Annotated in this window: 56 protein-coding genes and 2 pseudogenes (1 of these 58 cut by a window edge); 34 read left to right on the plus strand and 24 right to left on the minus strand. The window is 72.3% G+C overall.

Annotation, left to right across the window (positions count from 1 at the left end; translation table 11 throughout):
* The 7 genes from PS467_RS07145 to PS467_RS07175 all read right to left on the minus strand — a co-directional run.
* Positions 1-583 carry the 5' portion of a hypothetical protein gene (locus tag PS467_RS07145; RefSeq protein ID WP_311034503.1) on the minus strand. It extends 635 nt beyond the left edge of the window, so the window shows 583 of its 1,218 coding nt (coding positions 1-583); the start codon lies at positions 581-583; its stop codon lies off the left edge, out of view.
* A 200-nt stretch (positions 584-783) separates the two neighbouring features.
* A complete protein-coding gene (locus tag PS467_RS07150) occupies positions 784-2,055 on the minus strand; it encodes a DUF6986 family protein (RefSeq protein WP_311034504.1) in 1,272 nt (423 codons plus the stop codon).
* Between the two features lie 254 nt (positions 2,056-2,309).
* Positions 2,310-3,272, minus strand: coding sequence for an electron transfer flavoprotein subunit alpha/FixB family protein (locus tag PS467_RS07155; protein WP_311034505.1), 963 nt, complete (start codon positions 3,270-3,272; stop codon positions 2,310-2,312).
* A gap of 55 nt (positions 3,273-3,327) precedes the next feature.
* On the minus strand, positions 3,328-4,113 hold the full coding sequence (locus tag PS467_RS07160; protein ID WP_311034506.1) for an electron transfer flavoprotein subunit beta/FixA family protein: 786 nt from the start codon (positions 4,111-4,113) through the stop codon (positions 3,328-3,330).
* A 221-nt stretch (positions 4,114-4,334) separates the two neighbouring features.
* A complete protein-coding gene (locus tag PS467_RS07165; RefSeq protein WP_311034507.1) occupies positions 4,335-4,841 on the minus strand; it encodes a flavin reductase family protein in 507 nt (168 codons plus the stop codon).
* 55 nt (positions 4,842-4,896) lie between these two features.
* Positions 4,897-4,977 (minus strand): putative leader peptide, encoded by an 81-nt coding sequence (locus PS467_RS07170; RefSeq protein ID WP_311039782.1) that lies wholly within the window; start codon positions 4,975-4,977, stop codon positions 4,897-4,899.
* Positions 4,978-5,035: 58 nt separating this feature from the next.
* Positions 5,036-5,362 (minus strand): TlpA family protein disulfide reductase, encoded by a 327-nt coding sequence (locus PS467_RS07175; protein ID WP_311034508.1) that lies wholly within the window; start codon positions 5,360-5,362, stop codon positions 5,036-5,038.
* 217 nt (positions 5,363-5,579) lie between these two features.
* On the opposite strand from PS467_RS07175, the gene PS467_RS07180 reads away from it, so the two are divergent.
* Positions 5,580-6,311 carry a lysophospholipid acyltransferase family protein gene (locus PS467_RS07180; RefSeq protein ID WP_311034509.1) on the plus strand — a complete coding sequence of 244 codons (732 nt, stop codon included), beginning with the start codon at positions 5,580-5,582 and terminating at the stop codon, positions 6,309-6,311.
* Between the two features lie 69 nt (positions 6,312-6,380).
* Here the strand turns inward: PS467_RS07180 and PS467_RS07185 are convergent, their stop codons facing one another.
* The 3 genes from PS467_RS07185 to PS467_RS07195 are packed head-to-tail and all read right to left on the minus strand — an operon-like array spanning position 6,381 to position 9,675.
* Positions 6,381-7,445, minus strand: coding sequence for a threonine aldolase family protein (locus PS467_RS07185; protein WP_311039783.1), 1,065 nt, complete (start codon positions 7,443-7,445; stop codon positions 6,381-6,383).
* Positions 7,442-8,224 (minus strand): SDR family NAD(P)-dependent oxidoreductase, encoded by a 783-nt coding sequence (locus PS467_RS07190; protein ID WP_311034510.1) that lies wholly within the window; start codon positions 8,222-8,224, stop codon positions 7,442-7,444. Before PS467_RS07190 ends, PS467_RS07185 begins: the two co-directional genes overlap by 4 nt.
* Positions 8,225-8,277: 53 nt before the next feature.
* Entirely contained in the window at positions 8,278-9,675 is a 1,398-nt protein-coding gene (locus PS467_RS07195; RefSeq protein WP_311034511.1) for a DUF6421 family protein, read from the minus strand.
* 302 nt (positions 9,676-9,977) lie between these two features.
* On the opposite strand from PS467_RS07195, the gene PS467_RS07200 reads away from it, so the two are divergent.
* Entirely contained in the window at positions 9,978-10,661 is a 684-nt protein-coding gene (locus PS467_RS07200; protein WP_268970673.1) for a glycerophosphodiester phosphodiesterase, read from the plus strand.
* A 54-nt stretch (positions 10,662-10,715) separates the two neighbouring features.
* Here the strand turns inward: PS467_RS07200 and PS467_RS07205 are convergent, their stop codons facing one another.
* Positions 10,716-11,273: a GNAT family N-acetyltransferase gene (locus PS467_RS07205; RefSeq protein WP_268970674.1), complete on the minus strand. Its 558-nt coding sequence runs from the start codon at positions 11,271-11,273 to the stop codon at positions 10,716-10,718.
* A gap of 90 nt (positions 11,274-11,363) precedes the next feature.
* Between PS467_RS07205 and PS467_RS07210 the strand changes: the two genes are divergently transcribed.
* A complete protein-coding gene (locus PS467_RS07210; RefSeq protein ID WP_311034512.1) occupies positions 11,364-11,756 on the plus strand; it encodes a VOC family protein in 393 nt (130 codons plus the stop codon).
* Positions 11,757-11,842: 86 nt separating this feature from the next.
* Here PS467_RS07210 and PS467_RS07215 read toward each other — a convergent pair.
* Both PS467_RS07215 and PS467_RS07220 read right to left on the minus strand, forming a co-directional pair.
* A pseudogene (locus PS467_RS07215) lies at positions 11,843-12,010 on the minus strand (hypothetical protein); the annotation flags it as partial.
* Positions 12,011-12,062: 52 nt separating this feature from the next.
* Positions 12,063-12,482, minus strand: a complete 420-nt coding sequence (locus tag PS467_RS07220; RefSeq protein ID WP_311034513.1) for a PPOX class F420-dependent oxidoreductase — start codon at positions 12,480-12,482, stop codon at positions 12,063-12,065.
* 241 nt (positions 12,483-12,723) lie between these two features.
* On the opposite strand from PS467_RS07220, the gene PS467_RS07225 reads away from it, so the two are divergent.
* The 4 genes from PS467_RS07225 to PS467_RS07240 all read left to right on the plus strand — a co-directional run bounded on the left by PS467_RS07225 (position 12,724) and on the right by PS467_RS07240 (position 16,142).
* On the plus strand, positions 12,724-13,350 hold the full coding sequence (locus PS467_RS07225) for a DUF5134 domain-containing protein (RefSeq protein ID WP_311034514.1): 627 nt from the start codon (positions 12,724-12,726) through the stop codon (positions 13,348-13,350).
* 96 nt (positions 13,351-13,446) lie between these two features.
* Positions 13,447-14,382 (plus strand): M56 family metallopeptidase, encoded by a 936-nt coding sequence (locus PS467_RS07230; RefSeq protein ID WP_311034515.1) that lies wholly within the window; start codon positions 13,447-13,449, stop codon positions 14,380-14,382.
* Between the two features lie 105 nt (positions 14,383-14,487).
* Entirely contained in the window at positions 14,488-15,177 is a 690-nt protein-coding gene (locus tag PS467_RS07235) for a phosphatase PAP2 family protein (protein WP_311034516.1), read from the plus strand.
* Entirely contained in the window at positions 15,174-16,142 is a 969-nt protein-coding gene (locus PS467_RS07240) for a pirin family protein (protein ID WP_311034517.1), read from the plus strand. Before PS467_RS07235 ends, PS467_RS07240 begins: the two co-directional genes overlap by 4 nt.
* 196 nt (positions 16,143-16,338) lie before the next feature.
* Here PS467_RS07240 and PS467_RS07245 read toward each other — a convergent pair whose 3' ends face one another.
* Both PS467_RS07245 and PS467_RS07250 read right to left on the minus strand, forming a co-directional pair.
* Positions 16,339-17,223, minus strand: a complete 885-nt coding sequence (locus PS467_RS07245) for a sulfotransferase family protein (RefSeq protein ID WP_311034518.1) — start codon at positions 17,221-17,223, stop codon at positions 16,339-16,341.
* A gap of 266 nt (positions 17,224-17,489) precedes the next feature.
* On the minus strand, positions 17,490-18,062 hold the full coding sequence (locus PS467_RS07250; RefSeq protein WP_311034519.1) for a TerD family protein: 573 nt from the start codon (positions 18,060-18,062) through the stop codon (positions 17,490-17,492).
* A 157-nt stretch (positions 18,063-18,219) separates the two neighbouring features.
* Here PS467_RS07250 and PS467_RS07255 point away from each other — a divergent pair.
* Together PS467_RS07255 and PS467_RS07260 are read left to right on the plus strand one after the other, a co-directional pair.
* Positions 18,220-18,672 (plus strand): annotated as a pseudogene (locus PS467_RS07255) (tellurite resistance TerB family protein); the annotation flags it as partial.
* A gap of 108 nt (positions 18,673-18,780) precedes the next feature.
* Positions 18,781-19,077, plus strand: coding sequence for an ArsR/SmtB family transcription factor (locus PS467_RS07260; RefSeq protein ID WP_311039784.1), 297 nt, complete (start codon positions 18,781-18,783; stop codon positions 19,075-19,077).
* 57 nt (positions 19,078-19,134) lie between these two features.
* On the opposite strand, the gene PS467_RS07265 is transcribed toward PS467_RS07260, so the two are convergent.
* Complete coding sequence (locus PS467_RS07265; RefSeq protein WP_268970728.1) at positions 19,135-19,647, minus strand: MarR family winged helix-turn-helix transcriptional regulator; 513 nt, start codon at positions 19,645-19,647, stop codon at positions 19,135-19,137.
* 51 nt (positions 19,648-19,698) lie between these two features.
* Between PS467_RS07265 and PS467_RS07270 the strand changes: the two genes are divergently transcribed.
* The 4 genes from PS467_RS07270 (at position 19,699) to PS467_RS07285 (ending at position 25,414) form a co-directional block, all read left to right on the plus strand.
* Positions 19,699-20,940: a multidrug effflux MFS transporter gene (locus PS467_RS07270; RefSeq protein ID WP_311034520.1), complete on the plus strand. Its 1,242-nt coding sequence runs from the start codon at positions 19,699-19,701 to the stop codon at positions 20,938-20,940.
* Between the two features lie 229 nt (positions 20,941-21,169).
* Entirely contained in the window at positions 21,170-22,138 is a 969-nt protein-coding gene (locus PS467_RS07275; protein WP_311034521.1) for a poly(ethylene terephthalate) hydrolase family protein, read from the plus strand.
* On the plus strand, positions 22,135-23,910 hold the full coding sequence (locus PS467_RS07280; RefSeq protein ID WP_311034522.1) for a CocE/NonD family hydrolase: 1,776 nt from the start codon (positions 22,135-22,137) through the stop codon (positions 23,908-23,910). Before PS467_RS07275 ends, PS467_RS07280 begins: the two co-directional genes overlap by 4 nt.
* A gap of 109 nt (positions 23,911-24,019) precedes the next feature.
* On the plus strand, positions 24,020-25,414 hold the full coding sequence (locus PS467_RS07285) for an alpha/beta hydrolase family protein (RefSeq protein ID WP_311034523.1): 1,395 nt from the start codon (positions 24,020-24,022) through the stop codon (positions 25,412-25,414).
* Positions 25,415-25,471: 57 nt separating this feature from the next.
* Here PS467_RS07285 and PS467_RS07290 read toward each other — a convergent pair whose 3' ends face one another.
* The 3 genes from PS467_RS07290 to PS467_RS07300 are packed head-to-tail and all read right to left on the minus strand — an operon-like array spanning position 25,472 to position 28,125.
* A complete protein-coding gene (locus PS467_RS07290; protein ID WP_311034524.1) occupies positions 25,472-26,278 on the minus strand; it encodes an amino acid ABC transporter ATP-binding protein in 807 nt (268 codons plus the stop codon).
* The gene (locus PS467_RS07295) at positions 26,275-27,159 is read right to left on the minus strand and encodes an amino acid ABC transporter permease (protein WP_311034525.1); all 885 of its coding nucleotides are present in this window, start codon (positions 27,157-27,159) and stop codon (positions 26,275-26,277) included. The genes PS467_RS07290 and PS467_RS07295 overlap by 4 nt, the downstream gene beginning before the upstream one ends.
* 42 nt (positions 27,160-27,201) lie before the next feature.
* On the minus strand, positions 27,202-28,125 hold the full coding sequence (locus PS467_RS07300; protein WP_311034526.1) for a transporter substrate-binding domain-containing protein: 924 nt from the start codon (positions 28,123-28,125) through the stop codon (positions 27,202-27,204).
* 151 nt (positions 28,126-28,276) lie between these two features.
* Between PS467_RS07300 and PS467_RS07305 the strand changes: the two genes are divergently transcribed.
* Positions 28,277-29,284, plus strand: a complete 1,008-nt coding sequence (locus tag PS467_RS07305) for a PaaX family transcriptional regulator (RefSeq protein WP_311034527.1) — start codon at positions 28,277-28,279, stop codon at positions 29,282-29,284.
* Positions 29,285-29,437: 153 nt separating this feature from the next.
* Here the strand turns inward: PS467_RS07305 and PS467_RS07310 are convergent, their stop codons facing one another.
* Positions 29,438-30,337, minus strand: coding sequence for a PaaX family transcriptional regulator (locus tag PS467_RS07310; protein WP_311034528.1), 900 nt, complete (start codon positions 30,335-30,337; stop codon positions 29,438-29,440).
* A 242-nt stretch (positions 30,338-30,579) separates the two neighbouring features.
* On the opposite strand from PS467_RS07310, the gene PS467_RS07315 reads away from it, so the two are divergent.
* Genes PS467_RS07315 through PS467_RS07330 form a run of 4 tightly spaced genes read left to right on the plus strand, consistent with a single transcriptional unit; the run spans position 30,580 to position 35,382 of the window.
* Entirely contained in the window at positions 30,580-31,710 is a 1,131-nt protein-coding gene (locus PS467_RS07315; RefSeq protein ID WP_311034529.1) for a CapA family protein, read from the plus strand.
* A gap of 50 nt (positions 31,711-31,760) precedes the next feature.
* Positions 31,761-32,963 carry a CaiB/BaiF CoA transferase family protein gene (locus tag PS467_RS07320; protein ID WP_432280722.1) on the plus strand — a complete coding sequence of 401 codons (1,203 nt, stop codon included), beginning with the start codon at positions 31,761-31,763 and terminating at the stop codon, positions 32,961-32,963.
* On the plus strand, positions 32,960-34,087 hold the full coding sequence (locus PS467_RS07325) for a 2-hydroxyacyl-CoA dehydratase (RefSeq protein WP_311034531.1): 1,128 nt from the start codon (positions 32,960-32,962) through the stop codon (positions 34,085-34,087). Before PS467_RS07320 ends, PS467_RS07325 begins: the two co-directional genes overlap by 4 nt.
* Positions 34,084-35,382, plus strand: a complete 1,299-nt coding sequence (locus PS467_RS07330) for a 2-hydroxyacyl-CoA dehydratase (RefSeq protein WP_311034532.1) — start codon at positions 34,084-34,086, stop codon at positions 35,380-35,382. The genes PS467_RS07325 and PS467_RS07330 overlap by 4 nt, the downstream gene beginning before the upstream one ends.
* Here PS467_RS07330 and PS467_RS07335 read toward each other — a convergent pair.
* Positions 35,345-36,706, minus strand: a complete 1,362-nt coding sequence (locus tag PS467_RS07335) for an MFS transporter (RefSeq protein ID WP_268970730.1) — start codon at positions 36,704-36,706, stop codon at positions 35,345-35,347. The genes PS467_RS07330 and PS467_RS07335 overlap by 38 nt on opposite strands.
* Before the next feature lie 112 nt (positions 36,707-36,818).
* Between PS467_RS07335 and PS467_RS07340 the strand changes: the two genes are divergently transcribed.
* From PS467_RS07340 to PS467_RS07380, 9 genes are all read left to right on the plus strand, one after another.
* Positions 36,819-37,304, plus strand: coding sequence for a MarR family winged helix-turn-helix transcriptional regulator (locus PS467_RS07340; RefSeq protein ID WP_311034533.1), 486 nt, complete (start codon positions 36,819-36,821; stop codon positions 37,302-37,304).
* A gap of 63 nt (positions 37,305-37,367) precedes the next feature.
* The gene (locus PS467_RS07345) at positions 37,368-38,300 is read left to right on the plus strand and encodes a hydroxymethylglutaryl-CoA lyase (protein ID WP_311034534.1); all 933 of its coding nucleotides are present in this window, start codon (positions 37,368-37,370) and stop codon (positions 38,298-38,300) included.
* 50 nt (positions 38,301-38,350) lie between these two features.
* Complete coding sequence (locus PS467_RS07350) at positions 38,351-39,121, plus strand: enoyl-CoA hydratase/isomerase family protein (RefSeq protein WP_311034535.1); 771 nt, start codon at positions 38,351-38,353, stop codon at positions 39,119-39,121.
* Entirely contained in the window at positions 39,118-40,323 is a 1,206-nt protein-coding gene (locus PS467_RS07355) for a CaiB/BaiF CoA transferase family protein (RefSeq protein ID WP_311034536.1), read from the plus strand. Before PS467_RS07350 ends, PS467_RS07355 begins: the two co-directional genes overlap by 4 nt.
* Positions 40,324-40,333: 10 nt before the next feature.
* Entirely contained in the window at positions 40,334-41,158 is an 825-nt protein-coding gene (locus PS467_RS07360) for an enoyl-CoA hydratase/isomerase family protein (protein ID WP_311034537.1), read from the plus strand.
* Complete coding sequence (locus PS467_RS07365; protein WP_311034538.1) at positions 41,155-42,777, plus strand: AMP-binding protein; 1,623 nt, start codon at positions 41,155-41,157, stop codon at positions 42,775-42,777. The genes PS467_RS07360 and PS467_RS07365 overlap by 4 nt, the downstream gene beginning before the upstream one ends.
* Complete coding sequence (locus tag PS467_RS07370) at positions 42,774-43,769, plus strand: NAD(P)H-dependent flavin oxidoreductase (protein ID WP_311034539.1); 996 nt, start codon at positions 42,774-42,776, stop codon at positions 43,767-43,769. The genes PS467_RS07365 and PS467_RS07370 overlap by 4 nt, the downstream gene beginning before the upstream one ends.
* A gap of 67 nt (positions 43,770-43,836) precedes the next feature.
* Positions 43,837-44,550, plus strand: coding sequence for an HAD family hydrolase (locus PS467_RS07375; protein WP_311034540.1), 714 nt, complete (start codon positions 43,837-43,839; stop codon positions 44,548-44,550).
* 138 nt (positions 44,551-44,688) lie between these two features.
* Positions 44,689-45,339 (plus strand): TetR/AcrR family transcriptional regulator, encoded by a 651-nt coding sequence (locus PS467_RS07380; protein ID WP_311034541.1) that lies wholly within the window; start codon positions 44,689-44,691, stop codon positions 45,337-45,339.
* 4 nt (positions 45,340-45,343) lie between these two features.
* Here the strand turns inward: PS467_RS07380 and PS467_RS07385 are convergent, their stop codons facing one another.
* The gene (locus PS467_RS07385) at positions 45,344-46,825 is read right to left on the minus strand and encodes an LVIVD repeat-containing protein (protein ID WP_311034542.1); all 1,482 of its coding nucleotides are present in this window, start codon (positions 46,823-46,825) and stop codon (positions 45,344-45,346) included.
* Positions 46,826-47,017: 192 nt separating this feature from the next.
* On the opposite strand from PS467_RS07385, the gene PS467_RS07390 reads away from it, so the two are divergent.
* From PS467_RS07390 to PS467_RS07400, 3 genes are all read left to right on the plus strand, one after another.
* Complete coding sequence (locus PS467_RS07390) at positions 47,018-47,722, plus strand: DUF305 domain-containing protein (RefSeq protein ID WP_311034543.1); 705 nt, start codon at positions 47,018-47,020, stop codon at positions 47,720-47,722.
* A gap of 173 nt (positions 47,723-47,895) precedes the next feature.
* Positions 47,896-49,239: an FAD-dependent oxidoreductase gene (locus PS467_RS07395; protein WP_268970743.1), complete on the plus strand. Its 1,344-nt coding sequence runs from the start codon at positions 47,896-47,898 to the stop codon at positions 49,237-49,239.
* A gap of 247 nt (positions 49,240-49,486) precedes the next feature.
* A complete protein-coding gene (locus PS467_RS07400) occupies positions 49,487-50,875 on the plus strand; it encodes a nucleobase:cation symporter-2 family protein (protein ID WP_311034544.1) in 1,389 nt (462 codons plus the stop codon).
* Here PS467_RS07400 and PS467_RS07405 read toward each other — a convergent pair.
* Entirely contained in the window at positions 50,789-51,166 is a 378-nt protein-coding gene (locus tag PS467_RS07405) for an ArsR/SmtB family transcription factor (RefSeq protein ID WP_311034545.1), read from the minus strand. The genes PS467_RS07400 and PS467_RS07405 overlap by 87 nt on opposite strands.
* A 108-nt stretch (positions 51,167-51,274) precedes the next feature.
* Positions 51,275-52,354 carry an NADH:flavin oxidoreductase/NADH oxidase gene (locus tag PS467_RS07410; protein WP_311034546.1) on the minus strand — a complete coding sequence of 360 codons (1,080 nt, stop codon included), beginning with the start codon at positions 52,352-52,354 and terminating at the stop codon, positions 51,275-51,277.
* Between the two features lie 240 nt (positions 52,355-52,594).
* Between PS467_RS07410 and PS467_RS07415 the strand changes: the two genes are divergently transcribed.
* The 4 genes from PS467_RS07415 to PS467_RS07430 are packed head-to-tail and all read left to right on the plus strand — an operon-like array spanning position 52,595 to position 56,291.
* On the plus strand, positions 52,595-53,683 hold the full coding sequence (locus tag PS467_RS07415) for a WD40/YVTN/BNR-like repeat-containing protein (RefSeq protein ID WP_311034547.1): 1,089 nt from the start codon (positions 52,595-52,597) through the stop codon (positions 53,681-53,683).
* Positions 53,684-53,737: 54 nt separating this feature from the next.
* Positions 53,738-54,415, plus strand: coding sequence for a uracil-DNA glycosylase (locus tag PS467_RS07420; RefSeq protein ID WP_268970748.1), 678 nt, complete (start codon positions 53,738-53,740; stop codon positions 54,413-54,415).
* Positions 54,416-54,454: 39 nt separating this feature from the next.
* Positions 54,455-55,276, plus strand: a complete 822-nt coding sequence (locus PS467_RS07425; RefSeq protein WP_268970749.1) for an LURP-one-related family protein — start codon at positions 54,455-54,457, stop codon at positions 55,274-55,276.
* A 4-nt stretch (positions 55,277-55,280) separates the two neighbouring features.
* Positions 55,281-56,291: an N-acetylglucosamine kinase gene (locus PS467_RS07430; RefSeq protein ID WP_311034548.1), complete on the plus strand. Its 1,011-nt coding sequence runs from the start codon at positions 55,281-55,283 to the stop codon at positions 56,289-56,291.
* Positions 56,292-56,430: the final 139 nt, after the last annotated feature.

Raw genomic sequence — 56,430 nt, forward strand, 5'->3', positions numbered from 1 at the left:
GCCGGTCGGAGTGGAAGAGGACGAGCCGCTGGTGGATGTCGGGAATGCCGGTCACCACAGGGAGTCCGGCGTCCACCAACTGGTCTCTGACCCGTTCCACGGCGGCGCCGACGTTGAGGGTGACGGTGTGGCCCTCGACCCCGACCGGTCCGCCGCCCTTACCGGTGAGGGCGCCCACGACGGCGGTGTGGGCGGCCCGGTTGGCGCCGGTCCACACGGCGGGGAAGTGCTCGCTGTGCACGATGTGCGCCGCGACCTTCCGCACCGCCTGGTCCAGGGCCGAGTCCAACTGCGGGGCCAGCCCCTCGATGGTGTCGGCGGCCCGATCCGGCAGGCCGTGGGCGCGCAGCCAGGAGGCGATGTCGGCGGTGATCTCGCGGCTGTTGTGGCGGATGTCGACGGCCTCGCTGACCTGGTCCACGGCGGTGTCCTGGATCGCCGGGTCCTTCGCGAGCGGGGCGACCGTCGCCACGTAGCGGTCGGTGTCCAGGACGATGTCGTGGACCCACACCGTCAGCACGGACACCGGTACGAGCAGGCAACCGAGCAGGATCAGCAGGGCCGACACGGCGCTTTTGGCCATGACATCCATCTCCCGCCTTCCCCGGCGGGGGCGCATCCCGGGTGACACGTGCGGGTGAGCGAACATGTCCAAGCGGATCAGCGGCCCCGGCGGCGCCCGGACGGCTCCCCGCCCCCGTCGAACCGGCGGGCTCCGGTGGGCCCCTGAGGCTCCGACGGGCCTCAGGACTCCGCTCTGGACCCGGCGGATCTCTGGAGCGATCAGGGGGTGGCCGGGGTGCGGCCTGCCAGGGTGTCGAGGTCGGTGCGGGCCAGGCCGGTCAGTCGTTCGACCTCGGCGGCGTCGAGGGCACCGCAGTCCAGGCCGCGCAGCAGATGGCCGCTGAGTGCCTTGGCGGTGGCCGGTTCGTCGGCGATGCCGGTGCCCCCGACCGTACGGTCCACGTACGCGGCGAGCCGTTCCGCCGCGGCTTCCAGGCCCTCGCGGTAGAAGGCGTAGACGGCGGCGTAGCGGGTGGGGAGATGGCCGGGGTGCATGTCCCAGCCCTGGTAGTACGCGCGCGCCAACGACCGCCGGACCAGGCGGTGGTGGAGCTGCCATGCGTCGTGGACCCGCTCGGTGGGGCCGACGGGCAGGACGTTGGTCGAGCCGTCGGAGAGCCGTACGCCGGTGCCCGCGGCGGCGACCTGCATCACGGCCTTGGCGTGGTCGGCGACGGGGTGGTCCATGGACTGGTGGGCGGCGCCGACCCCGCAGGCGGCGCTGTAGTCGAAGGTGCCGTAGTGCAGCCCGGTGGCCCGCCCCTGGGCGGCGTCGATCATACGGGCGACGGTGGCGCGGCCGTCGGGGCCGAGGATGGCCTGGGTGGTCTCGATCTGGATCTCGAAACCGATGCGGCCCGGGGCGAGCCCGCGGGCCTTCTCGAACTCCTCGCACAGCCGGACCATGGCGGTGACCTGCTCGGCGTAGGTCACCTTGGGGAGGGTGAGCACCAGGCCGTCCGGCAGTCCGCCGGCCGCCATCAGCCCGGTGAGGAAGATGTCGAGGGTCCGGATGCCGCGGTCGCGCACGGCGGCCTCCAGGCACTTCATGCGGATGCCCACATAGGGCGGCGCGGTGCCCTCCGCGCAGGCGGCCGCGACGAGCGAGGCGGCGCGGGCGGCCGCGGCGTCCTCCTCGGCGTCGGGTCGGTGGCCGTAGCCGTCCTCGAAGTCGATGCGCAGATCCTCCACGGGCTCGCGTTCCAGCTTGGCCCGGACCCGGGTGTGGACGGGTTCGGCGAGGTCGTCGGGGAGGCCGAGGACGGCGGCGAAGGAAGCGGCGTCGGGGGCGTGTTCGGCGAGGGCCGCCAGCGCCTGGTCGCCCCAGTCGCGCACGGTGCCGGCGGTGAACAGGTCGGCGGGTACGTAGACGGTGTGGACGGGCTGGCGGGTGCCCGGGGCGCCGGGGTAGCGGCGGGCGAGCTCGGCGTCGACGGCGGCGAGGGAGTCGGCGATGGAGGCCCGTACGGCACCGGACAGGCTGGTCCGCACCGTTTTCTGCGGCTTCCGCGGCTTCCGCGGCTTCCGAGGCTCCTGAGACTCTTGGGGCTGTCGAGGCTGCTGAGGCTTCATGTCCGCTCCTCCCCCACTTCCACCGCTTCCGCTCTGCGGAAACGATGATCCGTACGGCGAAGTTATCGGCGCGTTCGACAGCGGGTCAACACCCACCCGGCAGACGCGAGACCGGCAGACGCGAGGCCCCGCACGCGGATCGCGTACGGGGCCTCGCCAACGCCCTTCGGAGATCAGCCCTTGCGGGTCTTGACCTCCTCGGTCAGCTGCGGGACGACCTCGAACAGGTCGCCGACCACGCCATAGTCGACCAGATCGAAGATCGGGGCCTCGGCATCCTTGTTCACGGCCACGATGGTCTTCGAAGTCTGCATACCGGCCCGGTGCTGGATCGCACCCGAAATACCCGCCGCGATGTACAGCTGCGGCGAAACGGTCTTACCGGTCTGGCCGACCTGGCTGGTGTGCGGGTACCACCCCGCGTCCACCGCCGCACGCGAGGCACCCACAGCGGCGCCCAGCGAGTCGGCCAGCGCCTCGACCACGGGGAAGTTCTCCGCGCCGCCCACACCACGGCCACCGGAGACCACGATCGCGGCCTCGGTCAGCTCCGGACGGCCCGTCGACTCACGCGGCGTACGCGACACCACCTTGGTCCCCGTGGCCTGCTCGGAGAAGGACACCTCCAGCGCCTCCACCGCACCCGCGGCCGGAGCAGCCTCCACCGCAGCGCTGTTCGGCTTCACCGTGATCACCGGAGTGCCCTTGGAAACCCGGGACTTGGTGGTGAACGCGGCGGCGAACACCGACTGCGTGGCCACCGGACCCTCGTCCCCCGCCTCCAGATCCACGGCATCGGTGATGATGCCCGAACCAATACGGACCGCGAGCCGGGCCGCGATCTCCTTGCCCTCCGCGGAGGACGGGAACAGCACAGCGGCCGGGGACACGGACTCGTACGCCGCCTGAACCGCGTCCACCTTCGGCACGACCAGATAGTCGGCGAACTCGGGCGCGTCGGCGGTCAGCACCTTCACCGCACCGTGCTCGGCCAGGGCGGACGCGGTGTTCTCGGCACCGGAGCCCAGCGCGACGGCGACCGGCTCGCCGATACGGCGGGCCAGCGTCAGCAGCTCCAGGGTGGGCTTGCGGACGGCACCGTCCACGTGGTCGACATAGACAAGGACTTCAGCCATGGGAATCGCTCTCCTGCGAAATGCGAAAGATCTGGGTGGTAAAGGTCAGCGCGGCTCAGATGAACTTCTGACCAGCGAGGAACTCGGCGAGCTGCTTACCACCCTCGCCCTCGTCCTTGACGATCGTGCCGGCGGTACGGGCCGGACGCTCCGTCGCACCGTCCACGGCGGTCCAGGCACCTTCGAGACCGACCTCGTCCGCCTCGATCTCCAGATCCTCCAGGTCCCAGGACTCCACCGGCTTCTTCTTCGCCGCCATGATGCCCTTGAACGACGGGTAACGGGCCTCACCCGACTGGTCGGTCACCGACACCACCGCCGGAAGCCGCGCCTCCAGCTGCTCGGTCGCGGTGTCCCCGTCACGGCGCCCCTTCACGGTGCCGTCCTCGACCGACACCTCCGACAGCAGCGACACCTGCGGCACGCCCAGCCGCTCCGCCAGCATCGCCGGGAGCACACCCATGGTGCCGTCGGTGGAGGCCATACCGCAGACCACCAGGTCGTAGCCGGTCTTCTCGATCGCCTTGGCCAGCACCAGCGAGGTGCCCAGCGCATCGGTGCCGTGCAGATCGTCGTCCTCGACGTGCACGGCCTTGTCCGCACCCATGGACAGCGCCTTGCGCAGCGCGTCCTTGGCGTCCTCCGGCCCCACCGTGAGCACGGTGATCTCCGCATCGTCGGCCTCATCGGCGATCTGGAGGGCCTGCTCGACCGCGTACTCGTCCAGCTCCGAGAGCAGGCCGTCCACCTCGTCCCGGTCCACCGTCAGGTCATCGGCGAAACGCCGGTCGCCGGTGGCGTCGGGCACGTACTTCACACAGACAACGATCCTCAAGCTCACGCCGGCTCTCCTACTGCATCGTCTCTTCCGGGCTGCCTTGTGCTGGCAGCATAGGCGCCCTCGGGTGCTCTTCCCGGTCGGTTCGCGGCCGGGGCGGCTCATCCACCGTACGAGATATTACTCGCCAGTACATCGAGGGTGTTCCCCGGAAGCAACCCGGTTGAACTGTGACCTTGCCAACGGGTGAGCAGCGGGACGACACCTCTCACCGTGGAGACGGCTCAGTCGCGCAGCGCGTTGAAGCGCCCCTGGTGGTACAGGAGCGGACGGCCGGTCCCGGTCGCGGTGCCGTCGGTGACCTCGCCGATCACCACCCGGTGGTCCCCGGCGGGTATGCGGGCCACCACCCGGCACACCAGCCAGGCCAGCACCCCCTCGAGCACGGGGACGCCCTCGGGTCCCGGGCGCCAGCGGGTGGCGGGGCCGAAGCGGTCGGCACCGCTGCGCGCGAAGGTGGCGGCCAGCTCCCGCTGGTGCTCGTCCAGGATGTGGACGCCGACGTGCTCGGCCTCGGAGAGCACCGGCCAGCTCGAGGAGCCGGTGCCCACGCCGAAGGAGAGCAGCGGCGGCTCGGCGGCGACGGAGGCGAGGGAGGTGGCGGTGAAGCCGACCGGGCGGGTGCCCTGGGCGGTGATCACGGCGACGCCGGCGGCGTGCCGGCGGAAGACGGAGCGGAGGAGGTCGGACGTCGCGAGCGAGGACGTGCCGAGGTCGTGGGTGGCCGTCATGGAGTTGTCCTTCTGCCGGAGGGATGGGCGGGGGGCGGTGCTCGTCGTCGTTCGCTCACCCCTCCGGACAGCGCGCGCTGGCGGTCCGCACCAGGTCCACGTGCACCCGTCCGTAGAGAAGGAATCCAGGCCGCATGACGTTCACCCTGACCACGCCGGGTGCGGACCGTCAAGGGGGACCGGGGCGCGGCGGCTCACACCGCATCACCCAGAGCGGCGATGACATCGACCCGGCGCGGCTGCCCGGCGGCCCGCCGCACGATCCGCCCGGCCGCGTCGAGCACCAGCACGGTGGGGGTGCGGGTGATGTCCAGCGCCCTGACGAGCTCCAGCCGCGACTCGGCGTCGATCTCGACGTGCGCCACCCCGGCCACCATCGCGGCCACCTCGGACAGCGTCCGCCGGGTGGCCCGGCAGGGCTGGCAAAAGGCGCTGGAGAACTGGACGAGCGTCGCCCGCTCCCCCAGCTCCGCACCCAGCTCGGCGGCGTCCAGCCGCCGGTTTCCGTCGCCGTCCCGCACCCGCGCTCCTCCCGATCGGACCTCCCCGGTACAGCGTCCCGGGCGGCGGGGGGATTCCCCGGCGGGTCCCCGACGTGATGAGGATCTCCCGGTCAGGCGGCGTCACGCGGTAGCACAACGAGACGACATCGGGCAGCATCTGGCAGAAGCCGGAAACCTACGGCCGCGTAACTTCCGCCGGGAGAGCCCTCCCCGGGCATACAACGAAGGGTCCCCAATGGCAGAGCTCGTCTACCCGCCGGTGATCGGCATCGCCCGCACCATGTTCAAGACGCTCGATCTGCGTTTCGACATCAAGGGCACCGAGAACGTCCCGCGGCGGGGCGGCGCGGTTCTGGTGAGCAACCACATCGGCTATCTCGACTTCATCTTCTGCGGGCTGGCCGCCCGTCCGGCCAAGCGGCTGGTGCGGTTCATGGCGAAGGAGTCGGTCTTCCGGCACAAGGTGTCCGGGCCGCTGATGCGGGCGATGAAGCACATCCCGGTGGACCGGGCGGCGGGCATGGAGGCGTACAAGCACGCCCTGAAGGCACTGCGCTCCGGTGAGATCATCGGGGTCTTCCCGGAGGCGACGATCTCGGAGTCCTTCACCCTCAAGAACTTCAAGTCGGGCGCGGTCCGGCTGGCCCAGGAGGCGGGTGTCCCGCTGCTGCCGATGGCGCTGTGGGGGACACAGCGGCTGTGGACCAAGGGTCACAAGCGGGCCCTTGGCCGGCATCACTTCCCGATCACGATGCGGGTCGGTGAGCCGATGGCGGCCGATCCGGCCGAGCCCTCGGACACCCTGACGGAGCGGCTGCGCGGCCGGGTGCAGGAGCTGCTGGAGGCGGCGCAGCGGGCGTATCCGGTGCGGCCCAAGGGTCCGGACGACACCTGGTGGGTCCCGGCCCACCTGGGCGGCACCGCCCCCGCCCCGGCCGAGGCCCTGACCCTGAACCGGCGCCGGTAGCCCGGAGCGCACACGCACCGGGCGGGCCACCGGGCCCGCCCAATGCGTACCGCGCGGGCCGGTCGGCCGCTAGACGCGGCCCATCTCCTCCTTGAGCGCCGTGATGAAGCCGTCCACGTCGTCCTCGGTGGTGTCGTAGGAGCACATCCAGCGCACATCGCCCGCGGTCTCGTCCCAGAAGTAGAAGCGGTACCGCTTCTGGAGACGTTCGCTCACCTCGTGCCGGAGGCGGGCGAAGACCGCGTTGGCCTGGACCGGGTGCAGGATTCGCACCCCGTCCACCGCGCGGACGCCGTCGGCGAGCCGCTGGGCCATGGTGTTGGCGTGGCGCGCGTTGCGCAGCCACAGATCGCGGGCGAGCAGGGCCTCCAGCTGGACGGAGATGAACCGCATCTTGGACGCCAGCTGCATGGACAGCTTGCGCAGATGCTTCATGGCGCCCATCGCGTCCGGGTCGAGGACGACGACGGCCTCGCCGAAGAGCATGCCGTTCTTGGTGCCGCCGAAGGACAGGATGTCGACGCCCGCCGCGTTGGTGAACGCGCGCATCGGCACGTCCAGGAACGCGGCGGCGTTGGCCAGCCGGGCGCCGTCGAGGTGGACCTTCATCCCGCGCTCATGGGCGTGCTCGCAGATGGCGCGGATCTCGTCCACCGTGTAGACGGTGCCGAGCTCGGTGTTCTGGGCGATCGACACCACCTGCGGCATCGCCCGGTGCTCGTCGTCCCAGCCCCATGCCTGGCGGTCGATGAGCTCGGGGGTGAGCTTGCCGTCCTCGGTGGGGACGGTGAGCAGCTTCAGCCCGCCGACGCGCTCGGGCGCCCCGCACTCGTCGACGTTGATATGCGCGCTGTCGGCGCAGATGACCGCGCCCCAGCGGTCGGTGAGCGCCTGGAGGGCGACGACGTTGGAGCCGGTTCCGTTGAACACCGGGAACGCCTGTGCGTGCGGGCCGAAGTGGCTGCGCATGACGTACTGGAGATGCGCGGTGTAGTCGTCCTCGCCGTAGGAGACCTGGTGGCCTCCGTTGGCGAGGGCGAGCGCGGCGAGGATCTCCGGGTGGACGCCTGCGTAGTTGTCGCTGGCGAAGCCGCGTACGTCGGGGTCATGGTGACGGCGGGCGTCGGTCCTCACGGCTTGGGGGTCAGCCACTGGCGGGTTCCGTTCACTTCCCGGGCGGGCCGGTCCCAGAGTCCGGTGATGGCCTCGGCCAGCTCCTTGACGTCCGTGAAGCCCGCGAACTTCGCGTTGGGGCGCTCCGCCCGCATGGCGTCGTGCACCAGCGCCTTGACCACCAGGATGGCAGCGGCCGCCGACGGGCCGGCCTCGCCCCCCAGTTTGTGGAAGGAGTCGGCGAGCGCGAGGGTCCACGCCTCGGCGGCGGCCTTGGCGGCGGCGTACGCGGCGTTGCCGGCGGTGGGCCGGGACGCGCCCGCCGCGCTGATCAGTACATAGCGGCCCTTGCCGCCGCGCAGCAGGGCGTCGTGGAAGGCGAGGGAGGTGTGCTGGGCGGTCCGGATCAGCAGATCGTGCAGGTGGTCCCAGTCGGCGAGCGGGGCGTCGGCGAAGGTTTTGCCGCCGCGCCAGCCGCCGACCAGGTGCACCAGGCCGTCGACCCGGCCGAATTCCTTCTCGATGCGGTCGGCCCAGGCGCGCGTGGCGTCCAGGTCGAGCAGGTCGACGGTCTCACCGGTGACGGTGGCCCCGCCGTGGGCCCAACGGGCCGCGTCCACGGCCTCGGCCAGCCGGGCCGGGTCGTAGTCGCAGGCGACGACGGTGGCGCCGGCCTCGGCGAGGCGGAGCAGCGTGGCCCGGCCGGCCGGGCCGGCCGCGCCGGCCACCGCCACCACCGCGCCGTCCAGTGGCCTGATCCCCGGTTCGTTCGGGCTCGGGCTCGACGTCGGTGTGGTCATGCTCGCTGCCTCCTCGTCCTGCTCCGCCCGGGGGCCATGCGCCGCCGCGGAGCTCATGCCGCCGCCGGCAGGTCGCTGTCGGCCGTGATCCCCTTGGTGGAGGCGACCACGTCACGCAGCTTCTTGGCGAGCGCCTCGTAGAACATGCTCAGCGGAAACTCGTCGGGGAGCACGTCGTCGACGAGTTTGCGCGGCGGCTGGGTCAGGTCCAGGGCTTCGGGACCCTTGGCCCAGACCGAGCCGGGGTGCGGTGCGAGATAGGTCGACACCAGCTCGTACGCCTTGAACCAGTGGACGAGCTTGGGGCGGTCGATGCCGTCGCGGTAGAGCTTCTCGATCTCGCCGCACAGCTGGTTGGTGACCTGCGAGGCGCGGGACCAGTCGATGTGCAGGGTGTTGTCCGTCCAGCGTACGACGTCGTGCTGGTGGAGGTAGGCGAAGAGCAACTGGCCGCCGAGCCCGTCGTAGTTGCGGACCCGCTCGCCGGTGACGGGGAACCGGAACATCCGGTCGAAGATCACGGCGTACTGGACGTCACGGGCCTGGGCGACCCCCTCGCCCTCCAGCCGCACGGCCTCCTTGAAGGCCGTGAGGTCGCAGCGCAGCTCCTCCAGTCCGTACATCCAGAACGGCTGCCGCTGCTTGATCATGAACGGGTCGAACGGCAGGTCGCCATGGCTGTGGGTGCGGTCGTGGACCATGTCCCACAGGGCGAACGCCTCCTGGCAGCGGTGCTGGTCGGCGAGCATGTCCTGGATGTCCGCGGGCAGTTCGAGCCTGAGGGCCCGGACGGCGGCCTCGCTCACCCGGCGGAAGCGGGCCGCCTCGCGGTCGCAGAAGATACCGCCCCAGGTGAACCGCTCGGGGGCGGTGCGGACGGCGATGGTCTCGGGGAAGAGCACCGCGGAGTTGGTGTCGTAGCCGGAGGTGAAGTCCTCGAAGGCCAGGCCGCAGTAGAGCGGGTTGTCGTAGCGGGTGCGCTCCAGCTCGGCCAGCCAGTCCGGCCAGACCATGCGCAGCACCACGGCTTCCAGGTTGCGGTCCGGGTTGCCGTTCTGCGTGTACATGGGGAAGACCACGAGGTGCTGGAGGCCGTCGGCGCGGGTGCGGGCGGGCTGGAAGGCGAGCAGCGAGTCCAGGAAGTCGGGGACGCCGAAGCCGTCCTCGGCCCAGCGGCGCAGATCGGCGACGGCCGCCCGGTGGTAGTCGGCGTCGTGCGGAAGCAGCGGGGCGAGCTCCTCGATGGCCTCGATGACCCGTCCGAGGGTCGCCGTGGCGAGCTCGGGGGTGGGCGCGCCCTCGGCGTCGAAGTCGATGGAACCGTCTTTGGACTGCCACGGACGAATCGTTTCGACAGCGTCCTTGAGCATCGGCCAGGCCGGATGGTCGACCACACGCTCTGAAGGCAGAACGCCACCTTCCGCTACTGCGGACGAAAGGATTTCCGTCATGACCACTCCCTCACCGGAGAAACTCGCGTGAGACCACGGTATCCATGGACGCCTCCCTCGCTCAAGCGGTGGTACCGGAAATCATCCTGCGCCACACCCGCACCACCGCAGTTTTTCCTGCCCCCATCGGCTCGGCTCATGCCATGGGCGTGCCCCAGCAGTCCTGTCATCGGCGGCCGGTAGGGTGTGCGCCGGTCCGGGCGGCCCGTCCGCCGCCGAGCCGACGACAACCGCTTTTGCACTGCCTCCCCCCGACCCGACGAAGGCCGCCAAGGGCTGGCCGTCAGAAGAGCGAGACAGCGTTGACTTTTCTCACCATCGGACACCGCGGAGTGATGGGTGTCGAGCCGGAGAACACCCTGCGCTCCTTCATCCGCGCCGAGCACGAGGGCATGGACGTCATCGAACTGGACCTGCACCTCAGCAAGGACGGCGCACTCGTGGTGATGCACGACGCGCACGTCGACCGCACCACCGACGGAGCGGGCCCGATCAGCGACTTCACCCTCGCCGAGCTGCGCGAGCTGGACGCCGGGGACGGTGAGCGGATTCCGGTCTTCGAGGAGGTCGTGGACGCCGTGAAGGCACCGCTCCAGGCCGAGATCAAGGACACGGCGGCCGCCCGCGCGCTGGCCGAGGTGCTGACCCGCCGCGGGCTGCTGGACCGGGTGGACGTCCTGTCCTTCCACGACGAGGCCCTCGCCGAGATCCGCACCCTGCTGCCGGCCGCCCGCACCGCCCTCGTGGCCAGCCGCTACGGCCTCGATGCGATCGACCGGGCACACGCCGTCGGCGCGGGGATGCTGGTGCTCAACCTCCGCAGGCTGACCCTGGAGCTGGTGGAGCGGGCACACACCGCCGGCCTCAAGGTCATCGGCTGGACCGTGAACACCCCCGACCATCTGAAGCTGGCCCGCGGCCTGCGCCTGGACGGCGGCACCACCGACTTCCCCGAGATCCGGCGGGCGGTCCGCTACACGGCGTGACGCCCCCGCGGACCCCCGTCATCCGTACGGCGACCCGTACGGCGCCATGGGCGCTCAGCCGAGGGGCTTGACCAGCAGCTCGAACTCGAGGTCGGCGCGGCGCGGTACGCCGAAGCGCTCATCGCCGTACGGGAACGGGATCATCCGGCCGGTACGGGCGTAGCCGCGCCGCTCGTACCAGGCGATCAGCTCCTCGCGGGCGGAGATCACCGTCATGTGCATCTCCGTCGCCCCCCACTCCGCCGCCGCGAACCGCTCGGCCTCGGCGAGGATCACCTTGCCCAGGCCCCCGCCCTGCAACGTGGGCCGGACCGCGAACATGCCGAAGTAGGCGTGGTCACCGCGGTGCTCGAGCTGGCAGCAGGCGATCAGCTCACCGGCCCGCTCGACGATCATCATGCGGCTGTTCTCGTCCCGCACCACGGCCGCGACGCCCTCCGGGTCGGTGCGCTGCCCGCCCAGGATGTCCGCCTCCGTGGTCCACCCGGCCCGGCTCGAATCCCCGCGGTAGGCCGACTCGATCAGGGCCACCAGCTCCGCAACATCCGCCTCGGTGGCCGGACGGAAGGCGAGCGGGGCGGCGGGGCGTACGGTGGCGTCCGCGGTGTCCATGGCGTCGGCGGGTCCTTTCGTCGGGCGGCAGTAGACCTTAACCTGCCCCAAACGGGGCGGGAAACGGGACGGGTTGCGTAGGGTCGCGACATGGTTCACGTACTGAGCAGCCGCACCCTGCTGCGGCCGACGGACCCCGAACGCTCCCGGGCCTTCTACGGCGAGACCCTCGGCCTCGCGGTCTACCGGGAGTTCGGCACCGGCCCCGAGCGCGGCACGGTCTACTTCCTCGGCGGAGGCTTCCTGGAGGTCTCCGGCCGCTCCGACACCCCGCCCTCCCCGGGCCTCCAGCTGTGGCTCCAGGTCACGGACGTGACCGCGGCACACGAGGAGCTGACCGCGAAGGGGGTCGAGGTGCTGCGCCCGCCGCAGAAGGAGCCGTGGGGACTGGTGGAGATGTGGATCGCGGACCCGGACGGACTCCAGATCGTGCTGGTGGAGGTGCCCGAAGACCATCCGATCCGCTACCGACCGGGGATCTGACAGCACGAAGATGACCGCCGCCGCGCCGGCTCGGGTCTCGCGCACCGGGCCGGGCGGGGCATCCCGAGGACGCGGCGGCGGGTTGGCTACGACGCCCCTCCGAGCGACGAGGCGAGTTCGGCGGTGACGGTGTCGAACAGGGTGGAGAACGCCGTTCCGTCGGGGGCGTCGAGCCAGCGGTCGAACGCGGCTCGGAGCGCGGCCACGGCGACCTCGGCGAGTACGTCCGCCCGGTGCGGCGAGCGCGGCCTCGGGGTGCGCGCCGCACCGGCACCGTCTGCCGGTGCCGGGGCGGCGCGGGGGGGATCAGCCGACCTGGCTGCTGTCCTTGTGCTCGCCCCAGCCGTGCCAGCGGTCGATCTCGATCCAGGCGCTGACCCGGGCGCGGTCCCGCTGCGGGTAGTCCTTGCCGAGGTAGTGCCGGGCCAGCCGGTCGATGTCGCTCAGATCCTCGTCGTCCTTGATCTCGACGACCCGGCCGATGATGCTGACGTGGTTGTACCAGTCGCCCTCGTCGATCACGGTGAGGGTGACCCTGGGGTCGTTGCGGATATGGGTCAGGCGCTTGCGGCCCTCGTCCATGTTGACCAGGATCCGACCGTCGTCCCAGAGGTACCAGGTGGCCGTGGACACCGGCTGGCCATCGGACCGGAGCGTCGCGATCACGGCCGGGTTGGGCTTCTTGAGCATGGCGACCGCGGCCTCGGCGAGCGGGGGATTCGACACGGACTCTCCTCCTCGTTGAACAGGTGTGCACGTCCCGTCGTGCGGCTCGGGCCTGCTTGATCCACGGGCCGCACCTCTCACGTTGCCACACCGCGCGCCCCGCGTTCCCCGCCGCACCGCGCGCCTCGCGTTCCCGGTCGCGAGGCACGCCGTGCGCTCCCCCACTGCGCCCGTGCGCTCGCGTAGCGGGCACCGGGGCAGGGGATGTCTCCGGCACCACGTCCCTCCCCGGAGGTGTGCCGTGCACGGACCCGCGCTCGTCGGCTGGCTGCTGGTCGCGCTCTGCGCTGCCACGGGGGGCTCCTGCCTGCTCCAGATGCGCGGTGAGCCGCCCGGACCGGGCCGGCGGATCGCGGGGGCCGAGGCGTTGATGGGGTGGGGGATGGCGGTGATGGCGGTGCCGTCCACCGTGCTGGACCCCCGGCCATGGGGGCCGCCCGCCTTCGCGGCGGTCTTCGCCGTGGTCGCCGTAAGGGCGCTGCTGCCGGCGCGGCGCGGCGCCGGGCTCCCGGGACACCATCTGCATCACGCCATCGGGGCGCTGGCGATGGTCTATATGGCGCTCGCGATGATGACGGGCGCCACGGGCGGCCACCATCACACCGGCGCGATGGCCCCGGACCGGATGGCGGCCGGGGTGCCGCCGCTGACCGGGGTACTGCTCGGGTACTTCGCGGTGTACGTCGTATGGTCCGGGCTGCGGCTGGTATCGATGACGGACGGCGCCGTGGACGGCCTCGACGGCCGCGCGGCCGGTGCGGTGGGGGCCGGTCCGGCCGGCGTCGGCCGGCCGCGGCGGCCTGAGCTGCGGCATGCCTGGAGGCTGTCGATGGGGATCGGGATGTGCGCCATGCTGCTGACCCTGTGAACGGGCGGCGGGTCCGCCCCGGCCGCGGGGTGGTGTGCGTCACTTCGCCGCCGGTACCCGTACCGGCCCCGGCGTCGTGATCATAAGGTGACCGCCATGATGGTCCCGTTCGCGCTGATGGGCCTCGGCGCACTGGCGGCGGCAATGGCGCCGCGCCTGCTCTCCCGCTCCGACTGGATCGACCGCGAACCCGTGCTCGCCCTGTGGGTGTGGCAGTGCGTGGTCGTCGGTGTGCTGTTGTGCTGCGCGCTGACCATGGCGCTCACCGGGGCGGCCGCCTGGGAGGTCGTGCGCGGCAATGTCTTCGCCCCCGCGCCCAAGGGCGTGGTGGAGGCGTACGCGCTGTCCGGCTACGGGCCGTTGGCCGGGCCCGTGGCCCTGGTGCTCGCCTTCGGGGCCGTGTGGAGCGCGGTGATGCTCACCCGCGAGATCGGCCGCGCCCGCGCCTGGCGCCGCCAGCACCGGGCCGAACTCCTCGTCCGCTCCCCCACGTTGCCCGGTGAGGAGCCCAGCGGGGAGCGTCTGGTGGTGCTGGAGGGCGACAAACCGGACGCCTGGTGGCTGCCCGGCACCACGCCCCGGCTCATCATCACCACGGCGGCGCTGCGCCGTCTCAAGGGCCGTCGGCTGGACGCCGTCATCGCCCATGAGCAGGGCCACGCCCGTGCCCGCCACCACTGGCTGCTGCACTGCTCGGGCGCGTTGGCCTCGGGCTTTCCGCGGGTGACCATGTTCGCGGCGTTCCGCGACGAGGTGCACCGGCTGGTCGAGCTGGCCGCCGACGACTCCGCGTCACGGCGCTTCGGGCGCACCACCACCGCCCTCGCGCTGGTCGAACTCAACGAGGACCGCGGGGTGTTCGGCCCCTGTCCCAGCGCGCTCGCCCAGGTGCCGCAGCGGGTGGACCGGCTGCTGGCCCCGGCCTCGCGCCTCCCGGTGGCCCGCCGCTGGCGCCTTACGGCCACGGCGGCGCTCGTCCCGGCCGTGCCGCTGCTGGTCACCTTCGTGCCGGCGCTGCGAGCGCTGGGGTAGGCGCTCGCCGCCCTCGACACAAGGTCACCTCCGAGCACAAGGTCACCTCCGGGCCGTCGCACGGCCTCCTGGCTCCCGGGCCCGTCCGTCAGCGATCATCGAGCCATGCAGCCGGCTCCCCTCCCCCGCCAGGCCGCCCGCACCGCGGCCGTGTTCACCGCGCTCTTCCTGGTGCTGCTCGCCCTGGTGGCCGCCCGTTGGGGACCGCTGGAAGGCGTCGACCGGGACATCGTCGTCGATCTGCACCGCTCGGCGGTGGCGCACCACGGCTGGACCCATGTGAACAGAGTGCTCACGGACTGGTTCTGGGACCCCTGGGCCATGCGCGCGCTGCTGGCCGTGGCCGTGGGATGGCTGCTGTGGCGCCGGGAGCGGTGGCTCGCCCTCTGGGTCGCCGTGACGGCGGCGGTGGGGACGGCGCTGCAACAGGCGGTGAAGAGCGCCGTCGACCGGCAGCGCCCCCGGTGGTCGCATCCGGTGGACTGGGCGCACTACGCGGCCTTCCCGTCCGGCCACGCCCTGACCGCGACCGTCGCCTTCGGGCTGCTGCTGTGGCTGATGACGCTGCACGGGGCGCCGGCGGCATGGCGGCGGCTCATGGCCGTCGTGGCCGCCGTGTCGGTGCTGGGCGTCGGCTTCACCCGGCTGTATCTGGGCGTGCACTGGCCCAGTGACGTGCTGGGCGGCTGGCTGCTGGGGGCGGCGCTGGTGTACGGGGCGATCGCCTCGTACGGCTACGCCCAGGGCCCCAGGAGCGCGCACGAGTCGTCCCGTGGTGGAAGAGTGCGGTCATGAGCAATCTCGATCTGAGGCCCGCGCCGACCGTATGCGGCGGCCGGAGTGACGTCACCGCCCGGCCGGTGCGCGAACTGCTGGCCGCCAAGCAGGTCCCGCTGGGTGAGTCCACCATGGTGCGCCGGCTGCTGCCGAACATCGGGCGGCGCATGATCGGCGCCTGGTGCTTCATCGACCACTACGGCCCGGACGACATCGCCCAGGAGCCGGGCATGCAGGTCCCGCCGCATCCGCACATAGGGCTCCAGACGGTCAGCTGGCTGCACGAGGGCGAGGTGCTGCACCGGGACAGCCTCGGCAGTCTCCAGACGGTGCGCCCCGGTGAGCTGGGGCTGATGACCTCGGGCCGGGCCATCGCGCACTCCGAGGAGTCCCCGCGCGAGCACGCCCGGCTGCTGCACGGGGCGCAGCTGTGGGTCGCGCTGCCCGACGGCGACCGCCATATCGCCCCCCGCTGGGAGCACCACCCCGAGCTGCCCCTGGTGACCGGCGGCAAAGGGCTGCGGGCGAGGGTCCTGCTGGGCGAACTGGACGGCGCGGTCTCGCCCGGCACCACGTTCACCCCGCTGGTGGGCGCGGACATCGCCCTCGCGGCGGGCACCGGCACCCGGCTGCCGGTACGGCCCGACTTCGAGTACGCGGCGCTCACCATGTCCGGCGAGGCCGAGGTCGACGGGGTGCGCCTGGCGCCCGGCTCCCTGCTCTACCTCGGCTGCGGGCGGACCGAACTGCCGCTGCGGGCCGATGTGGACAGCGCGTTCATGCTGCTGGGCGGAGAGCCGTTCGAGGAGAAGATCGTGATGTGGTGGAACTTCATCGGGCGGTCGCACGACGACATCAAGCGAGCGCGTGAGGACTGGGCGGCGGGGCGCGGATTCGGCGAAGTGCGGGGGTACGACGGTGCTCCCCTGCCCGCCCCGGAGCTCCCGCCCGTCCCCCTGAAGGCACGCGGCCGGATGCGCTGACCAGCGACGTCGTCCTCTGGGTCGCGGTCGGGCCCTGGTGTCCCGCCGGCCTGTGCATCGGCCTGACCGCCACGGCCCGCGCCTCTGGGGGGCCGCCCGGCCGGGCGGCCCCCACGGCACGGCCCGGAGGGCGCCGCCATGCGTCGCCGCCGCCGGTGCGAAACACCGGACCGCGACGTCGGACCGCGTCGGCCTGTCACACCGTCGTGGTGGCCTGATAGCCCCATGCCTCGGCGATCTCGGCCAGCCGCGGCGGGAGGTCCGGGCGGTGGTCGACGCGGCGCGCGGGCTGGATCTTGCCCGATGTGATCGTGGTGCTCCAGTCGCCCATGTGCGGACGGAAGGTGCCGTGGTCGTGCCGGCCGTAGTCGAGCATGCCGGCCTCCCATTCGACACCGAGGAAACGGCAGATCTCGCGGGTGGCCTTCTCGGGCTCACCGGTGAGCTGTTCGTAGGTGACGGTGTGGCCGGGCAGCGTCTGCCGGGCCTCTTCCAGCTTCTCCGCGTACCGCAGCACCTCGGCGTGGATCTGCGCCAGGTCGGGCTTCCGGCGGCGGTTGACCAGCGACGTGACCACCCCCTCGGGGTGCCGCAGCAGAAACAGGTAGCGCGCCTGGGGCCAACATCGTCGCAGCCGGGGCCAGATGAGCGCGTTGGGCGGGGTCTTGTCGACCACGATCTCCTTGCCGCTGCGCTTGAGCTCCAGATCGAGCACCCGGTCCCACAGCAGATGCTCCAGTTCGCTCTTGTCGAGTTCGAGCTCCTTCATGGCATCCGGGGTGAAGTCGCGGTCCATGTGCACGTGCAGGGTGCGCAGATGCATCTCGTGCGGAGCGCGGATCTTCGAGTGGCTGTTGAGCAGCACGCGCAGCAGAGTGGAGCCGGAGCGCACCGGGGAGAGGATGAAGACCGGCGACTCGACCAGCCGGGGCGTGTGCGGGGCCACGTAGCGATCCGTCTCGCCGGTTTCCCGGGTACGACGGGCAGCGGCGGTGCCGCTGCCCGCGTTTGACGTCGGCGGGCGCAGGGCCTGGACCAGGAGCCTGCCTCGCCGCTTCAGCCCCTTGCTGACGGCGCTCATCGGAACATCTCGCACTATTCCACCCTTTCCTGGACCCCAAGTCGGCGCGTCACTCCCCCGGTTGACGCGATTGCAGGGGGACAGGGCAAACTCAGGGTGTCCAGGAGGTGACGGGACGCCGCGAGGGCTCCGCGGTCACCGGTTGCCACCTGCGGTGATGTGCTTGGCTTAATTTATGCTTTACGACAGCATCCACCCGGCCGGTGATGCCCCAGGCGGCCGCGGCGTGGTCCCGGCAGGTCCCGCGTGGCGATGCGCCGACGGGTTCACACGTTGACGCCGTAGTCCTTGGCGATGCCCACCAGGCCCGACGCGTAGCCCTGGCCGATCGCGCGGAACTTCCACTCCCCGTCCCGCCGGTACAGCTGGCCGAACACCATCGCGGTCTCGTCGTGGCCGTCCTCGGTCAGCTCGTAGCGGCACATCTCCACACCGGCCGCCTGGTGCACCACACGGATGTAGGCATCGCGCACCCGGCCGAAGGTGTGGGCCGCGCCGCCCTGATCGTGGATCGACACCACGAACACGACCGACTCCGCCTCGGGCGGCAGCAAGGTGAAGTCGACGGCGATCTGCTCGTCGTCCCCCTCACCCTCGCCGGTCCTGTTGTCGCCGGTGTGCCGTACGGAGTTCTCGGGTGTGGCCCGGTTGTTGAAGAAGACGAAGTGCTGATCGGACAGGACCCGGCCGTCCGCCCCCAGCACCAGGGCGCTCGCGTCGAGGTCCACATCGCCGGGACCGGTGTTCACCTTCCAGCCGAGGCCCGCGACGACGCTGGCGACGCCGGGCTGGGAGCGGGTGAGGGAGAGATTGCCGCCTTTGGTCAGGCTCACAGTCACAGGGCACAGCTCCTGGGTTCGAAGTGATCAACAGGCGCCTAGAATCTACAGCACTGTAGAACCACGGATGCGCGGCCTCTTTTTCGCGACAGCTGTCTACAAACCTGTAGATTCTGCTCCCGTGTCACGTCATGGGTAAGCCGACAAGGAGACGCAGATGGCGCTGTGGGACCGCCTCAAGTACTCGGTCCAGACGATGCAGGCTCAGCTCACGGCGAAGAAGACCGAGCTGCAGAGCGGGGCGTTCCGGGACGCGAGCATGGCGATGTGCGCCCTGGTGGCGGCGGCGGACGGCACGATCGACCCGTCCGAGAGACGACGCGTCGCCCAGCTGATCGCCACCAACGACGTGCTCCAGAGCTTCCCCTCGGACGATCTGCACCGCCGCTTCGAGGACCATCTCGATCAGCTGACCGCGGACTTCACCCTCGGCAAGGTCGGCGCCTTGCAGGAGATCGGCAAGGCGAAGAGGAAGCCCGCCGAGGCACGGGCCGTCATCCAGATCGGCATCGTCATCGGCTGCGCCGACGGCCACTTCGACGACAGTGAACGGGCCGTCGTCCATGAAGTCTGCTCGGCCCTGGACATTCCGCCGGCCGAGTTCGACCTGCACCGGGCGCTCCGGGTCCCCCGTCAGGACCGCGGCCCCCAGGCGGACCGCGGGACGCGCTCCGAGGCCGCCATACCCGGCGACGACCTTCAGGTCTTCCTCAAGGCGCTGGCCAGCGGGACCCGCCAGAAGCTCTTCTCGCACTTCTCCGACGGGCAGGAGCTGACGGTCGGCGAGGTCGCCGAGCGGGCCGGGCTCGGCCCGTCGACCACCTCCGAGCACCTCGCGGTCCTCCGCCGCGGCGGCCTGCTCCAGTCGACGCGCAGCGGCAAGCTGGTCCGCTACCGCGCAGACCGGGAAGGCATCGCCGAACTGCTCGAACAGCTCCATGGCTACCTCCTCGCCCCGCCCGAGCCCGCCCCGGCCCCGGCCGAGTCCCAGGACAGCCGCCCGCCCCAGGGCTAGCGACGGGCGCCCCAGGGCTAGCGACGGGCGCCAGGGCCGGCGCCGGGCGCGCGATGGCTAGCGCCGGGGAGCGCGTCGCCGGACGCCCCGTTCGAGGACCCGCTCCAGCAGGTGCAGCGCCTCCACCACCCGCTCCCGGTCCTCTCCCAGTCCGGCCAGCAGTTCCGCCTCGACCGCCAGCTGGCGGGGGAACATGGCGTCGATCACCTCGCACCCCGCCGGTGTGGCGGTGACCAGGGCGGCGCGGCGGTCCGCGGGGCTCGGGCGGCGTTCGACGTAGCCGCGCTTCTCGAGCTTGGCCAGCGTCTTGCTGACGGCCGCGCGGGAGCAGCCCAGGCTCTCGGCGAGCCGCCGGGCGATCACCGGGTCGTCGGCGTGCCGCAGCTGCACCAGCACGTCGACCTCCGGCGCGGTCAGCGGGGCACCGTCGTACAGCGGCTCCAGGGCGACGGTGAGCAGTACCTCCATGCGCTTGAGGGGCCCCACGACATCCATGGGAGAGGTGTCGAGGTCGGGGTTGGCCGCCGCCCACAGCGCGCGAAAGTCGACGGAGGTCGAGGGGTGAGTCATGGTCGCCGCCAAAATTGTTAACCAGTAGACGAATGCTTTACCGTCTCGGGCATGGTAGCCAAGTCACCGCAGTCGGTGCCCACGGTGTCCGCCGTCACCGACCCATCCCGCCGGCCCGCCGCTCTGATCGCGCTCCTCGGCGCGCTGACCGCCGTAGCGCCCCTGGCGATCGACATGTACGTGCCCGGCTTCCCGGAGATGGCCCGCACGCTGCACACCAACGACTCCTCCGTGCAGCTGTCCATGACCGGGTTCCTCGCCGGGCTGGTCATCGGGCAGCTGGTCATCGGTCCGCTGAGTGACGGCCTCGGCCGTCGCCGTCCGCTGATCGCCGGAACCGCGCTGTTCGTCGTGTTGTCACTGGTGTGCGTGGTCGCGCCCACCATTGAGCTGCTGATCGTCGCCCGGTTCCTCCAGGGTGTCGCGGGGGCCGCCGGCATGGTGCTGGCGCGAGCGGTCCTCACCGACCGCTTCCACGGGCCGCGACTGCCGCACTACTTCTCGCTGCTGAGCATGGTGCTGGGCGTGGCGCCGGTCGCGGCGCCCGTCATCGGAGGTGCGGTGCTGTCGGCCGGCAGCTGGCGGTGGGTCTTCGGGGCTCTCGCGGTCTTCGGGGTCGCGCTCTTCCTCGCGGTACTGCGCGGGGTCCCGGAGTCGCTGCCGCCGGAGCGCCGGCAGCAGGGCGGGGTGGCCGGCAGCTTCCGGGCCATGGGCCGGCTGCTGGGCCACCGGGCCTTCCTCGGCTGCGCGCTCACGCTGGGGTTCACCAGCGCCGCGCTGTTCGCCTACATCGCCGGGTCCAGTTTCGTCTTCCAGGACGTCTACGGCACGTCGGCGGGGCTGTACAGCCTGATCTTCGCGACGAACGCCTGCGGCATGCTGCTCGCCAGCGCGGTCTTCGGCACGCTGTCGCGGCGGATGGCACTGGGCACGCTGCTGAGCGCGTCGGTCGTGGTCGCCTCCGCCGCCGTCCTGCTCCAGGTGCTGCTGCTCGCCACGGTCGGTGGCAGCCTGGCCGGCACCTGGGTCACCGTCTTCTTCGCCGCTTTCGGCATCGGCGGCGTCTTCCCCGCCACCATGAGCCTTGGGCAGTCGTTCGGACGGGAGGCGTCCGGAGCCGCGTCCGCGCTGCTCGGCGGGATCCAGTTCCTGTTCGGCGCCGCCGCCTCACCGCTCGTCGGCGCCTTCGGCACCACCAGCGCCACGCCGATGGCCGGCACGATGCTCACCGCCCTCATCTGCGCCGCCGTCTGCCTCGTGCTGCTGATACGTCCCTGGCGGTCCGTCGGCTGACCGGCGCTGATCAGACTACAGATTCTTTTACGACCGGACGGCGGGACGTAGGCCCGGCCGCACGCGGCGGGGTGGCGTCCGCGCCGTTTCGGGCACTTCTCGTGGGCACCAACAACGAATGGCGACACAATCATTGACGGACGGCACAGAAGGCGACCATTCTGTTGCGGGCGCTCTACGGCTCACCCGGTGAACGCTCACCGGACGCCCCGACAGAGAGGTCCCGTCAGTGAAGTTCTCCGTCCGCGCCCCCGTACTCGCCGCGCTGTCCACCGCGTTGGTCATCACCGCGACAGCCGCCTCCTCCCTCTCACGGCCGTCGCCCACCACCCCGCACACCCCACCGGCACAGGCCGCGTCCTCGGCCTCGGCCCGGCCCGCCATCGAGCGGTCCCACTCCGTGGTGCGCGAGCCCGCGCGCCACACCGAAGGCTCCGCCGCCTCGTACACCGTCTTCCGCCCCGCCGACACCAACCGGAAGCTGCCGGTCCTTGTCTACGGCAACGGCGCGTGCCGGCACGCCAGCGCCAACCGCATGATCGGCACCCACACGCTGGTGGCGTCGCACGGTTTCATCGTCATCGCCGTAGGGGGGTTCGACCAGCCGGACCAGGACGAGGAAGGCACCCCCGAACCCGATGTCCTGCGCGACGCCATCACCTGGGCGGAGCGGGAGAACCAGCGGAAGGGCAGCTCCCTGCTGCACCGGATCGACACCCGCCGCATCGCGGTCGGCGGGAACTCCTGCGGAGGGCTGGAGGCCCTGGTGGCCGGGGCCGATCCGCGGGTGGCGTCCGTGGCCTCGCTCAACAGCGGCTTCTTCGCGGACGGCCGGTTCGGCTACGGGCGGGAGGAACTGAAGAAGCTGCACACGCCCACGCTGTTCGTCGACGGCGGCCCCGATGACCAGGCCCACGAGAACAGCCGCGCCAACTACGACCTGGTGGACGTGCCGGCCGTGCGGGCGACCAACCCGTCCGCCGGGCACAGCGGACTGTGGTACGGACTGCGCGACGGTGAGGTCAACGGCAGCATCCGCGAGGAGGGCGTCGCCGTCGTCGTGCAGTGGCTCGACTTCACGCTCAACGGCAACCGCACCGCCCGCGACTACTTCCTCGGTGACGACTGCGGGCTGTGCTCCGTGGCCGGCTGGCAGGACATCACCGCCAAGGGCTTCACGGAAGAGGGGGCCCGATGAGGCGGCTGCTGACGGCCCTCGTGGCCCTGCTCATGACCGCCGCGCTCGGCGCCCCCGCCCTGGCCGAGTCGCCCGGCCTGGTGTCCCGGCCGGGGCAGTACGAGGGCTACGCCCCGGTGCTGTACGACGAATGGGTGCGCACCTCGCAGTACGTACCCACCCGCGACGGCACCCGCCTGGCCGTGGACCTCTACCGGCCCGCCGTCGACGGCAAGCCAGTGGACCGCCCGTTCCCGGTGGTCTGGGAGCACCAGCTCAGCCGGGCGTCACGGGCCGAGGACGGTTCGGTGAGCCTGCGCGGCGTCACCAGCGGCATGGCCGACCTCACCGCGTACGGCTATGTGGTGGCGTTCGTCGACCGGCGTGGCAACGGCGCCTCGTTCGGCACCATGACCGGCTACCACTCGCGCACGGAGGCCGCCGACGCCTACGACATCACCGAATGGCTGGCCGCCCAGCCCTGGAGCGACGGCGAGGTCGGTGTGTTCGGCTGCTCCAACACCGGCGATGCCGCGATGCAGGCGGCCACCGTCGGGGCGCCGCACCTCAAGGCGGTCTTCGCGGGCAACTACTCCTTCCACAAGTACGACGCCTTCCAGCGCGGCGGGATACGCGCCAACTGGGGCGTCGGCCCCAACCGCACCCGCGAGGAGGACCTGCGCAACCTCCCGGTCGACGCCGACCCCGACGGCACGCTGCTGCGCCAGGCCGTGGAGCAGCACCAGGCGAACACCTCCCTGCGGGACATGTGGCGGGCGGCGCCCTACCGCGACAGCTACGTCGACTCGGTCGGCACCCGGCCGTGGACCGAGTACAGCGTGGCCACGTACCGGGAGGCGATCGAACGCTCCGGCGTCCCCCTCTACAGCTACGACGGCTGGGACGACGACTTCCGCAAGGAGAGCCTGGTCAGCGCGGCGACCCTGAGCAACCCGCACAAGGTGCTCATCGGCCCGTGGCAGCACTGCGAGAACCAGGGGTTCGACATCGTGGCCGAGCGGCACCGGTTCTTCGACTACTGGCTCAAGGGCATCGACAACGGCATCATGGACGAGCCGCCGGTCCACTACTACACCGGCTCCTTCGACGGCACGGGCCAGTGGCGCGACACCGCGCAGTGGCCGCCCCGCCCGTCCGCGCGGCAGACCCGTTACTACCTGGCCGACGGTCCGACCGGCACCGTCGACTCGGTCAACGACGGCGGGCTCACCCGCGACCGTCCACGCGGACACGGCGGCAAGGACGACTACACCGTCGACTACTCCGTCAGCTGCCCCGACCCGGTCGATCAGGAGCAGACCTGTCCGCAGGACGCCAAGGGGCTGACCTACACCACGGCGCCCCTGAAGCGGCACACCGAACTGACCGGCCACCCGGTCGTCTCGCTCCGGTTGTCCGCCACCAGTGCGGACGGCAATGTCTTCGCCTACCTCTCGGACGTCGCCCCGGACGGCACCGTGCGCATCCTCACCGACGGCAGGCTCCGCCTGGCGCTGCGCGGCACCCAGCGGGCGCCGTACGACGTCCTCGGCACACCGTGGCGCCGAGGCGACACCGCGGACGCGCGACCGATGCCGAGCGGCAAGGCGGAGCGGGTCGACTTCGACATGCTCCCCCTGTCGTCCGTGGTCCCGGCCGGGCACCGGCTGCGGATCACGATCACCGGGGCCGATGTGCGCGAGAGCGACCGCACCGAGGTGAGTCCCGCGCCGGTGTACACCGTGCACCGCGAGCCGGCCCGAGCATCGTCGATCACCCTGCCGGTCGTGTGACGCACACCGGAACGCCGCGCCGGGGCGCCACCCGGCGCGGCGTTCCGTATCGCAGGCATCCGGCAGGCATCCGGCAACAGAGAGCCGGCAACAGAGAGAAGGAACGAACATGTCAGCGAAACGGCTTCGCCGTGCCATCGCCGTCTGTCTGGCGGCGGTCGGCGTCGCGGCGCTCGCCACCCCGGCCGCCGGGGCCGCCACCGGCACCCGGGCGTGCCCCGAGAACTCCCCCACCGGGGTGTTCTGCACCGCCGGTGAACTGGCCGACGGCACCCCGTACCGATTCGTCGTTCCGGACCGCTGGAACGGCATCGTCGTCACCGAGCTCGACTTCGTGGACCGCGCGCCGGACCATCCGCTGACCGAGCGGCTGACCGCCCGCGGCTACGCCGTCGGCGGCACCACCCGCGACATCACGGGCTGGAACATCGCCGCCGCCATCGACAACCAGGCCGCGGCCGTCGAGCGGTTCGAGGACGCCGTCGGCCATCCCCGCTGGGCCATCACCGCGGGGCGCTCCATGGGCGGCTTCGTCTCCGCGGGCGCCGCCCAGGTGCACCCGGAGACCTTCGACGCCGCCGTCCCGTTCTGCGGCGGCCTCGGCGGAGCCGTCGGACAGTGGAACCAGAAGCTCGACACCGTCTTCACGCTCAAATCGCTCCTCTTCCCGGACACCGGGCTCCCGGTCACCGGCGTCCCCGCCGACACCGACCAGGCGACGCGGGCGTGGACCTCGGCCCTGGCGGCGGCGCAGCGGACGCCGGAAGGCAAGGCCCGTATCGCGCTGGCGGCGGCGATCGGCCAGCTTCCGGGGTGGGGCCTCACCGCGGACGGCGAGCCGACGCCGAGGCCCGATCCGGGCGACGCCGACGAGGTCCAGGAAGGGATGTACCGCGCCCTCGCGGGCGGTTTCTCTCCGTACATCGGCCAGGCGATGAGCAGCCGCCGGGCCATCGAGACGCTCGCCGGCGGCAACCCGTCCTGGAACACCGGCGTGGACTACGCGCGGCAGTTGGCGAAGGCCGACGCGGCCCAGCGGCGGACCGTCCGGGAGCTCTACGCCCGCGCCGGGCTGGACCTCCGCGACGACCTGCGGACGCTGGCCCGCGCGCCGCGGATCTCGGCCGAACCCGCGGCGGTGCGCTACCTGGAGAAGGGCATCGTGTTCGACGGCGACCTGCGCGTCCCCGTCCTCACCGTCAACCCGATCGGGGACCAGATCGCCACCGTCGCCCAGCAGCAGTCCTACGAGTCGGCGGCCAGGGCGGCGGGGAAGGCGTCCCTGCTGCGGCAGAGCTACCTCGAGACGGTGGGGCACTGCGCCTTCACCACCGGGGAGCAACTGGCCGCCATCACCGCCATGACGCACCGGCTGGCCACCGGGAGGTGGTCCGACGTGGCCACGCCCGAGAGCCTGAACCGCCGGGCGGAGGCCGCCGGGGACGGGCCTGGCCGTTACGTCCACTACCGGCCGCCGGTGTTCAACCGCCCCTACACCGGCTGACCGTCTCTCTCCCCCGAAGAGGCCGCGCCGGGTGGACGCCGGCGCGGCCTCAGGCGATCACGAGACCCGCTGCGACCCGGACGCGGACGCGAGGCTGTCGCGGTGGCGGGCGAGGAACGCGCGCAGGCGTGCCGTGCGCGGGCTGGTCAGCATGGCGTCGGGCGGCCCGCTCTCCACGATGCGTCCGGCCTCCATGAAGACGCACCGGTCGGCGACCTCGCGGGCGAAGGCGATCTCATGGGTCACCACGACCATGGTCATGCCCTCGGCGGCCAGTCCCCGCATCACGCCGAGCACCTCGTCGACCAGTTCGGGGTCCAGGGCGCTGGTGGGCTCGTCGAAGAGCATGACGCGGGGCCGGGCCGCGACGGCCCGCGCGATCGCGACCCGCTGCTGCTGACCGCCGGAGAGCTGGCGCGGGTAGTGGTGTGCGCGGTCGGCGAGGCCGACGCGGCGGAGCAGTTCCCGCGCCTCGGCCTCGGCCTCGGCCTTCGCCCGGCCGTGTACCCGGACCGGGGCCTCGGTGATGTTGCGCAACACCGTGAAGTGCGGGATGAGCTGGAACTGCTGGAACACCATGCTCATCCGGCCGCGCTGGGCGGCCACCCGGCGTGCGCTCATCGGCCGCAGGGTGCCGCGGCGCCGTTCGTACCCCAGCAGCTCGTCGTCCAGGTAGATCGCCCCGGCGTCGATGGTCTCCAGTTGGTGCACGCAGCGGATCAGCGTCGACTTCCCGGACCCCGAGGGGCCGATCACCACGACGACCTCTCCCTCGGCGACGTCGAGGTCCACGCCGTCGAGGGCGGTGTGGTCGGCGAAGTTTTTGCGTATTCCCCGCACACGCAGGGCTGGTTCACCGGTCATGCGGATGCTCCGTCAGAGGTGGGCGTCGAGCGGCGGCTCCGGCCACCGGTGGTGTGGCCGCGGGAGAAGTGGCGTTCGAGCGAGCGCTGTCCGACCGTGAAGAGGGTGACCACGGCCATGTACCACAGGCAGGCCACGATGAGCAGGGGAACGATCTGGTAGGTGCGGTTGTAGATGACCTGGACCGAATGCAGCAGGTCGGCCATGGCGATCACCGACACCAGCGCGGTGCCCTTGAGCACGCTGATGAACTGGGAGCCGCCCGGCGGGATGATCACGCGCATCGCCTGGGGCAGCACCACCCGGAAGAACGTCTGCCCCGGTGTGAATCCCATCGCGCGGGCGGCGTCCCGCTGCCCGGGGTCCACTCCCAGCAGGCCGCCCCGGATGATCTCGGCCATGTACGCCGACTCCACGAGCGACAGACCGATCACGGCGGCCGTCACCGGCGTGATCAGCTGGTTGGCGTCCCACGAGGCGAAGGTAGGACCGAACGGGACGCCGATCGAGATCCGGGGCAGCAGATAGGCCAGGTTGAACCAGAAGATGAGCTGCACCAGCGGCGGGATGCCGCGGAAGACGCCGATGTAGAGCGTGGCGGCCCAACGGGCCGGAGCGAAGTCGGACATCTGCGCCGCCGCGAGCAGCGCTCCGACCACCGCGCCGATGGCGGTGGCGGCGACGGCGAGCCACACCGTGGTGCCCAGGCCGGAGAGCACCGAGGGGTCGAAGAGGTACTCCGCGACCACGTCCCACTCGAAACGCGGGTTGGTCACCAGGAACCGGACGAGCAGCAGGGCGACGAGGGCCAGCGCGAGGCCGGCCACCCACCGCCACGGCCGCACCCGCCTGGCCGCCCGAGCGACGTCGTCGGCCGCCACCTCGAGGGGGCTGGTTGTCTTAGAAGTTGCTCCGGCCACGGTTCAGCTCTCTTCGCCGGCGATGTTGAGGACGGGCTGGTCGACCATCACGTCCGTCAGGCCCCAGCGCTTCATGATGCGCCGGTACTCGCCGCGGTCGAAGAGGCGCTGGAACGCCTTCTGGAGCACCGGGCCGAGTCCGCTGTCCTTGGGCACGAGCAGGGCGAGATGGTCGGCCGTGGCGCCCTGCTCCTCGGTCTGTGAGACGTAGCCGTACGTGTCCGGCTGGGCCTTGGTCACATCGAGGGCCGCGGCCTGGGTCATCCCGGCGGCGTCGGCGCGGCCGGACCGCGCGGCCAGCAGCGTGGCGTTGGTGTCGTCGAGCCCGATCGACCGCGCGGCACGCTTGCCGTGGCCGGTGCAGTAGCGGGACAGCTTGGCCAGCTGGCCCTCCACGACGCTCGCCTTGACCACGGCGACCCGCTTGCCGCACAGATCCGCGGCCGAGGAGACGTGTGCGTCCGAGTCCTTCGGCACGACGTAGGACGTGCGGCTGGTCATCCAGGTGATGGTGTCGAACTGGCGCTCACGCTCGGCGGTGGCCTCCACGGGTCCGTTGAAGGCGTTGTAGCGCCCGCTGAGCATGCCCTGGAGGGCCGCCGGAAGGTTGCTGACGATCTTGACCTCGGTGCGTACCCCGAGCACCTGGCCGAGCGCGACCTGGAGGTCCCTGTCGATACCGGTGACGGAGCCGTCGGCCTGGACCGAGCGGTAGGGCGGATGGGAGTCACCCGCGAACGCGAGCACACCGGAGTCCTTGACGGACTTCGGCAGGGCGTTGTGCAGTGCGGGTGCCGCGGCGAGGGACGGCGAGGCGCCGCTCGTCTGGTCCGACGCACCGCAACCGGTGAGGGCCGGTGCGAGGAGGAGGGTGGTGGCGAGCGTGCCGTAGAGGTTCCGCCGTGGTCGGCGGTGGGAATTACGCATGGCGGTGTTACCCCTTGCATTGGGTTCAGTGCCTGCATAGTTGTCGCAATCAGTGCCGAGCGTCGCATGAGGTGTCGCCTATAGCAAGGCTCGTGCGATACTTCCGTACGCTGCTCGGAGCGCGACGCCGACCGACGGAACATGAGGTGCCATGGCGAAGGACCGACCGCGGGCCGAACTGCCCCGGGCCCAGAACGGGGCGGAGCCGCAACTCCTGCTGACCTCGCTGCTGGGCGACTTCTGGTACTGGCGCGACGAACATATCCCCGCCATGGCGCTGGTCAAGCTGCTCGCCGAGTTCGATGTGAGCTCCGACGGCGCCAGGGCGGCGATGCGCCGGCTCGTCGCCCGCGGGCTGCTGGACACCTCGCGCAGCGGACGGACCACGGCGTACGGAATCCCGGCGCGGACCTCCGAGGTGATCGTCGAACGCACGCACCGGATGCTGACGTTCGGCGCCTCCGCACCGGAGTGGGACGGACAGTGGACGGTCGTCGCGTTTTCTGTCCCCGAACAGGACCGCAGTCTGCGCACCACCCTCCGGTCGCGCCTGCGGGTGCTGCGGTTCGCCGCGCTGTACGACGGCGTATGGGTCTCCCCGCACGACCTCGGCACGGAGGCACGGCGCCTGCTGGGGGAACTCGGCATCGACAGCGCGACCGTGCTGCGGTGCACCGCGGTGCCCGGCGGGCCGAAGGGGGGCGACCCCGCGTCGGCGTTCGACCTGACACCGCTGGCGGACGGCTACCGCGACTTCGCCGAGCGGTACGAGCCGCTGCTCGACAGCCTCGACGCGGGCCTCATCAGCCCGGCGGAGGCGCTGCGCACCCGCACCGAACTGCGCGTCGCCTGGCGGAGCTTCCCGGAGACCGACCCGGACCTCCCGGCCGAACTGCTGCCGTCCGCCTGGGACCGCCCCCGGGCGCAGCGGGTCTTCGTCCAGATCTACGACCGGCTGGGGCCACTCGCCGAGGTCCGGTTCCGGCAGATCCTCGCCACCGTCGCACCCGAGCTGGCCGAGCTGGTGTCGCACCACGACTCCGCCGCGATCGCCGCGCTGTACGCCTCGCTGGGCGACCGCAGGGCGCACGGCGACACCCCGTTCGAGCAGGCGACGCAGGCGCGCAGGCTGGCCGAGGCCGCCCACGCGAAGCGGTGAGCCCGCGGCCGCGGTGAGCCCGCCGCCCGCGGGGTGCCGTCGCGTGTGGTGATCCGCCGTCCGCGGTGAGCCCGCGGCCCGCGGGGTGCCGTCGTCCGCGCGATGCCGTCGTCCGCGGGTGGGAGCGTCGTCCGCGGGTGGGGGCACGGCGCGTCAGTCCGAGCCGTCGAGCATCTCCTGGACGGACTGGAACCGGGCCCGGTCCGCCGCCGCTCCGTCATGGACCCCCATGAGCTGCTTGACCCGGGCCTCGGCGAGCGGCCCCAGCGCGTTGTACGCCCGCGCGAACAACGCGCACGCCCGGTCGCGGGGCCAGCCCGGCGGCATCCGGTGGCTGGGGAGTCCCGGGTCCATCCCGGGAAACCGCCGGTAGGTGTCCATCAGGCGGGTTCTCGCCACCAGCGCCTGACGCGGGCTCACCCGGCCCGCGCGCACGGCCTCCAGCAGGGCTTCCGTCTCCTCGACGAAGGACGTGTACACGGCCGCGAGGCCCCGCAGGTCCCAGGCGGCCAGCGGGGACCGGTCGAGCTCCGGCTCGCTGGTGCCGGTGAAGACCGTGGCCGAGGCGATGTCCAGGTCCGCGAGCAGGGCCACCGTGTCCTCGGGCCTGGCCGACGCGGAGACCCACACCGCGTCGTACAGCGGGGCGAATCCGCACCACCGCAGCCGGGACCTCAGCAGATGCCGGCTCTCCCGCCGGCTCTCCGGAACGGAGAAGGCGACCACGGTCCACGTGCCGTCCCATTCCACGGGCGTACCGAACGCCGCGATGCGCCGGGCCCCGTCCGCCACCCGCTCCGCCACCGATCCGACCAGCCGGTAGTACGTGCGGCGGCCCGCCTTGCGGGTGTCGACGAGCCGGCGGCGGCGCAGCCGGTTCAGCGCGGCGCGGGCGCTCGACCGGCTGATCCCGAACTCGGCCAGCAGGTCGATGAGACCGGCCGAGGGGAGGTCGCCGTCCTGCCGGAGCCAGTAGTCGCCGAGCAGGGTGACCAGAAGGTGCTGAGGTGATGGACCACCCTGCGTACGCGGCATCGTGGGCTCGCCGGACACCGCTGGGCCACCTGATCGCGTCTGCACGTTCACACCCCAACACTAGGCGGCACTTTCCCTATTGGTCGTCGTGCCATCTGAAGCCGATGATGGCGATGTCTCCTGGTCACGTCAATGTCAACCGAACGACACTGACCAGCGTTTTGACCGCTCTGGCGCGGGTCGATAGGCGTCAGTTGTATTGACGGTCGTCATCGCAGACGTATAACTTCGCTGCGCGTCCAGGAGAAAGGACTCCTGTTATGACCACCATCCTCGCCGTCGGCGACATCATCCTCGACGAGCCCGAACCGGACTCCTTCTTCGAGCCGAGCCGCCGCACCCTGCTCAGCGGCGACGCCGTCATCGGCCATGTGGAGGTACCGCACTCGACCACCACCGTCAGCAGCAGCACGGACGTGCCGGCACCGCCGGCCGATCCGGCCGCGCTGGGCGCCCTGTCCCGGGCCGGGTTCTCCGTGGTGACGCTGGCCGGCAACCACATCGCCGACGCCGGTCCGGACGGTGTGCTCGACACGATCCGGCACGCCCGCGACCACCGGCTGAAGACCGTCGGGGCCGGCGCGTCACTGGCCGAGGCCCGGCGTCCGGCCGTGGTGCGGGCCGGTGACCGCACGGTGGCCGTGCTGAGTTACAACTGCGTCGGCCCGAAGGAGAGCTGGGCCACCTCCGCCAAACCGGGCTGCGCCTACCTCCACGTCCTGACCCACTACGAGCTGGACCACGCCAGCCCGGGAGGTCCCCCGAAGGTCTACACCTTCGCCGATCCCGACAGTCTCCGGCTGATGCACGACGACATCGCCGCCGCCCGGCGCGACGCCGACGTCGTGGTGGTCGCCCTGCACAAGGGGGTCGGCCATACGCCGGCGCTGCTGGCCATGTACGAACAGCCGGTCGCGCGGGCCGCGATCGACGCCGGCGCGGACGCCGTCGTCGCCCACCACGCGCACATCATGCGCGGGATCGAGATCTACCGGGGCCGGCCGATCTACCACGGGCTGGGGAACTTCGTGACGGTCACCCGTGCCCTCACCCCCGAGGACAACGACAGCCCCGAGCGCCGGGAATGGGCGCGGCGCCGCGTCGAACTCTACGGATTCGCCCCCGACCCGGACATGCCGTACTACCCGTTCCACCCCGAGTCCCGGAACACCGTCATCGCCGCCGTCGACGTCGACGGCGAGGAGGTCACGGCGGGGCTCGTGCCGTGCCGGATCGACGACAAGGGCCGCCCCACCCCGGTGTCCCGCGCCGAAGGCGGCGAGGAGGTCGTCGACTATGTGCGCGCCATCAGCCGCCGGGCCGGTCTGCGCACCCGGTTCGACTGGCGGGACGACAACCTGGTGACCATCACCCCGGAAGGACAGCCGTGACCGACGAACCGCGACCGGACGACGCACCGAACCGCCCCCTCGCGGGAACCGTGGTGCTGGATCTGACCACCGCGCTGGCCGGCCCCTACGCCACGCTGCTGCTCGGCGGCCTCGGCGCGACCGTCGTCAAGGTCGAGAACCCCAGGACGGGCGGCGACAGCTCGCGCAACAACTCCCCCTACTTCGGACGTGCCGGACTGAGCGTCACCCGCGCCGCCGAGACGGACATGTCCGTGTCCACGATGGGCCGCAGCCGGAACAAGAAGAGCATCACCCTGGACCTCAAGCACGAGCGCGGGCGGGAGACCTTTCTGCGGCTGGCCCGCAACGTCGACATCGTCGTGGAGAACTACGCGGCGGGCACGGCCGACCGGCTCGGCATCGGCTACGCCGACGTACGGGCCGTCAACCCGTCGATCATCTTCACCTCGATCAGCGGGTTCGGCGCCGACGGCGGATCGGGCAAGGCGATGGACTCCATCGTCCAGGCGATGAGCGGCGTCATGTACTCCGCGGGCGAGCCGGGCGCCGAACCGATCCGGTTCGGCCTGCCGGTGGGCGATCTGCTCGCGCCGCTGTACGCGGTCATCGGCACCCTGGCGGCCAAGGTCCAGCGCGACCGCGGCGGAGTCGGCCAGCACGTGGACGTCTCCATGCTCGGCGCGCTGACCTCCCTGCTGTCCACCGAACCCTTCGACGCCTTCGCCCGGGTCGGCCTGCCGCTGCGGACCGGTAACGCGGTGCCCCGGCTGGCGCCGTTCGGCATCTTCCCGGCCAAGGACGGATTCATCGCGCTGTGCGGGCCGACGGACACCTTCGCCCGCGGGGTGTTCCGTGCCATGGGGCAGCCGGAGCTCATCGACAGCGACCGGTTCGCCACCCGCGACCAGCGGGTGCGCCACGCGGACGCCCTGCACGACCTGGTCACCGCGTGGTCGCGGACCCGGCACCGGACGGACGCCGTCGCGGCCCTCACGGCCGAGGGCGTGCCCGCCGCCGAGGTGCTCGAACCGGCGGACGCCCTGCGCAACCCCGCGGTCCTGCGGCGCGGGGAAGTGGTGGAACTGTCCCACCCCGAGCACGGCTCCACCGGGCTGATGGGGCCGGGCGTGCCGATCCGCTTCTCGCACGCCGACGCCCGGCTCGACCAGCCCGCCCCGCATCTGGGGGAGCACACCGCGGAGCTGCTGGACACGATCGGCGGTCTGACCCCCGAGGAGATAGCGGAGCTGCGCCGGGCGGGTGTGGTGTGAACGCCACCGACACCGCGGCGCACCGGGCGCGGGCGGCGCTGGGCGCCGCGAGCGAGGACCGGGGGCTGCACGCCCGCCGGTCGGCGGCCGAGGGCCGCCCGGTGGTCGGCTACGTGGGCGCCGATGTCCCGGTCGAGCTGATCACCGCCGCCGGGGCCCTCCCGGTCCGCCTCGCCGGCGACCCGGGGCGGGACACCGCGCTCGCCCGCCGCTACCTCGACGGTGCCGTGGACCCGCAGGTGGTGAGCGTCCTCGCGGCCATCCTGGCACCGGGCGACCGCGACCCGCGGCCGGACCTCGTCGTGATCTCCCACGACTGCGACGCCTCGGTCCAGCTCTTCTACACCCTGCGGGAGCTGCGGCGCATCGGGCGGGAGACGTTCCCCCCGGTCCACTTCGTCGACATCCTGCACCTGCCGGGCGACGCCACACGCGCGTACAACCTCGGCCGGCTGCGCCGCTTCGCGGACCAGCTGGCCGCCTGGCGCGGCCGCGCCATCAGCGCGGCCGAACTGGAGCAGGCCGTCGCCGACCACAACGCCGCCCGCGCCGCCCGCCGCCAGCTGGCCCGCCACCGCGCCGCACGGCTGCCGGGAGCCGAGGCCCTGCGCTGGTACGCGGCCCAGACCGCCATGCCACCGCGGCTGTACGCGCGGACGCTGGCCGACGCCCTGTCCGGCGGCACCGCCGCACCGGCCGGGCGGCCGCTGTTCGTCTCCGGCAGCACCCACGACGTCGCCGACGTCTACCGGGCGCTGGAGCACAACGGCTGGCACGTGGTCGGCGACAGCCACGACTGGGGCGACGGCGGCAACCAGCCCGCGGTCGCCGTACCGACCCTGAGCGGCCTCGCGGACCACTACACCCGCCAGGCGCTGTCGACGGCGGCGCGCTCCGCGCGCCGGGCGACGGAGCTGGTCCGCGACCGGGTGCGGGAAACCGGCGCCGGGTACGTCCTGTGCTACTGCCGACGCCACGACGACGCGCACCGCCTGGACCAGCCCGCGCAGGCGGCCGCGGCCGGGGTGCCCGCCGCGCTGCTGCGCGACCAGCCCTACGGCTCGGTCGACCTCGCGGATCTCGAACGGCAGACAGGTCAGCGAAGCGCGGGAGTGGCCCCATGAACAGCAGCCGTCCACGTCTGGCCGCGGCCTCGAAGGCCCTGCGCCACCAGCGCGCGTGGTTCGCGGACCTGCGGGCCGGCGCCGGCCGCGGACGCCCCCTGGCGCTGGTCAACGCCGACGCGCCCCAGGAGCTGTTCCGGGCCATGGACGTGCCGTATGTGGTGAACCAGTGGTGGTCCTCCATCATCTCGGCCAAGCGCATGTCGGGCCGCTATCTGGAGGCGCTGCGCGCTCGCGGGCTGCCCGACGACGTCGAGCAGTACAGCGCCCTGCCGCTGGCCGAGGCGCTGGCACCGCGCTCGGACGACGCCCCGTGGGGCGGGTTGCCGCTGCCGACCGTGGTCCTCGCCGAGTGCACGGGCGACACCATGCGGCGGGTGTTCCAGCTCTGGGAGAGCGAACTGGGCGTGCCGTTCCTGCCGTTGGAGAGCGCCGCCGCCGAGACCGTACCCGCCAACTGGTGGGAGCTGATGCGCCACGACTGGGAGACGGCCATCGGGTCGGCGCGCATCGATCTGCTCGAGCGGGAGCTGCGCGAGGTCATCCCCCGTATCGAACGGCTCACGGGGGCGCGTTTCCGGCCGGAGCGCCTCGCGGAGGTCATGGACCTGTCGAACCAGCAGGCGGAGTGGAACCGCCGCACCCGCGACCTGCTCGCCACGGCCGAGCGGTGTCCCGTCCCGGTCAACGACATCATCCCCGCCGTGATGATCCCCCAGTGGCACCGTGGCACCCGGTGGGCCACCGCGGCGGCCGAGTCGCTCTACCACGAGGTCAGATCGCTGGTCGAGGACGGCCGGTCCGTGGTGGCGCCGGAGCGGCGCCGGCTGATGTGGATCGGCCGCGGACTCTGGTTCGACATGGACTTCTACCGGTCCTTCGAGTCCTCGCACGGCGCCGTCTTCGTCTGGTCCATGTACCTCGCCCTGGCGGCGGACGCGTACGCGCGCTACGGCGGCGATCCGCTGCGCGCCCTGGCCGCCAGGTTCTGCGCCTTCCGCGATCAGATGTACACGCCGCCGTGGTCGGTGGAGTGGTACGTGAAGGAGGCGCGGGCCCACCGGGTGGCCGGGGTGGTGCACCTCATCAGCCCGGACAGCCGCAGCAGTTGGTTCACCACCCATGCCCTCCGGGCCGCGGGACTGCCCGTGCTGGAGATCCGGGCCGACAACGCCGACGGCCGTTCCCTGGACCCCGCGCGACTGCACGACGACGTCGGACGGTGGCTCGACGCCCTGCCGGAGGGCTCCGGACGGCTCACGGGGACCGCCGCTCCCGCAGATCGCTCGCCTTGACCCCGATCAGCAGCAGGGCGACGGCGAGCAGGGCGATACCCGCGCTGATCTGCAGGCCGAGGGAGAGGCTGCCGGTGGCGTCCTTGATGAAGCCGAGCAGGGACGGGGAGGCGGCCGCGGCGAACGAGCCCATCGAGGTGACGAAGGCGATTCCGGTGGCGGCCGCGCGTTCTCCCAGGTAGATGGAGGGAATCGAGTAGAAGACGGTGAGGCCCGAGTAGTGGGCCGCGGCGAGGACCGCCAGCAGCGCCACGACGACGGTGACGTTGTTGCCCGGTATCGACAGCGCCACCATGGCGAGGGCGGCGACGGTCCAGCTGAGGGCCGCGTGCCAGCGGCGTTCGAGGGTGCGGTCGGAGTGGCGGCCCACGATCAGCATGACCACGATGCCGAGCAGCGGCGGCAGGGCGGAGAAGAGGCCGAGGTCGAGGACGTCGCCGACGCCCGCCTCGGCGATGATCCGCGGCGTCCAGAACGACACGGCGTTGGCGAGGGTGTAGGCGCCGCAGGCACACAGGCCGATGATCCACACCTTGGGGTCCCGCAGCGCGTGACGCAGTCCGCCGTGGCCATCGCCGGCCTCCTCGCCGCCCTTGCGCCGCTGGTCGGCGGCGAGGTCGGCGTGTACGGCCGCCCGCTGCGCGGGGGTCAGCCACCGGGCCTGTGCGGGTTCGTCGACCAGCCACAGCAGGACCACGCCGGCGAGCAGGAGCGGGGGGATGCCCTCGACGATGAACAGCCACTGCCAGTCGGCGAGGCCGGCGACGCCGCCGAAGGTGTGCATGATGCTGCCGGACATCAGGGAGCCGAGGACGCCGGAGATGGGCACGCCCGCGAAGAACACCGCCGTCATCCGGGTGCGCCGGGCGGAGGGGAACCAGCGGGACAGGAAGTAGAGCGCCCCGGGGAAGAAGCCGGCCTCGGCGACGCCGAGGAGGAACCGGGCGATGTAGAAGGTGATCTCGTCCCGGACGAGTGAGGTGGCGACGGTGACGACACCCCAGGACGCCATGATGCGCACGAGTGTCTTGCGGGCGCCGATCCGGGCGAGCAGGCTGCTGCTCGGCACCTCGAAGAGGATGAAGCCCACGAAGAAGAGGGTCACGCCCAGGCCGTAGACGGCGGAGCCGAAGCCGAGGTCGCGCTCGAGGCCCTGCTGGGCGATTCCGATGTTGGTGCGGTCGATGAAGCTGACCACGTAGCAGATGACCAGGAGCGGCATGACGCGCCAGGCGATGGTGCGGTAGGTCGCGGTGCGGTCGACCGAGGCTGTCTCGGCGGCGTCGGCGTCCTGGGATCCGGTGAGAGTTGAAGGGTCGGCCACGACGTACGACTCCTTTGCGATGAGCGGCTGCGTCGCCGGGGCGGCGGCGGTGCGAGTTTCCGACGCTTTCGTTGATAAAGTCAACACCCTTGGCGGAGATACCATGCCGCCCATGGTGAAACGTGAGGGTGGCGGAGACCTGGTACCGATCTCCGAGCTGCTGTCCTACCGGCTGTCGCGCACATCGTCGGCGCTCTCGCGCAGTGCGGCGCTGAGGTACCGCCGCGAGTTCGACGTGAGCCTCGGCGAGTGGCGCACCATCGCACTGATCGCGGCCGATCCGACCCTGACCCTGAACCGCCTGGCCCGCCGGGCAGGACTGGACAAGGCGCAGGTGAGCCGAGTGGTGCGGGGGCTGGTGGAACGGGGTCTGGTCAGCCGTACCGAGGGGTCGGGGCGCAGCCGCCAACTGGCCCTGACCGAGGCGGGGGTGACGGTGTACCGGGGCCTGATCGCGGCGGCGAACGAGCGGGACGCGGCGTTCGCGGCGGTGCTCTCCGACGAGGAAGCGCAGACGCTGGGGCGCGCGCTGGAGAAGCTCACCGATCTCGCGCTGTCCCTGGAGCGGCGCGAGCGGGATCATCTCGACGACGGCTAGGTGTTGACTTTATCAACAAAGCGAGGGTAGTTGTGGTGGAGTCATCCATGAGGAGGTGGCTCGATGACCGACGCGGTCACGATCTGCGAATGCTTCGCCCGGGACGGGCTCCAGCACGAACCCACGTTCGTGCCGACCGAAACCAAGATCGCCCTACTGGAGGCATTCGCCGCCGCCGGCTTCCGCCGTATCGAGGCGACCGGCTACAGCCATCCGCGGTGGGTCCCCGCCTTCGCCGACGCCAGCGAGGTGCTGGCGGGTGTCACCCACCGCCCCGGTGTGGCGTTCAAGGCCACGTGTCCCAACCCGCGGGCCGTCGAGCGCGCCCTGGCCGACCTCGAGCGCGGAACGGGCGCCGAGGAGCTGAGCCTGCTGGTGTCGGCCAGTGAGAGCCACACCCAGAAGAACCTGCGCACCACCCGGGAGCGGCAGTGGGAGCGGGTCACCGAGATGGTCGCGCTGGCCGGCGGCCGGTTCCGGCTGATCGGGGTGGTGTCCGTCGCGTTCGGCTGCCCCTTCGAGGGCCGTGTCGACCCGGGCCGGGTCGCCGAGGACGTCGCCCGCTTCGTCGACCTGGGCGCGGACGCCGTCTCGCTGGGGGACACCACGGGTGTCGCCACCCCCGCGGCCGTGGCCGGCCTCTTCACGCGGCTGGAGCGGGCGCACCCCGGGCTGCCGGTCATCGCCCACTTCCACAACACCCGCGGCACGGCCATCGCCAACGCGGTGGCCGCCCTGGACGCGGGCTGCCGCCACTTCGACAGCGCCCTGGGCGGCGTCGGCGGCCATCCGTCGAAGATCGGCTACGGCGCCGGCCTCACCGGAAACGTCTGCACCGAGGACCTGGTGAGCCTGCTGGACGCGATGGGCGTCGACACCGGCATCGACCTGGACGCGCTCGCCGCCGCGTCCCGGGCCTGCGAGGAGGCGCTGGACCGGCCCCTGCACAGCATGGTGGCCCGAGCCGGCTTCGCCCGCTCCGCGGCCGCCGCCTGACCCGCCGCACCGCATACGATCCCCCACCGCACGACCGAGGAGAACCTTCCGTGACCGTCACGACCAGCGGGCAGCCGGCCGACACGGGCGCAGCGGCCGCCGATGTGCTGCTCGTCGAGGACCGCGGCCCCGTCCGCGTCCTGACCCTCAACCGTCCCGACAAGCTCAACGCGCTGAACACCGCGCTCACCCGGGCCCTGAGCACCGCCCTCACCGCGGCCGAGGACGACCGCGACGTCCGCGCCGTCGTCCTCACCGGCGCCGGCCGCGGCTTCTGCGCGGGCGCCGACCTGTCGGAGTTCTCCACCCTCACCCCCGACCAGCCGGACGCCGTCCTGGAGCGGGCCGCACTCACCGCACACCTCCAGACGCAGATGCAGCACATGGGCACACCCGTCGTCTCCGCGGTGCGCGGCGCCGCGGTGGGCGGCGGCGCCGGGCTCGCCATCGGCGCCGACATGGCCGTGGCCGGTACGGACCTGAAGTTCGGCTATCCCGAGCTGCGGCACTCGATCGTGCCCGCCCTGGTCATGACCGGACTCCAGCGCCACCTGGGCCGCAAGCTGGCCTTCGAACTGGTCAGCACCGGCCGGCTGCTCACCGCCGCCGAGGCCGCGGCACACGGCCTGGTCAACCGCGTGGTCGAGCCGGAGGCGGTGGTCGAGACCGCGTACGGCATCGCCGAGCGGTGGGCCGCGGTGGAACCCCGCGCCATCCGCGCCGCCAAGGACCTCTTCTACCGGGTCGCCGACCTGCCGACAGAGGCCGCGATGCGGGCCGGCCAGGACGTCAACGCCCTGATGCGGGGGTTCCGCCGGTGAGCGCGCACCCCGCCCCCGGCCCGCTCGACGGCATCACCGTCCTCGACTTCTCACGGGTCCTGGCGGCCCCGATGGCCACCCAGATCCTCGCCGAGCTGGGCGCCACCGTCATCAAGGTCGAACGGCCCGGCCGCGGCGACGAGACCCGCGGCTTCGAACCCCGGCTGCCGCACGGCGAGAGCGCCTACTTCTTCGCGTTCAACCGCGGCAAGCGCTCGATCACCCTGGACCTCAAGGACCCCCGCGGCCAGGACCTCGCCCGCCGCCTCGCCTCCCGCGCCGACGTCGTCGTCGAGAACTTCCTGCCCGGCGCCATGGACCGGCTGGGGCTGGGATACGACCGGCTCGCCGCGGACAACCCGGCCCTGGTCTACGTCTCCGCCACCGGTTTCGGGCAGAGCGGCCCCGACCGCACCCGCAAGGGCTACGACACCGTCTTCCAGGCGCTGTCCGGCGTCATGGCGATGACCGGGGAACCGGACGGCCCGCCGAGCAAGACCGGGATCCCGGTGGCGGACATGACCTCCGGGCTCTGGGTCGTCATCGCCACGCTCACCGGACTGGCCGGGCGCGCCGCCACCGGCCGCGGCCGCCACTACGACGTCTCCATGATGGACGTCCAGCTCTCGTTGCACGCCCTGAACGCGGCCCGGCTGTTCGCCCTGGACGAGGACCCGGTGCGCACCGGCACCCAGCACCCCGGCCGGGTCCCCTCCGCCGCGTTCCAGGCGGCCGACGGCGGCTGGCTGCACATCAGCGGCAGCGACCAGCACTGGGCACCGCTGTGCGCCGTCCTCGGCCTCGACGACCTCGCCGCCGATCCCGGGCTGCGGCACAACGCGGGCCGCGTCGCCGAGCGCGACCGCGTGATGACCGCCCTGCGGACGGCCATCGCCGGACGGGAGCGCGAACCGCTGCTCAAGGAGTTGCGCGCCGCCGACATCCCGGCCGGCGAGGTCCGCGGCGTCCGCGAGGCCCTGGCCGACCCGCACGCGCGGGCGCGGGGTGTCGTCGCGGAGTTCGAGCACCCCACCGAGGGCGCCTTCCGCGCCCTGCGCACCCCGCTGCGGGAGACCACCGGCGCGCCGCCGCCCACCGACGCCCCGCCGCTGCTGGGCGCCGACACCGACGCGGTGCTCACGGAGTTCGCCGGACTGGACGGCGGCGAGATCGACGGCCTGCGGGCCGCGGGGGTGATCTGAGGTGGCCGATGTGACCGATGTGACCGAGCCTGCCGCAACGGCAGAGCCGGCCGACCCGCCGCGGGTGCGCTGTGCGGTGGCCGACGGGATCGCCCGGGTCGAGCTGGCCCGGCCGCGCGCCCGCAACGCCGTCGACCTGCCGATGTGCCGGCAGCTGCGGACGGTCTTCGAGGAGCTCGACGCCGACGACTCCGTCCGTGTGGTGCTGCTGTCCGCGCAGGGCCCCGCGTTCTGCGCCGGGGCGGACCTCAAGGAGCGGGCCGGGCGGGACGCCGCCTGGGTCCGCCGCCGGCGGGTGGCCTCGTTCGCCGCCTACGACGCGATCGAGCGGTGCCGCCGTCCCGTCGTCGCGCTCGTGCACGGCGCGGTCGTGGGCTCCGGCGGTGAGATCACCCTGGCCGCGGACTTCGCCGTCGCCGCCGAGGGCACCACGTTCCGCTTCCCGGAGCCGCACTGGGGCACGGTGGGCGCCACCCAGCGGCTCCAGCGCGTCATCGGCCGGCGCCGCGCCAAGGAACTGCTGTTCACCGGCCGCCCCATGTCCGCCACCGAGGCCCTCCACTGGGGTGTCGTCAGCCAGGTGGTGCCGGAGGAGGAGTTGGCGCGGACGGGCGCGGAGATCGCCGCCACCGTCGCCAAGGCCCCGCCCCTGGCGATCTCGCTGACGAAACGGGCCGTCGACCTCGGCGGCGAGACGGACCTGGACCGCGGTATCCGGATCGAGATGGCGGCGATCGAGCAGTGCCTGGCCGACGACGGCTGGCGGGACGGCGTCGACCGGTTCACCCGCCGTGGCGCCGGCCACGCGCCCAGCACCGATGAGGAGAGGCGATGAACCTCCGGACGGTATGTCCCCTGACCGCGCACGAGGCGCTGGAGCGGGCCGCGCTGCTCGCCCCCGACCTGGAGGCCGTGGTCACCGCCGAGGAGCGGATCACCTACGGTGAACTCGCCGCCGAGGTCGCCCGGATCCGGTCCGCCCTGACCGCCGCCGGCATCGGCCGCGGCGACCGGGTCGGCCTGTGCCTCGGCAACGGGCCGCGCTGGGTCGCCCTGTTCGTCGCCCTGGGCTCGGTCGGGGCGGTGACCATCCCCGTCAACACCCGGTACACCGCCGACGAGGTGCACCACACCCTCGCCCACGCCAAGGTCTCCACGCTGTTCGTCGCCGACCGCGTGCTGCGCGTCGACTTCCTCGCCATGCTGCGGGAGCTCGGCATCGGCGAGGACGGCGCGGCCACCTGCCGCAGCCTGCCCGATCTGAAGAGCGTCGTGGTGTGCGGGGCGGACGTGCCCGAGTGGGCGACGGCGTGGCCGCGGTTCCTGGCCGGGGCCACCGGCGAGGTCCCCGCCACCGGCACCCCCGACGACATCCTGCTGGTCCAGTACACCTCCGGCACCACCTCCCGCCCCAAGGGTGTGCTGCTCACCCAGCGCAGCATGTGCGCCGACGGGTTCTTCTCCGGTGCGCGCATGGGCCTGCGCCCCGGTGACCGCTTCCACAGCGCCCGGCCGTTCTTCCACGTGGCCGGCAGCACCCTGTCCGTCCTGGCGTCCCTCCAGCACGCCACGACGCTGGTGACCATGCCCCGGTTCGAGGCGGCCGAGGCGCTGCGGCTGATGGAGAGCGAACGCTGCACCCACTTCTCCGGCAACGACACCATCGCGCTGATGCTGCTCAACCACCCCGACCGCGCGCACCGCACCCTCCGTCTGCGGGGCGCGTGGGTCGCGGCCTCGCCCACCATCATCCGCCGGGTGATCGACGAGCTGGGTGCCACCGAGTGCGTGGCCGGATACGGTCTGTCCGAGGCGTCGCCCAATGTGGCCCAGTCCTGCTGGTGGGAGGACGACCAGGTCAGGGCGTCCGGTGCGATGCTGGTGGAGCCCGGGGTGGAGGTGCGCATCCGCGCCGTGGACGACTCCCGTGACTGCGGTCCCGGTGAGCCGGGCTCGATCCTGGTGCGCGGCTGGAACGTCATGCGGGGCTATCTGGACGCCCCGGAGGCGACCGCCGCCGCCATCGACGCCGACGGCTGGCTGTCCACCGGGGACGTCGGCACGCTCGACGCCACGGGCCGGCTGCACTTCGTGGGCCGCACCAAGGACATCATCCGGGTCGGCGGTGAGAACGTGGCCCCGGCCGACGTGGAGAACACCTTGCACCGCCATCCGCGGGTGCGGCAGGCCGTCGTGGTCGGTGTTCCGGACGAGCGGTTGATCGAGGTGCCGTTCGCCTTCGTCGTCCTCAACGAACCGGGCGGCACCACCGAGGACGAGCTGATCACGTGGGCGCGCGCCCATATGGCCGGGTTCAAGGTGCCCCGCCATCTGCGCATCGTCGACGGGTTCGAGGGCATCGGCATGACCGCCAGCTCCAAGGTGCAGAAGAACCGGCTCGCCGAACACGCCCGCGCGCTGCTGGCCCGGCGGGACGACGAGGTGCCGGCGTGACCCGTATCCCCACCTCCGTCACCCGGCTGCTCGGGATCGACCTCCCCGTCATCCAGGCCGGCATGTCCTGGGCCTCCTCGTGCTCGGCCCTGCCGCTGGCGGTGAGCGAGGCCGGTGGCCTCGGGGTCGTCGCCGCGGGCCCCATGCGCCTGGACGACCTGGCCCGGACCCTCGACGAGATGGCCGCGGGCACCGACCGCCCCTGGGCGGTCAACCTGCCGCTGTACCGGGCCGGGGCCGAGGAGGTCATGGATCTGCTCCTCGCCCGCCGCCCGCCGGTGCTGATCGCCTCGCAGGGCGGACCGCGCCGCTATCTGGAGCGTTTCCAGGACATCGGCACCGTCTGCCTGCATGTGGTCGCCGGGGTCGAGCACGCCCGCAAGGCCGCCGACGCGGGCGTCGACGGGCTGATCGCCGTGGGCGCGGAGGCCGGCGGCCACCCGCCGCCCGCGATGGTCACCACCCAGGTCCTCGTCCGCGCCGTGGTCTCGGCCGTCCCCGGCATCCCGGTGATCGCCTCCGGCGGGGTCGCGGACGGCTCCGGGCTGGCCGCGATGCTCGCCCTGGGCGCGGGCGCCGCCCAGTTCGGCACCCGGTTCCTCGCCACCGAGGAGGCCACCGTGCACCCCGACTACAAGGCCGCGGTCCTCGCCGCCGGTGTGGACGGCACCCGCACCGTCGGACACGGCCTCGGTGTCATCCGCGCCGTGGCGAACGAATTCACCGCGCGCATGCGCCGCCTGGAGGAGTCCGGCGCCGAACTCGACGTGCGGCGCAAGGAGTTCCAGGCCGCCAGCCTCAAGGACGCCGCCCTGCACGGCCGGGTCCAGGAGGGCAAGGTGGAGGCGGGCCAGTCGGCGGGACTCATCGACACCGTGCTCCCGGCGGCCGCCGTCGTCGAGCGCATCGTCACCGAGTACCGGGCCGCGCTCACCCGTCTGCCGCGGCCGGCCGGCCCCGAACCGGGTCCCGCCCCGGCGGAAGGGGTGTGAGCGGGGCATACCATGCCGGAAGTCCCGGCTCCGGACCGGGTCGGGCCGAGCCGAGGGAGCGTGGGCCGTGACGGTCAAGGGCGCGCTGTTCGACTTCTCCGGGACGCTGTTCCGGGTCGAGTCCACCGAATCCTGGTTGCGTACCGTGCTGGAGCGGAGCGGGACCGTCGTCCCGGACGAGGAGGCCGCGCGGTACGCGCGGGAGCTGGAGGAGGCCGGTGCGCTGCCCGGCGGGGCCGCGCCGCTCGCGGTGCCACCGCCGCTGGAGGAGCTGTGGCGGGTACGGGACCGCGGCGCCGCACTGCACCGCGCCGCCTACACCGGGCTGGCCCGCGAGGTGCCGCTGCCCGCCCCCGAGCTGTACGACGCCCTCTACGACCGCCATATGGAGCCCGCCGCCTGGCGGCCCTATCCCGACGCCCGTGAGGTGCTGGGCGAGCTGCGCCGGCGCGGGGTGCGGGTCGCGGTGGTCAGCAACATCGGCTGGGACCTCCGCCCGGTCTTCCGTGCCCACGGCCTGGACCCGCTGGTGGACGCCTATGTGCTCTCCTACGAGCACGGCGTCCAGAAGCCGGACCCGAGGCTGTTCGGGGCCGCGTGCGACGCGCTGGGTCTGGACCCGGCCGACACGGTGATGGTGGGCGACGACCGCCGGGCGGACGGGGGCGCGGCGGCGCTGGGCTGCCGGGTCCATCTGGTGGACCATCTCCCGGTGGACCGGCGTCCAAACGCCCTGCGCGCGGTGCTCGGCTTGCTGCCGGACGGTGCCACGGCCTCATAGACCGAGGCGGCCGGTTCGGGCGTTCCCCCGTGTCGCCCGAACCGGCGCCAGGCATACGGCGCCCTAAGGAGATCGGCGGACAACCGAACGCCCCCCTGAGTATATTGGCTGACAGCCAGCCAACGCAGGAGTTACAGCATGTCCCCCCGAAGCCCATCGGTCAATGAGGAGTTGCGCCGCCGGTCCCAGGTCCGTCTGCTGGAGGCGACGGTCGAACTGGTCGACGAGCGCGGCTACGAGGCGACCACCCTCGCCGATATCGCCGACCGGGCCGGGGCGGCCCGCGGTCTGGTCTCGTACTACTTCCCGGGCAAGCGGCAGCTGTTGCAGACGGCCGTCCACCGGCTGATGCACATGGAACTGGCCCGCGGGCTGGAGCGGGAGCCGCGCCCGGAGGGCGAGGGGGCCGGGCGGGAGCTGCTGGCGCGGGCGATCGACGCGATCCTGGGACTGGCCCGGGACCGGCCGCGGCTGATGCGCACGCACATGGCGGGCATCCTCACGGCCGAGGGCTTCATCCAGTGCCCCGAGCAGCAGCGGCTGGCCGCCCTGCTGCGGGACACGGTCGTGGCGTACGGCTCCGAGGACCCCGATACCGACTACCGGCTGCTGCGCGCCCTGCTGATGGGCGCGGTGGTCGCGGTGCTGCTGCCGGGCGCGCCGATGGCGCCCGAGCGGCTGCGGGCGGAGCTGTTCCACCGCTACCGGCTGGACTGGGAGCTCGGGCTCCCGCCGGGCGAGGGACCGCCCGGCGGGAGCCGGATGAGCGCTCAGGGACAGCCCGGATGAGCGCTCAGCGATAGTCGGGCTGGGTCTGCGCGTTGAGCTCGCCCAGCCGGACCGAGGCGGCGCTGTCGGTGCGCCGGTCGTCGATCTTCAGGACGTCGAAGCCCTTGGCGATGTCGTTGGAGTAGATGTAGCCGTTGTAGTAGTACGCGGACCAGGAGCCGCCGGTGACCAGCGTGTCGGTGGAGAGCGGCCCGCGCTCGAAGTAGCCGATCTCCTTGGGCTGGTCGGAGTCGGTGAAGTCCCAGATGGAGACGCCGCCCTGGTACCACGCCTGGACCATGATGTCGCGGCCCTTGGCCGGGATCAGCGAGCCGTTGTGGGCGACGCAGTTCTCGGTGTCGGCCTGGTGGCGCGGGATCTTGTAGTAGCTCCGGAAGACCAGCTTGCGCCGGTCGCCCTTGCCGACGATGTCGTAGATGCCGTCGGCGCCGCGGTTCGGGCCCACCTCGGCGTTGCAGGTCGCGGCGCCGCCGCCGCCCAGCTCATCGGTGAACACGACCTTGGTGCCGCGCTCGTTGAAGGTGGCCGAGTGCCAGAAGGCGAAGTTGACGTTGTCCTCGACCCGGTCGATGACCCGCGGCTTCGCCGGATCGGCGATGTCCAGCAGGATGCCGTCGCCCATGCACGCGCCCGCCGCCAGCTTCAGCTTCGGGAAGGTGGTCAGGTCATGGCAGCCGGTGGTCTGGGAGACACCGGGGTTGGCGGGGGCACCGGGGTTGCCGCCGTCCGGGAACAGCACGGGGAAGTCGATGACCGCGGCCTTCTCCGGCGACGTACGGGGCACCTTGATGACGGAGATGCCGTCGTGCGGGGGCTGGCAGTCCGGGAAGGTGGTGCTGGGCGCGTACGAGGAGACGTAGATGTAGACGTCCTTGCGCTCGGGCACCAGGGTGTGGGTGTGCGAACCGCAGGAGGTCTCGACGGCGGCGACGTACCGCGGGTTCCGCTTGTCGCTGATGTCGAAGACCTTCATGCCCTCCCACGAGGACTTCTCGGTGGCCGGCTGGGTGGTGCTGGTGCAGGAGTTGTCGCTGCGCGAGGAGTCGGTGGACAGGAAGAGCAGATCTCCTGAGACCGACACGTCGTTCTGCGACCCCGGGCAGAGCACCTGGCTCACGATCTTCGGGCTCTTGGGACGGCTGATGTCGTAGATGACGAAGCCGTCGTAGTTGCCCGCGAAGGCGTACTTCCCCTGGAAGGCCAGGTCGGAGTTGGTGCCCTTGAGGTCCTGCTTGGGGATGTGGCTGAGGTGGCTGACGTTGTCGCTGTGCACGACCTGGTCCACGCCGGGGATGTCACCGTTCTCGATGGCTTCCCTGGTGTCCGACCGCTGACCCTTCGTCACCGTCTCCTGGTGCGGGGTGTCACCGGGGTCGGGGGTCGCGGCCGCCGGTCCCGCGGCCAGCAAGGTGGCCACCAGCCCGAAGGCGGCCACGGCCGCGCCGAGGTATCTGCGCCGCTGCGGGGATCTTTCCCACGGCTTCACTGCGTCCTCCTTTGTCGCCGTCTGGCGTCCGGAGTGGAACGGTCGACGGATCGGGGGAAGTATCGCCCTTTCCATGTACACCACAACAGGTGGCAACATGTTCGTAAAGAGATTTTCCCAACGCGCCCGGCCGCAGGACGACGTTGACGTGCTAAGACGGTCTGCGGATCCCAAGCGCCCCAGGAGGACACGGTGTTGAACCGCCGTACGACGCTCCCCACCGCATCACTCGCGGCCGCCGCGGCGGCCACCGCCCTGGCACTCGTCCTGACCGGCTGCGACACGGGAAGCGGTGCGGCCGACGCCGGGAAGGGCCGGGACGGAAAGCCCGCGGTGATCGCACCGGGCAAACCCGGCGAGGCGGCGCACACCCTGTCGGCCGAGGAGGCGGCGAAGGCCGGGGACGACGACTCCCCCAACGCGGCCGACCGCTCCTACGTCCGCATGATGATCGAGCACCACCGGCAGGCCCTGGTGATGACCGGCCTCGCCGCCGACCGGGCCGGGTCGGCGAAGGTCAAGCGGCTCGCGGAGCGCATCGCCTCCGGCCAGAAGCCGGAGATCGAGGCGATGCTCGGCTGGCAGAAGACCGAGGGCGGCGAGGCGGAGGGCGACGAGACCAAGGGCGGCGGGACGGCGGGCACGGGCGGGCACCAGGGCCATGCCGCGGCGATGCCGGGAATGGCCACCGAGGCCCAGCTGGCGCGGTTGCGCGCCGCCAAGGGCGCCGACTTCGACGCGCTCTTCCTCAAGCTGATGATCGCCCATCACCAGGGCGCGGTCTCCATGGCCACGGATGTGCTCGCACAGGGCAACAACGTCCGGGTGGAGGAGATGGCGGGCGATGTGATCGCGCAGCAGAGCAGCGAGATCCGGCGGATGCGGCAGATGTCGTAGCGTCCCGCGCGAGGCCGCGGGGCGACGCCGGTCGAGCCCGGCTCGCGGCGCGGTCGCGGCCCCGTGGAACGACGGCCGGACGCGTCACCCGTGCCGGGCGCCCGGCGCGTAGTGCCGGACACGGCGCCCCGCCGGGTGGGATGCTGGAGACATCCTGCGGAAGGAGCTCCCCCGTGCTTCGTGTCGCGGTTGTCGGATCCGGGCCGAGCGGGGTGTACGCCGCCCAAGCGCTCGTCCAGCAGCAGGCCGTTCCCGATGTGTCGGTGCATGTGCTGGACCGGCTGCCCTGTCCGTACGGACTGGTGCGCTACGGCGTCGCACCCGACCACGAGAAGATCAAGTCGCTCCAGCACACGCTGCGCGCGGTCCTGGAGCACCCACGGGTCAGCTTTCTCGGCCATGTGCACGTGGGCCCGCCCCCGCTGGTGCCCGAGCGGCTGCTGGGGCTCTACCACGCGGTGGTCTACTGCGTGGGGGCGGCGACCGACCGGCGGCTCGACGTGCCGGGCGAGGATCTGCCGGGCAGCTTCTCCGCGACCGAGTTCGTCTCCTGGTACAGCGCCCATCCCGACGCGACCGGCGGCGCCTTCGCGCTCGGCGCGGACTCCGCCGTCGTCATCGGGGTGGGCAATGTCGCCGTGGACGTGGCGCGCATCCTGGCCCGCGGGGCCGAGGAGCTGAAGCCCACCGATGTGCCGCACGCCGCCCTCGGGGCGCTGGCCGAGAGCCGGGTCTCGGACATCCACATGGTCGGCAGGCGCGGTCCGTCACAGGCGAAGTTCACCACCAAGGAGCTGCGTGAGCTGGGCGCGCTGACCGGCGCCGAGGTACTGGTGCGCGCCGAGGAGCTGGCGCTGGACCCGGCCTACGGCGACCCGTCCGGGCTGCCGGGGATCAACCGGCGCAATGTCGAGGTGCTGCGCGACTGGGCGCGGCGTCCGCCCGCGGGCCGGCCGCGCCGCATCCATCTGCGCTTCTTCCTGCGGCCCGTGGCACTGCTGGGCGAGGGCGCGGTGCGCGCGGTGCGCTTCGAGCGGACCGTGCCGGACGGGCGCGGCGGGGTCGCGGGCACCGGGGTCTTCGAGGACATCGAGGCGCCGCTGGTGCTGCGGTCGGTGGGCTATCGGGGGGTGCCGCTGCCGGGGCTGCCGTTCGACGAGGAGCGCGGCACGGTGCCCAACGCGGCGGGGCGGGTGCTGCGCGGCGCGGGGCCCTCGCCCGGGGAGTACGTGGCGGGGTGGATCAAGCGCGGGCCCACCGGGGTGATCGGCACCAACCGGCCGTGTGCGAAGGAGACCGTGGCTTCGCTGCTGTCCGACGCGGAGATGCTGGCCGCCCGTCCGGTGGCGGCGGACCCGCTGCGGGCGCTGCGCGAGGCGGGGGTGGAGCCGGTGGAGTGGACCGGCTGGCTGCGGATCGAGGAGGCCGAGGAGGCGCTCGGGGCGGCGCTGGGGCGTACCAGGGTGAAGATCGCGGACTGGCCGGGACTGCTGGGCGCGGCGCGCGGACTTCAGTGAGCGGACTTCAGTGAGCGGACTTCGGTGAGCGGGCCGGTCCGCACGCCGGGCCGGTCCGTGCGCCGGGCCGGTCCGTGCGCCGGGCCGGTCCGTGCGCCGGGCCGGTCCGCGCGCGCGGGCCGGCCCGCGCGCTCCCAGAGGGTTGACACACGGCGGCAACACCCCTGAAATCAACAGATTGTTCAAGCCTTCTACGGTCGCGTCACCTTGATCCGTCGCTCATCCCGTCGCCGTGCGAGGAGACGCCATGACGTCCGTACGCCATCCCGTGGACACGGTGCCGCCGCCCGGCCGGCTCGCCGCCTTCGGACTCCAGCATGTCCTGGCCATGTACGCGGGCGCGGTGGCCGTGCCGCTGATCGTGGGCGGGGCGATGAAGCTGTCACCCGCCGATCTGGCCTATCTCATCAACGCCGATCTGCTGCTGTGCGGTGTCGCCACGGTCCTCCAGTGCGTGGGGCTGTGGCGGTTCGGCGTCCGGCTGCCGATCATGCAGGGCTGCACCTTCGCGGCGGTCACCCCGATGGTGCTGATCGGCACCGAGGGCGGCGGACTGCCCGCGATCTACGGTTCGGTGATCGTCGCCGGGGTGGCGATGGTCCTGCTGGCACCGGTCTTCGGGCGGCTGCTGCGGTTCTTCCCGCCGCTGGTGACCGGCACGGTGATCCTGATCATCGGACTTTCGCTGCTGCCGGTCGCGGCCAACTGGGCGGCGGGCGGCCAGGGCGCGGCGGACTTCGGCGCGCCGAGGAACCTGGGCCTGGCCGCCGGGGTGCTGGCCCTGGTCCTGGTCGTGCAGCGGTTCGCACCGGGTTTCCTGGGCCGGGTGGCGGTGCTGGTGGGGATCGTGTCCGGAACGGTGGCCGCGATACCGCTGGGTTTCACCGACTTCTCCGGGGTGGGCGGCGCCGACTGGATCGGCGTCTCCGCCCCGTTCCACTTCGGCGCCCCGGCGTTTCCGGTGGCGGCCGTGGTGTCCATGCTGGTCGTCGCCCTGGTGACGATGACCGAGACCACCGGTGACGTCATCGCGGTGGGCGAGCTGACCGGGCGCCCGGTCGACGCGCGGCGGCTGGCGGACGGGCTGCGCGCGGACGGCGCCGCGACCGTGCTCGGCGGGGTCTTCAACACCTTCCCGTACACCGCCTTCGCGCAGAACGTCGGCCTGGTGGGGATGACCCGGGTGCGCAGCCGCTGGGTGGTGGCGGCCGCGGGCGGCATGCTGGTGGTGCTCGGTCTGGCGCCCAAGCTGGGCGCGGTGGTGGCGGCGGTTCCGGCTCCGGTGCTGGGCGGGGCCGGTCTGGTGATGTTCGGTACGGTCGCGGCGAGCGGGCTGCGGACGTTGGCCGGGGTGGATTTCCGGGACGACCACAACCTCACCGTGGTGGCGGTGTCGGTCGCCGTGGGCCTGCTGCCGGTCGGCGTACCGGGGATCTACGCGAAGTTCCCCGACTGGTTCCAGACGGTGATGGACAGCGGGATCAGCGCCGGCTGCGTCACCGCGATCGCGCTCAACCTGCTCTTCAACCACCTGCCGGGCGGGCGGACTTCAGCTCCGGCCGCCGCCGAGGCGCCGCTCCTGGAGGGCCGCGGCGGCCAGGACGCTGTCGAGCAGACCGGGGAACAGCGCGTCTAGGTCCGCCCGGCGCAGCGCGTTCATCTTGGCGGTGCCCCGGTAGATCTGGTGGAGCACACCGCTTTCCCGCAGCACCCGGAAGTGGTGGGTGGTGGTGGACTTGCTGACCGGCAGGTCGAAGACCGAACAGGACAGCTCGCCCCTCTCCTCGGCGAGCGTCCGCACCACCCGCATCCGCATCGGGTCGGAGAGCGCGTGCAGCACGTCCTCGAGGCGGATCGCCTCGCGCCGCGGATGCTCCAGCGAGCGCCCGGTCGCCTGGGACGCGGTCGGCGTGGTCTGCGTCTGCACGGCTGCTCCTCATCGCCTGGTTCCGGAACCTTCAGTGTAGTTTGACGATCGCCGTACTTTTGACGATCGCCGTACCACGGCTGCCTCGACCGTGTACCCCGGACCGCACTACCGGATCGCGCGGTGGTACTGGTCCGGGTTGTGCACCCGGCCGCCCAGCTCGGCCGCGGCGCGGCGCGGGAAGTAGGGGTCCCGGAGCAGTTCACGGCCCACCAGGACGGCGTCCGCCGCACCGTCCGCGAGGATCTTCTCGGCCTGCTCCGCCTCGGTGATCAGCCCGACCGCGGCCACCGGCAGTCCGGTCTCCCGGCGCACCCGTGCGGCGAACGGCACCTGGTAGCCGGGCTCCAGCGGAATGCGCAGCCGGGGCGCGTTGCCGCCGCTGGAGACGTCGAGGAGGTCCACTCCGTGGTCCTTCAGCAGGGCGGCGAGCCGGACGGTGTCATCCGGCGTCCAGCCGTTCTCCTCCAGCCAGTCGGTGGCCGAGATGCGGAAGAACAGCGGCAGGTGCTCCGGCCAGACCGCACGGACCGCGTCGACGACCTCCAGGGCGAAGCGGACGCGGTTGCCGAAGGAGCCGCCGTAGCCGTCGGTGCGGTGGTTGCTGTGCGGGGAGAGGAACTCGCCGATGAGGTAGCCGTGGGCGCCGTGGATCTCGGCCACCTCGAAACCGGCCTCGAGCGCGCGCCGCGCGGCGTCCGCGAACTGGCGGGTGATCTCGCCGATCCGCTCCTCGGGCAGCTCGTCCGGCACCGGATGGCCCTCGTCGAACGCGACCGGGCTCGGCGCCAGCGGCCGCCAGCCCCGCTGCCCGGCGCCGAGCGGCGCACCGCCCCTCCAGGGAGCGTCGGTGGACGCCTTACGGCCGGCATGGGCGAGCTGGATGCCTGGGACGGTGCCCTGCCTTTTGAGGAAGCCGACAATCTTACGGAACGCCTCCACCTGGGCGTCGTTCCAGATGCCGAGGTCCCCGGGGCTGATACGGCCCTCGGGGGAGACGGCCGTCGCCTCGACCAGGATCAGCCCGGTGCCGCCGGTGGCGCGGGCGCCGTAGTGGACGAAGTGCCAGTCGTTCGGAACCCCGGCGGCCTGGTCCGGGTCCGCGCTGTACTGGCACATGGGCGCCATCCAGAGGCGGTTGGGGATGGTCAGCGACCGCAGGGTGAAGGGTTCGAAGAGGGCACTCACAGACGTCTCCGTTTCTCCTCGCGCGGGCCCGGCCGGACCGCGCTTTGTACGATAATCACCGTAGTACGACGAACGTCAAATGAGGATGTCCTCCGTATGTCGGCCATCCCCTCCGGTCCCGCGCACGCCCTCCCCGCCGTTGTCGGTGGCGGGGTGCAAACTCTGAGATGACGGACACATCCCGGCTCGTTCGCCGATGTCGTTCGCCGCCCCTGTCCGCACTCCAAGGAATGAGCCGTCATGGACGACGTCCTGCTCGCCGTCGGCACCCGCAAGGGCCTCTTCCTCGGCCGCCCCGGCGGCCGAGGGGGCTGGGACTTCACCGGCCCCCACTTCCCCATGCAGGCGGTGTACTCCGTCGGCATCGACACCCGGGGCGGCCGCCCCCGGCTGCTGGCCGGCGCGGACAGCTCGCACTGGGGCCCCTCGGTCTTCCGCTCCGACGACCTGGGCGTCAGCTGGCACGAGTCCGCCAAGCCCGCGGTGAGGTTCCCCGCCTCCACCGACACCTCGCTGGAGCGGGTCTGGCAGTTGCAGCCGGCCAGCCCCGACGCGCCGGGGGTGGTCTACGCGGGCACCCAGCCGGGCGCGCTGTTCCGCTCCGAGGACGGCGGGGAGACCTTCACCTTCGTCCGCGGCCTGTGGGACCACCCGCAGCGGCCGCGGTGGGGTGCGGGCTTCGGCGGGCAGGCCGTGCACACGGTCGTCACCGATCCGAGGGACCCGCGGGCGCTCATGGTGGCCGTGTCCTCCGGCGGGGTGTACCGCTCCGCCGACGGCGGGGAGAGCTGGGCGCCGTCCAACGACGGGCTCAAGGCCGAGTTCCTGCCGGACCAGTATCCGGAGTTCGGGCAGTGCGTCCACAAGATCGCCCGGGACCCGGTCGACCTGGACCGGCTCTATCTGCAGAACCACGGCGGGGTGTACCGCAGCGACGACGGCGGGGCGCACTGGTCCGAGATCGGCAAGGACCTCCCGGCGGACTTCGGCTTCGCGGTCGCCGTCCATCCGCGCCGCAGCGGCGTCGCGTACGTCTTCCCGGTCAACGACGGCTCCGACCGCTACCCCCCGGACTACCGCTGCCGGGTGTTCCGCACCGAGGACGCGGGCGCCACCTGGGAGGAGCGGTCCGCCGGGCTGCCCGGCGAGCCCCACTACGGGGTGGTGCTCAGGGACGCGCTGCGCACCGACGACGCCGATCCGGCCGGGGTCTACTTCGGCAATCGCAACGGCGAGGTGTACGCGAGCGCCAACGAGGGCGAGAGCTGGCGGCAGATCGCCCGTCACCTCCCCGACGTGCTGTGCGTCCGGGCCGCCGTGGTCGGCTGACCGTGACCGGGAGGTGGCGTCCGGCCGCCCGCTGAGCCACTAGAGTGACGCGGTGTGGCAGCACGACCTTTGCATGAGATTGTCGAAGCGGGCTGGGCCAAGGCACTTGAGCCCGTCGAGGAACGCATCGCGGCGATGGGCGACTTCCTGCGGGCCGAGATCGCGGCCGGCCGCACCTATCTACCCGCCGGGCGGAATGTGCTGCGCGCCTTCCAGCAGCCCTTCGACGAGGTGAAGGTGCTGATCGTGGGTCAGGACCCGTATCCGACGCCCGGCCACGCGGTGGGGCTCAGCTTCTCGGTGGCGCCCGAGGTCCGGCCGCTGCCCGGCAGCCTGGAGAACATCTACCGCGAACTGCACACCGACCTCGGCCTGCCGCGGCCGTCCAACGGCGATCTGACGCCGTGGACCCGGCAGGGCGTCCTGCTGCTCAACAAGGCGCTCACCACGGCCCCGCGCCGGCCCGCCGCCCACCGCGGCAAGGGCTGGGAGGAGGTCACCGAACAGGCCATCCGGGCGCTGGCCGGGCGCGGCCGCCCCCTGGTGTCCATCCTGTGGGGCCGCGACGCCCGTAACGTACGGCCGCTGCTGGGCAGCCTGCCCGCGGTCGAGTCCGCGCACCCCTCCCCCATGTCGGCCGACCGGGGGTTCTTCGGTTCGCGTCCGTTCAGCCGCGCCAACGACCTGCTCGTACAGCAGGGAGCGCAACCCGTGGACTGGCGTCTTCCCTGACCCCATCGTTCCAGGTGGGCGAGGGGTAGTCTGCCCGCCATGACGACACATCCGAACACCCCTGCGGGCTGGTACGCCGACCCCCAGGGCACGCCGAACCAGCTGCGCTGGTGGGACGGTGCCCAGTGGACCGCGCATACCCACCCGGGCCAGCCCGGCCAGGCGGGGCCGCCGCAGGCCGCCCCGCCCCACCCCAACCCCGCCAAGGTCCAGCACCAGGTGCAGCAGCAGGCGCAGGTGGCACCCACGGCGGGCGGCGGCGGCACGTTGTTCACCGAACCGGTGCTGGTGGTGAACCAGAAGGCCAAGCTGATCGAGCTCACCAATGAGTACAGCGTCTTCGACCAGCACGGGCGCACCATCGGTTCGGTGGTCCAGGTCGGGCAGAGCACGCTGAAGAAGGTCGCGCGGTTCGTCTCGAGCCTCGACCAGTTCATGACGCACAAGCTCGAGATCCGCGACGCCCACGGGCAGCCGCACCTGGTGCTCACCCGGCCCGCGAAGTTCATCAAGTCCAAGGTGCTGGTGACCCGCCCGGACGGACAGCCGGTCGGCGAGATCGTCCAGCAGAACGCCATCGGCAAGATCAACTTCGGTATCCACGTCAACGGCCAGCAGATCGGCGCCATCAAGGCGGAGAACTGGCGGGCCTGGAACTTCGCCATCGTCGACCACACCGACACCGAGATCGCCCGGATCACCAAGACCTGGGAGGGCCTGGCGAAGACGATGTTCACGACGGCGGACAACTACGTGCTGCAGATCCACCGCCAGCTGCCCGATCCACTGCTGAGCCTCGTGGTCGCCACGGCCCTCACCGTGGACACGGCGCTCAAGCAGGACGCGCGCGGATTCGGCTGAGCCGGTGGACGACACGGTGCCCGGGGACGCGACGACGCATGTGCTCGGGATCGATTCGGGCGGCTCCGGCGTACGGGTGGGGGTGGCGCGCGCCGACGCCCCCGGCGGCTCCGCGACGAAGCCGCTGACCTGGTCCTCGTCCACGCCCGCGGGCGTCGGCGCCCGGGGCATCGACGCGGCGGACCTGCTGGCGCGGGTGCTCCCCGCCGCCCGGGAGCTGCTGCGCGAGGCCGCGGCACGGCGCGTCGGCGCCGTCTGCGTGGGCGCTGCGGGCATGGCCACCCTCGGCGACGATCTGCGCGCCCGGCTCCCGGACGCGCTCGCGGACGCCTTCGGTGTGCGGCGGCTCGCCCTCGCGGCCGACGCGGTGACCGCCTACGCCGGGGCGCTGGGACAGCGTCCCGGCGCGGTGGTCGCGGCCGGAACGGGCCTGATCGCGCTGGGCGCGGTGCCCGAGGGCCGGACCGGCGGCGGATGGCGGCGCGCCGACGGCTGGGGGCATCTGCTGGGTGACTGCGGCGGCGGAGCGTGGATCGGCCGGGCGGGCCTGGAGGCGGCGATGCGGGCGTACGACGGGCGCGCGGGCGGTTCCAAGCCGCTGCTGGCCCGGCTGGAAGCCGTGTTCGGCCCCGCGGCCGGACTGCCGGGGAAGCTGTATCCGCGCCCGGACCGCCCCGCCGTCCTGGCCTCCTTCGCCCCCGAGGTGGGCCGGTGCGCGGATGAGGATCCGGTCGCGGCGGGCATCCTGCGGGACGCCGCCCGCCATATCGCCGAGGCCGCCGAGGCGGTCTGCCCCCGGCTGGAGTCCAGCGAGGTGGCGCTCACCGGCGGGCTGTTCCGCATGGGCGCGCCGCTGCTGACGCCCGTGGGCGAGGCGCTGGCGGCGCGGCTGCCCGGGGTCCGGGTCGCCGAGGCGGCCGGGGATCCGCTGGACGGGGCGCTGTGCGTCGCGGCGGCACTGGCGGTGGACGGCCTGCGGCTGCCACGGGACCCGGGACTGCTCACCGTCATCTGAGCGACTGAGCGACGCCCGGAAGCGATAGAACGCGGGGATGTCCATTCTGCGCGGTGCGGAGCACAGAGTGCCCCATATCGTCCGCCATGACCGGTAATTCCGGACACATGGCCGGTTCTTCGAGCAAAGCATGGCCCCT

It is taken from the genome of Streptomyces luomodiensis (assembly GCF_031679605.1).
In the GTDB taxonomy this organism is placed as follows: domain Bacteria; phylum Actinomycetota; class Actinomycetes; order Streptomycetales; family Streptomycetaceae; genus Streptomyces; species Streptomyces luomodiensis.

Bases quoted from the DNA above. Each gene is read 5' to 3' on its own strand.
- PS467_RS07180 (WP_311034509.1), top strand. From the start codon at position 5,580: ATGGCAGAGCTCGTCTACCCGCCGGTGATCGGCATCGCCCGCACCATG.
- PS467_RS07380 (WP_311034541.1), top strand. From the start codon at position 44,689: ATGTCCCCCCGAAGCCCATCGGTCAATGAGGAGTTGCGCCGCCGGTCC.
- PS467_RS07300 (WP_311034526.1), bottom strand. From the start codon at position 28,125: ATGCGTAATTCCCACCGCCGACCACGGCGGAACCTCTACGGCACGCTC.
- PS467_RS07345 (WP_311034534.1), top strand. From the start codon at position 37,368: ATGACCGACGCGGTCACGATCTGCGAATGCTTCGCCCGGGACGGGCTC.
- PS467_RS07285 (WP_311034523.1), top strand. From the start codon at position 24,020: ATGTCAGCGAAACGGCTTCGCCGTGCCATCGCCGTCTGTCTGGCGGCG.
- PS467_RS07330 (WP_311034532.1), top strand. From the start codon at position 34,084: ATGAACAGCAGCCGTCCACGTCTGGCCGCGGCCTCGAAGGCCCTGCGC.
- PS467_RS07165 (WP_311034507.1), bottom strand. From the start codon at position 4,841: ATGACGGCCACCCACGACCTCGGCACGTCCTCGCTCGCGACGTCCGAC.
- PS467_RS07170 (WP_311039782.1), bottom strand. From the start codon at position 4,977: ATGCGGCCTGGATTCCTTCTCTACGGACGGGTGCACGTGGACCTGGTG.
- PS467_RS07155 (WP_311034505.1), bottom strand. From the start codon at position 3,272: ATGGCTGAAGTCCTTGTCTATGTCGACCACGTGGACGGTGCCGTCCGC.
- PS467_RS07340 (WP_311034533.1), top strand. From the start codon at position 36,819: ATGGTGAAACGTGAGGGTGGCGGAGACCTGGTACCGATCTCCGAGCTG.
- PS467_RS07270 (WP_311034520.1), top strand. From the start codon at position 19,699: ATGGTAGCCAAGTCACCGCAGTCGGTGCCCACGGTGTCCGCCGTCACC.
- PS467_RS07190 (WP_311034510.1), bottom strand. From the start codon at position 8,224: ATGACCACACCGACGTCGAGCCCGAGCCCGAACGAACCGGGGATCAGG.
- PS467_RS07400 (WP_311034544.1), top strand. From the start codon at position 49,487: ATGACGTCCGTACGCCATCCCGTGGACACGGTGCCGCCGCCCGGCCGG.
- PS467_RS07210 (WP_311034512.1), top strand. From the start codon at position 11,364: ATGGTTCACGTACTGAGCAGCCGCACCCTGCTGCGGCCGACGGACCCC.
- PS467_RS07280 (WP_311034522.1), top strand. From the start codon at position 22,135: ATGAGGCGGCTGCTGACGGCCCTCGTGGCCCTGCTCATGACCGCCGCG.
- PS467_RS07205 (WP_268970674.1), bottom strand. From the start codon at position 11,273: ATGGACACCGCGGACGCCACCGTACGCCCCGCCGCCCCGCTCGCCTTC.
- PS467_RS07315 (WP_311034529.1), top strand. From the start codon at position 30,580: ATGACCACCATCCTCGCCGTCGGCGACATCATCCTCGACGAGCCCGAA.
- PS467_RS07415 (WP_311034547.1), top strand. From the start codon at position 52,595: ATGGACGACGTCCTGCTCGCCGTCGGCACCCGCAAGGGCCTCTTCCTC.
- PS467_RS07230 (WP_311034515.1), top strand. From the start codon at position 13,447: ATGATGGTCCCGTTCGCGCTGATGGGCCTCGGCGCACTGGCGGCGGCA.
- PS467_RS07240 (WP_311034517.1), top strand. From the start codon at position 15,174: ATGAGCAATCTCGATCTGAGGCCCGCGCCGACCGTATGCGGCGGCCGG.
- PS467_RS07195 (WP_311034511.1), bottom strand. From the start codon at position 9,675: ATGACGGAAATCCTTTCGTCCGCAGTAGCGGAAGGTGGCGTTCTGCCT.
- PS467_RS07425 (WP_268970749.1), top strand. From the start codon at position 54,455: ATGACGACACATCCGAACACCCCTGCGGGCTGGTACGCCGACCCCCAG.
- PS467_RS07235 (WP_311034516.1), top strand. From the start codon at position 14,488: ATGCAGCCGGCTCCCCTCCCCCGCCAGGCCGCCCGCACCGCGGCCGTG.
- PS467_RS07365 (WP_311034538.1), top strand. From the start codon at position 41,155: ATGAACCTCCGGACGGTATGTCCCCTGACCGCGCACGAGGCGCTGGAG.
- PS467_RS07290 (WP_311034524.1), bottom strand. From the start codon at position 26,278: ATGACCGGTGAACCAGCCCTGCGTGTGCGGGGAATACGCAAAAACTTC.
- PS467_RS07245 (WP_311034518.1), bottom strand. From the start codon at position 17,223: ATGAGCGCCGTCAGCAAGGGGCTGAAGCGGCGAGGCAGGCTCCTGGTC.
- PS467_RS07305 (WP_311034527.1), top strand. From the start codon at position 28,277: ATGGCGAAGGACCGACCGCGGGCCGAACTGCCCCGGGCCCAGAACGGG.
- PS467_RS07265 (WP_268970728.1), bottom strand. From the start codon at position 19,647: ATGACTCACCCCTCGACCTCCGTCGACTTTCGCGCGCTGTGGGCGGCG.